Source organism: Cobetia crustatorum, from assembly GCF_000591415.1.
Classification (GTDB): domain Bacteria; phylum Pseudomonadota; class Gammaproteobacteria; order Pseudomonadales; family Halomonadaceae; genus Cobetia; species Cobetia crustatorum.
The window spans coordinates 57,672-115,342 of record NZ_JEMF01000016.1 but is presented as its reverse complement, the minus strand read 5'-3'; the positions used below and the strand labels follow the sequence as shown (position 1 = coordinate 115,342).

Sequence of the window (57,671 nt, the reverse complement as noted above, 5' to 3'; positions counted from 1 at the left end):
TCCAGAAGCGTAACGAGACCAACGAGATCTACATTCCGCCGGGACCGCGCCTCGGCGACAAGGTTATCGAGCTGCACAATGTCACCAAGCGTTTTGATGACAAGCTGCTGTTTGATGATCTGTCCTTCACCATTCCGCAGGGTGCCATTGTCGGGATCGTCGGCGGTAACGGTGCGGGTAAATCGACACTGTTCAAGCTGGTAACGGGCAAGGATACGCCGGACAGCGGTGAAGTCGTGTTGGGCGAAACCGTCAAGATTGCCTATGTCGAGCAGCTGCGTGATGGCCTGGAAGATAATCAGACGGTCTGGGAAGCGGTTTCCGGCGGTCAGGATATCCTCAACATCAACGGCCATGAAGTCTCGTCGCGCGCCTATGTAGGCCGCTTCAACTTCAAGGGGACTGATCAACAGAAACGCTTGTCTGATCTCTCCGGCGGTGAGCGCGGTCGCCTGCAGCTGGCCCAGACCCTCAAGCAAGCTGCCAACGTGCTGTTGCTGGATGAGCCGTCCAACGATCTGGACATCGAGACCCTGCGTGCACTGGAAGAGGCCCTGCTGGCCTTCCCGGGCTGTGCGCTGGTGATTTCGCACGATCGCTGGTTCCTGGATCGCATCGCGACCCACATCCTTGCGTATGAAGGTGAGTCCAATGTCGTGCTCTTCGAGGGCAGCTACTCGGACTACGAGGCGGACTACCATGCCCGTGTCGGTAACGATGCGCCCAAGCGCATGAAGTACAAGCGTATCGATGCCTGATCAGCAGGTTTGATCAGTTCATCTGAAAAACTCGCTTGATCTAGACGCCTCCACTGGCCTATCGGTGGGGGCGTCTTGCCATCCCGCGCCCTTGCAGTTGCCGACGTGACAGGTCATAACGGTCATAACATGCCCTATGGCGCCTCGTCTCAAGGAAGACTTCATGATCAGAAAGAGCTTATGACCAGGAAAAGCCCATGATCCGCTGGATACAGCAACCTCTCATGTGGGTACGTGCCTACACCACCAGCATTGCCTATTTGCCCAGCTTGCTGGCCACGCTTTACATCACATTGGGGCTATTGTCGGTATTGCCTGCGGGGCTACTCGACCCGTCCTCATTACCCGGCAGTGACTTGCTGAAGGCGCTGACCTTCAAGGAGCACGATACACCTCGTACCTTGCTGGCAGCATTGGTTGGCGGGCTCATCTCGCTGATGGTGTTCAGTTTTACCATGGTGATGAGTGTTCTCACTCAGGCTGGTGCGCAGTTCTCCCACAAGCTATTGCTAGGACTCGTCACTGAGCGTCATCATCAGCTGGTACTCGGCCATTATCTGGGCAGCCTGCTGTTCCTGTTGATCAATTTGATGGTGCCCAACGAAGGCGATGCTCCCACACTGTGGCGTTCACTGGCGGTCTACCTCGGCGTACTGATGATGGTCAACTGCCTGGGCATGTTCATCTATTTCATCCACCAAGCCTCACAGTCGGTGCAGATCAATGCTGTTGCGCGCCGGCTGGCCGGGCGCACTCGGGCCTCTCTCTCACGCCTACGTGAACGTAACCGCGGCAACGGTTATAGCGATCGTGAGGTCACTCGCAACGATGATCACTGCCAACTGCTGCGTGCCCGCCGCCGGGGCTATGTACAGCAAGTGGATTTCGCCGCCTTGCGCGCACTCGCCATCGAGCATGACATGGTGGTGCATCTGGACTTCGCACTCGGTGCCTTTATCGTCAGCGGCATGCCGTTAATGCGCATCGAATGGCCAAATGGCCTGCCGCAGGACTTACCACAAGGTAGTAGCGCCGGAGATGAACTCGATGAGGCTCAGCAGGCAGAGCTGATCAAGAAACTGCGCGCGGCGCTGGGCTATCTGGATGGCGAGTCGGTCGATGACCTTCACGAGCATGGCCTCACCCAGCTGATGGAAGTCGCCATCAAGGCGCTATCCCCCGGCATCAATGACCCTGGCACTGCTCGACTGTGCCTGCATCAGCTTACCGAGCTGCTCAGCGAGCGCATGCTGTTGCCCTCTTGCAACTGCTGCGTCGATGATCAAAAGCGTGTCAGGGTCAGTTGGGCAATGGAGTCATTCGACAGCCTGCTCTATCGCTCTATCTCACCGATTCTGCACTATGGTCGCAATGATCTCTCGATCTGCCTGGCATTGCTGGAACTGCTCAAGACACTGTCATTGTTAGGTGCAGAACCCGGCCATATCGCGCTACTGCAGCAACATGCTGACAAGGTAGTCGATGCCATTCTTGCCCAGGCAGACTTCGAGATAGACCAGCGTTTCATCGAGCAGAGCCTCAAGGCTGGCCATCATCAGCTATCGTTGCCTAGCACGCCTTGGTAAACAGCACATCTGGTTAGAACAGCCGCAACTGCAAACACGAACGCCCGCATCGGTTTATTACCGTATGCGGGCGTTTCTTGTTACAGCGAAACCTGGATGGGTCAGGGCTTGCGGCGTCCTTTAAAGAACGACACCAGAAACAGAATCAAGAAGATGACGAACAGTACCTTGGCAATGGTCGCCGCCGTGCCTGCGATACCGCCAAAGCCAAGAACCGCAGCAATGACAGCGACTATCAGGAAAATAATGGCATAGTTGAGCATGGCAATTCCTTATGTCATGTGAGCAGAAAAAAGCATTACTCACTCATAAGCGAGTAAGTGAAGCCTCATGTACAGATGGCTAATCACTACAATCCATGCATGTGAATATCGTAATAAAATGAAGCCTTGTCAAGGTAACGTTATACTCTCGTTAAGGATATGACCTACTTTTCACTCATAGGGTTGAAAGCATCCTTCGTAAGCCGCACGTATTGTAGTAGGCACGCGACAGGTTGCACTCGGTTGACCGCACGCATGCAAGCTCGGACAAGTGGCGTAACTTATCGAGTGCCGCTCTCCAAGCAAAAAAGCCCCGACAGGCATCGCCTGTCGGGGCTTTTTCATGACAATGAAGACGTGAGTTACAGTGCCGCGATCAATGCCTCGGCATAGGCGATCAATTCCGGCTCACTCATTACTTCAACGCGGTTGAGGCCACTATCGCGACTGGCTGGCTGGCCGTTGCGCACCAGCAAAGTACGCGGATAGCCAGCACCACCAATACGCTCACTCAGTTGCGCATGGGCATCGCTCAGATAGACATCGCGCACCTCCTGCACACACACCGTGACCAGCGGCAAACCACCACGCGCCAATGCAGCATCAAAAGCTGCCAGGGCAGGACGTTGACGCACTGTGCAGTCAGGGCACCATTCGGCAATCTGATTGAGTACGAAGTTATCCCCTGCCGCAAGACGTGCCTCGACGTCAGTTAGCGTAGCGCGGGAGGACAGATCAATGGACATGAATCACCTCAATACAGGGACGGATCGGTTTTTTCGGGACGTGTCTTGAAGCGCCGGTGCAACCACAGATACTGCTCGGGATGCTTACGAATAGCCCCCTCGATAAACGCATTGATGCGTGTAGCGTCTGCCACTTCATCACCGCTCGGGAAGTTTTCCAGCGCCGGCAGATACTCAAGCGTATAGGTCCGGTTATCCGGATTACGATGAAACATCAACGGCATGACAGGCGCTCCCGTCATGCGTGCAATCTTGGCCGTCAGCCTGATAGAGGCAGCATCGATACCAAAGAAAGGAGCAAAGACACTGACATCGCGCCCAAAATCCTGGTCCGGGGAGTACCACACGTTGTGACCGCTCTTGATACGCCGCACCACGCCACGCAGGTCATGGCGATCAATGGCAGCGCCAAAGAAGCTATTGCGCCCACGTGTCATGAAGCGCTCAAACAGCGGGTTATCATGCGGGCGATAGACAGCATCAGCAGGGAAGAATAGCGAGTGCAACGCCCCACCGATATCCAGCGTCGAGAAGTGGACACCAACGATCAGCGCTCCCTTGCCCTGCGCCATCGCGCGCTCCATGTGCTCCTGGCCCTTGAAGGTCACGCGATCTCGCATGTGCTCAGGATCGCGACACCAGCCAGTGGCCGTCTCGAAGATACCGATACCATTGGCATGGAATGTCTTGCGTACCTGACGTTTACGCTCGGCCTCACTCCATTCGGGAAAACACAACTTCAGATTGGTATCAGCGATATGCCGGCGACTCTTGGCAAAGCGCCAAGCCAGCTCACCGATACCACGCCCCAGCCACAGCTTGGCACACCAGGGAAGAAAAGCGGATACCTTCATGGCCCCGATGCCTAGCCAGGCCGACCAGTAGCGGGGATGTGCGAAACTTTCGGGGTAAGTCTTCTTGGCCATGACTCTCTCGTTCAGCGGGCAACGGCCGCCATTGTAGACCGTGCAAGCCTCGCCGTCAGGTCAGGCGTGTGTACTGCTGGCCTCGACACTACTCTCTGCGACCATGCTCAACCGGCCACCGTGATAGAACCTGGGCACTCGCGGCAACACGCCCGTCAACAGGGTATAGCTGATGGTATCGCAGCTGGCAGCGACGCGATTGACATCAAGTCCCTTTCCCCACAACACCACGCGGGAGCCAACCTCTGCCTCAGGAATGCCGGTGATGTCCACTGTCATCATATCCATCGACACCTTGCCCGCCAGAACAGTCTCCTGCCCATCTACCAGTACTGGTGTGCCATCCACGGCATGGCGATCGTAGCCATCACCATAGCCACAGGCGATAACCCCAATACGCGTGGGGTGCTTGGCCACGAAACGGCCTGCATAGCCCACCGGCTCACCGATGGCGATCTCACGCACGGCGATGATGGCGGTAGACAGCGTCATGACGGGCTTGAGACGACGACTGGCTTCATTGGCCCCTTCCAGAGGATCAGCTCCATAGAGCATGATACCCGGTCGATTCCAGGATCCGTGAGCTTCTGGACAAGCCAGTGTCGCAGGAGAATTGGCCAGGCACAGCGGAAGCTCGAGTGACTCGGCAAGTCTCTGAACCGCTGCCAACTGCTGCCGGAAATAATCCGGCGTCAGACTATCGGCAGTCGAAAAATGCGTCATCAGATGCAAATCTCGCGCCTTACCGCTTGCTTCAAGACGCGCCTTGGCCTCAATTGCTTCCGGCGCAGTGAAACCCAGCCGGTGCATACCGGAGTCAAATTTTATCCAGCAGGACAGCGGCACAGACAGCTCGGTCGCTTCCAGCGCGGCCAGCTGCCATTCACTGTGAATAGCACACCAGAAATCATGCTGAGCTGCCAGCGTGTACTCTGCGACCTCAAACACGCCTTCCAATAGTACCACCGGATGCGTAATCCCCCCTTCGCGCAGAGCTAGTGCCTCTTCGATGGTCGCCACGGCAAACGCTGGCGCGAGATCTGCCAATGCATGCGCACATGCTACCGCGCCATGGCCATAAGCATCTGCTTTGATAACAGCTAGCGAGCGCGAGCGTGGCGCTAGATCACACGCGAGCTGATAATTGTGACGCAAGGCATCCAGATCAATATCGGCACGCAACGGGCGGGACATGGAGAACTCCTGGGCAAGAGGTAGGGAGGATGGGCAGTAACACCTGATGGCAACGCAGGACGCTCGTAGAAACGTCATGCCTTGCGGCACTCAATTATTTTCTATTGTTGCGCCAAGGTCACGCTATAAAAAACCAAACTAATACCAAAAAATACAACTAACAACCTGCCTTTATATATAAATACAGTAATTTAAACTATTTGTGCACCAGGATACGAGAACGATTGGTGAGTGGAGTAACTCAAGGGAAATTCCAATACTCCCGGAGCTATCGAGGCGCCGCAGAGTGGAAGCTCTCCAAACGCATGCTCCCCTACAGGCAAGGCCGGCAGGGGAGCATGAGAATCAATCAACGTCATAAACTGCCGATAGTGACAGGCGCCGATCAGGGAGTGCTTTCCAGCTCTTCGCTGTCTTCATCATTCAGGACCAGTGACACCTGACGATCGCTCTTGAGGCTCTCGTTCAGATCACGTACGGCATTGACGTCGATGATACCCGCTGCCTGACGCAGATTGAGCAGGTCCAACACGTAGGTGTAACGCGAGGAAGCGTAGTCGGCCAGCGCCTGATAAAGAGTCTGCTCAGCGTCCAGCACATCGACAATGTTACGTGTTCCGACTTCATAGCCCGAGCGCGTCGCTTCCAGGGCACTACGGCTAGAGACAATCGCCTGCTTGCGCGCCTTGACGGTCAGGACATCGCTGCGAACCTGACTATAGAGCGCGCGAACGCTTTGGGTCGTGGAGCGCTGCTGATCGAGCAGGTCAAACTGGCTCTGCTCAAGCAGATGAGTGCTCTGACGCACCTGAGCGGAAGTACGCCCACCAGTGTAGATGGGCAGAGACGCTTCGATACCAATTTGATTGGACTCCTGATATCCACCGGTGATATCAGCATCATTGTCATCATAGCTATAGGTCGCGAAGGCACCTACTGTCGGCAGATGACCAGCACGCGATGTCTTCACATCGCCCTTGGCGACATCAACACCTTTCTGAGCAGCACCAATCAACGGATTGTTGGACAGCGCCATTTCTACCCACTTGCCGCGGCTAGCCGGCATCGGAGCTTCAATGGCAAGATCTTCTTCCAGACCATCGATGGAATCGTACTGCTGCCCGGTCAGCTGCTGGAGTGCCTCGAAACTCACCTGCAGGTCTGCTTCAGCCGCAATGCGCTGAGCGCGTGCGTCATCGTAGGAGGCTTTTGCTTCCTGAACATCCGTGATCGCAATCAGGCCGACTTCAAACTGCTGATTGGCCTGATCCATCTGACGGGAAAATGCCTTCTCCTGGGCGATACGCGCATCGAGAATGTCACGGTTGTTCAGAATGGTGAAATAGGCCGATGCCACATCATACAGCAACTGCTGCTGGTCAGAATCCAGCAACAGTTTTTGCTGACGCGTGGTGTCCTTGCTGGTAGCCAGCTCATACCAGTCTGCCGCATTGAATAGCGTCTGGTTGGCATTCACCGTGACACTAGAACTTGTGTAGTCACCTTCACCGCTTGAGCTACTCGAGCTGCTGATGGAACTCTTGGTGACATCGGTGCGCGACACTGAACCAGTGGCAGAAATCTGTGGCAGCAAATCGGCCAACTCGATTCTCTCATTGTCACCGACGCTCTGATAAAGCGAACGTGAGGAAGACAGGCTAGCGTTATGGCTCAAGGCGTCTCTTGTGATATCAAGCAGATTGGCAGCCTGAGCCTGAGTCGTAAAACCCATCGCTAGCACCAGTGGCAGTATGCGTATGTTGGCCATTTATGCGTATTCCTGATCGATGACAGTCGTGACCTGCATGATGCACAAAAGGCACCAGAGCAAGGTGAAAGAAAGTGTTTCACGAGCCGGCTGATTGCCTGCATCAGCCCTGCTCAAGCGGGTCGTGGAAAAGTGAGCCTCAGTCTAATCGTCGCTCTGCAAGGCGTCCAGTTAGTTGGCTAACTTTATGCACGATACAGCGTTTCCATACGGACAACAGTGAGACGCGTGCTATCGCGCAGAAAACAGGACTGCCGCATGCCAAGTAGTAGTGACACTTGTCATGAATCAAGCCTTGATACCAGTGACCTTACCTGAATAATAATCAGGAAATATGAAAACGGCCCGCCCAAGTTCAGGGCGGGCCGTTTCAATGATGGCCGTCACAGATTAGAAGGCAAAACATCACCGGTTCACTCGAAGATTGATTCCAGCGACAGTCCTTGCTTCTCGAGCATGCGTCGCAATTTCTTGAGCGCCTCGACCTGAATCTGGCGCACACGCTCTCGCGTCAGACCAATCTCCTCGCCCACCTCTTCAAGCGTGGCTGCTTCGTGGCCACGAAGGCCAAAGCGGCGTACCACCACTTCCATCTGTTTTTCGGTCAACTCCGCCAGCCACTCATCAACATGTGCCTTGACGTCGACATCAACCAGACTGGACTCGGGGCTGGTATCGTTTTCGTCTGCAATGGTCTCAATCAGTGGCTTATCGCTCTCACCACCCATAGGGTAATCGACCGAGGAGACACGTTCGTTTAGGCCCAACATTTTCTTGACTGTGGCTACTGGCTTGTCGAGAAAATCTGCAATCTCTTCGGCCGTCGCTTCGTGATCAAGCTTCTGAGTCAGTTGGCGCGCTGCCCGCAGATAAATATTGAGTTCCTTGACGACATGGATCGGCAGACGAATGGTACGCGTCTGATTCATCAATGCTCGCTCGATAGTCTGACGAATCCACCAGGTCGCATAGGTCGAGAAACGGAACCCGCGCTCGGGATCAAACTTCTCCACGGCACGAATCAAACCGAGGTTACCCTCCTCGATAAGATCAAGCAGCGACAAGCCTCTGTTCAGGTAGCGCCGCGCAATCTTGACCACCAGGCGCAGATTCGACTCGATCATGCGCTGACGACCGGCGGGGTCACCCGCCTGAGCCAGACGCCCGAAGTAGACTTCTTCCTCGGGCTTGAGCAACGGGGAGAAACCTATCTCATTGAGATAGATCTGAGTCGCGTCCAGGCTTTGGTAGTGCTTGCGCTCCTCACGGTTCAGGGCACGCTCAAATGCGGCCTCTTCCGCCTCAGCCTCAAGCGTATCGTCTGCCTCGACATCATCGAGAGACAACTCCGCCTCAGCCTGGTCGATATCCTTTTCCAGCATGCTCATGTCGATACCCCGTTGTCTCTGGTCTGATGCCAGGAACTTGTTGTTGTGGCAGCGGCGGGAATCAGCGGTTGGGCAAGAACTTCAGTGGGTCTTTCGGCTGCCCATCCTCGCGAATCTCAAAGTGCAGCTGCGCGCGCTCGGCGTCAGTCGCTCCCAAGGTGGCAATCACCTGTCCAGCCTCGACGACATCATTCTCCGATACTCGAAGACTGTCATTGTGGGCATAGGCACTCAGGTAACGGTTATTGTGCTTAAGGATGATGAGGTTACCGTAGCCGCGCACCCCACTGCCTGCGTAAACCACAATCCCCGGCCCTGCTGCCTTGACAGGTTGCCCCTTTTGACCAGCGATATCAATGCCACCCGTTACACTCTTGGACTCACCAAACTTGCCGATGATTTCGCCTTGCGTAGGCCACTGCCAGTTAACGTTTTTTACAGGAACATACGTTTTCTTGGCCGGAACAGCCTTGGGCGTGGCGCCAGCGACATTCGTACCTTTTTCAACCGTATCGTCGGTATTTTTCACGCTAGCAGCAGCCTTCTCACGCGCCGCTTGTGCGGATGCAGCAGCCTGATCTGTCTTTTCCTGTGCTGCCTTGCGCGCTGCGGCCTGAGCAACTGCTGCACTGCTGCCGGCGTTATTGGACACATTTGAGGCAGCAGAATCTGCAGCCGATGTATTGGAAGCGACCGTGTTAGAGGCAGTAGAACTGGCCTGAGACACGGAATCATTAGCAGTACGGGCAGTTTCTGCAAGCGCCTCTTCACTGCCTTCCTGATAGATCGGGCCTGGCGCCGTTCCCGCTGCTGCGGCAGCTCCTGTAGCTGCTGAAGAAACACCACCAGCACCCGTGGTCAATGACTGAGCCTGGCCTGAGCGTTGTTTCTGTTGAGCGATCGCGGATTCATCCGGCGCCAACCAATCCGGCACTTCCGTGCCTGTAATATTGCCGTTATCACCACTGCCTAACCCCGTTGCGACCACTCCGGTACCCGCCGCCACATTGGCGGTACTGGTACCACTAGCGTTCGCTGGCAATTGTGCCTTGGGATCCAGACGTAGCGTTTGACCCGGCTGCAGGGTGTAAGGCGGATTCAAGCCATTCATCCGCGCCACGTCACGGAAGTCCTGCCCACTCTGCCAAGCGATGCCATACAGCGTATCGCCACGCTGAACGGAATAGGTGTTTGACGTGATGCGAGCATTGCCACCGGTAAGATCCTGAACCTGTGGCCGCGTGGTAGCCGTACTGCAAGCCGCCAAGCTCCTAACGCCAGACCTGCCAGCGTCAGCCTGATTCCCTTGTTCATCCTGTCATGCATGTTCCTGCTCCTTGCGGGAATTCTTGGAAGAGTCATCTGGGCCGGAGCGCTCTCCGGCAAACCAGACCAGCAATATGCCAGCCAGCATCACAGCGAGCGCGGCCCATAATTGGGCAGGCTCTCCCGTGATGCTGGTATAGGTGTCCGGCATCATGAATTGATAGTCCAGCGGTACCTGCTCACCCTTTGGCCCAATACGGTAATCGGTAATCGTGCGCCACGGCCAGAGTACCGGCAGCGACCCGAGGATAAAGCCGGTCAAGAGCATCAGTGTCGCGGTGTGATGGTGACGAAACAACCATGACAATACACGCGAGAAGGTAAAGAGGCCTATGGCACAGCCACTGCCAAACAGCAGGATGAGCTGTACATCGAAACTTTTGATGCCCGTCATCACGGTGCCGTACAGGCCCATGGTCAATAGCAGGAAGCTACCGGACACACCTGGCAGCAGCATTGCACTGATGGCAATAGCGCCCCCTGCCACCAATACCCAGGAACCATCAGTCGCGGCAGGCAGCAGGCTTGGCAGCTTGCTAGCCAGTACCAGCCCCAACGCCAACCAGATCAGATATCCCGCCTTGAATTCGGTCATGCGCCGCGCCACGATCACGCCGGAACACACGACCAGCCCGAAGAAGAAGGCATTAAGCAGTAGCGGCTGAGCATCCATCAACCAGGTGACCAGGTGCGCCACCGTGATCAAACTGGCAAAGATACCGACGACCAATGGCAGCAGAAATGCCAGGTTCAGGTGTTGCCACAGCGCCTTGAAACCGTCCTTGCGCCATACGCCAATGGCAGAAGGCCCGAAGCGCTTGATGGTATCGATCAATTCTTCATAGATGCCGGTTACAAAAGCAATCGTGCCGCCGGATACCCCAGGAACCGCATCGGCGGCGCCCATGCCGGCCCCCTTGAAGAACACACTCAATGCTCGTTTCACCTGATCACTCCTTCGAGCAACGGCACGAAACGTACTGCTTCGAGCCGCTGAATATCCTGAGTGTCGCCGACGTGGCGCACTCGTGTCAGCCATTGGCGATCACTATCATCTTCGGCCAATGGCACAATCATCACACCGTCCGGTGCCAACTGCTTCAGCAACGCCTGAGGTAATATGGAGGCACATGCCGTCACCACTATCAGGTCAAAGCCTTCTGCCAGCCCTTCCCAGCCGTGGCCACCATCGGCATGGCGCAGCTCCACGTTATCGAGCCCGAACCAGTCAAGCCGCTGCTGAGCGCGCAGGTGCAAGGCAGCAATACGTTCAAGCGATGCGACATGACCCAATAACCGCGCCAGCAGCAAGGTCTGATAACCCGAGCCAGTACCGACCTCAAGCACGCGGCATTCCTTTGATGGACGCGGCGCCGCAGCCAGTGCCAGCTCCGTCATGCGCGCATGCATATACGGCTGGGAGAGTGTCTGCCCTTGCCCCAGCGGCAACGCAGTGTCTTCATAGGCCCGGTGCGCCAGCGCCTCATCGAGAAACAGATGGCGCGGCTCTTTGGCCATCAGTGTCAGCACTCGCTCATCATGAATCCCGGCGTCTTCCAGACGCGTCACCATGCGATCGCGAGTCCGTTGCGACGTCATGCCAATACCGCTGAGCTGTGCCGTGTCCGGCCGCCTCAATCGCAGTACACCCTCACCGTCGAGCGAATGCCCTGGCATTGTGTCTGACTGCGAATGAGGAAAACCGTTCTGATACGCGTCCTTCATGGCATCCATTTACATCCTGTCGGCCGACGCCCTGGCGCCGGGTTCTCTGATCATTCTGTGGCCAAGTACTCTTTGTCGGCGCTAATCACTGCCCCTGCCAGCTAACCCTTTGTCGGAGCGGTTCAACAAAGCAACGCCTCAGGCCAGCGCTTCAAGCCACTGTTCAACGTCATGTCGCGCAGTATGAGAGGTCAGGTCCGTCATCAGTGGCGTGATGGAGACATAGCCGGCGGCCACCGCAGCGAAGTCAGTGTCATCGCCATCATCGATGCCCTCACCTGCCAGTGCTATCCAGTAACGCGTGCGCCCACGTGGATCATGCACGGCAATCGGTGCCCCTGCTGGCCCTCGGTGACCCTGTCGCGTGACGCGGAAGCCACGAATCTCACTCCACGGCAGATCCGGCACATTGACGTTGAGCAGCGAGCGCGGCGGCAATGCCAATGTTTCGGAGGCACCGACCAGACTTGCCGCCACGCGCCCTGCCGTCTCGAAATGGGTCTTGCCGCACAGTGACATCGCAATCGCCGACATACCGAGCGAACGCCCTTCCATCGCGGCAGCCACGGTACCGGAATACAATACGTCGTCCCCCAGATTGGCACCGTGATTGATCCCTGAGATCACGATATCCGGCTTTTCATCCCAGATACCGTTGACCCCCAGATAGACACAGTCGGCCGGCGTGCCATCGACGCTATAAAAACCATTATCCATCGCCGACAACATCAATGGACGACTGAGTGTCAGCGAGTTACTGGCCCCGGAGCGATCACGATCCGGGGCCACGACGCGAATACGCGCCTGCCCCACCAGCGCATCATGTAACGCCTTGAGGCCTGGGGCATGCACGCCATCATCATTGGAAAGCAAAATCTTGCGCATCATCTCGCCCTTTGGTGATCGTATCGGTATCGATTGATCGTCACGAGGCCATCGCGACTGATCAAGATAGCCTCGTGACTGATGCTACTGACTGACATTACAGCAGCGGATGCGTGATCAGCTCACGTAGTAGACCGGTCGCAAAGCTACCGCGCGGCAGATCAAAGTACAGCCAGACGCTGGCATCACTGCCGGCGTCGCTGGCCTGGACAGGCGTCACATCCCATTCAAGGCGCGACTGACTCGGTATAAGACGCAGCGGACGGCGCTCCGTCTTGACCCCGGCCTGCTCAAGCCCGGTACATAGTTGCGGCCAGCATTTCGGTAGCGCCTGTTCAAGCTCAGCTACCTGTGAGTGAGTCTCAAGACGCCCGGTGCCCCAAAGTGGCCCAGTGGGATGGATATCTCCACTCGCCAGTCGCGCCGTCAACGTCTCGGCAGACTCACTACCGTCAGTCACGAAACGAGAGCCGGTACCATTGAGCGAGAACACCTCACCTGTCAGCGCCGTGGCCCAGCAGCGTGATTTTATCCGCGCGCCTAGCACCTCGTTGAACAGGAAGCTACGCGCGGTCGACAGCAGCATGCCGCTACGATCATCACGCTTGCGCCAACCTCTCACCAGCACCGCTCGGGCGCGCCCGAGGTTATGGCCTTGATGGCCAAAGCGCTGCGGACCGAAATAATTAGGCACACCCTCACGAATCAAGGTCTCCCAGCGTGTGATGAAATCAGGATGCGCTATCGCCTCGCCACTGACTCTCAGCGCAAAGCGATTCCCACGATGCACGCCACGCTTGAGCTTGCGCGGGTGACGAACGCTGGCAAGCACCCGTACACCGAGCTCAGCCAGAGCATCGGTGAGCGAAGCCGGCGCCTCACGCCCAGGCAACCATACCGAGACCCACTGCTGCGTCACAGCCTGCTTGTCCTTGAGGCCCGCAATACCGATATCACGCGGCGCAACCTCACACAGATTCGCCAGGTGACGGCAAAGATCATCAGTGGTCAGACCGCGTTTCTCGACCCACAGCCACTGATGCTCACCGTGACCTTCAGGCACGAAATCCATCAGCTCGGTGACCTGGAAGTCCTCCGGCGATTGACGAAAATGTCCCGCGCCCAGCGGGCCACCATGCGCATGTGGCCAACGCTGCATCAGCTCAGCTTCCTTGACCCATGCCTCACTGCCTGCTGATTGAAGCTCGGCGAGTGCCTCCGTAAAGAGCGCCTCAGACATGCTGGCCTCCACGCTCAGTCGGCAGTAGACCCAACAGCACTACGGCCTCGGCAGCAATGCCTTCCTTACGCCCGGTGAATCCCAGCTGCTCGGTGGTAGTGGCCTTGACGTTGACCACCGCCAGTGGCACACGCAGATCTTCAGCGATCACTTCACGCATGGCCTGTATATGCGGCGCCATCTTGGGGGCCTGTGCCATCAATGTCAGATCGACATTACCCACACCGAATCCGGCCACATTGACGAGGCCGACCACGTGACGCAGCAAGCCGCGGCTGTCAGCCCCCGACCACTCACTGTCGGTATCCGGGAAATGCTTGCCGATATCTCCCATCGCACACGCACCCAGCAGGGCATCGCACAAGGCATGCAAAAGCACGTCACCATCGGAGTGCGCGACAAAGCCGCGCTCGTAGGCAATCTTCACACCGCCGATCATCAGGTGGTCGCCCTCGCCAAAGCGATGCACGTCAAAGCCATGCCCGATACGTAGCGCCATGGGTACATGGCCTGCATGCGTAGCAGGGATAGAGGATGGCTGTGCAGAGGGTGTCTTGGCAGAGTCAGTCATAGCGTTGCGGTCAGTCATAGCGTTGCGGTCAGTCATGTCAGGCAGGCGTCCGGGAACTGTTGGCAAGTGCCTCACGCGCCGCCAACAGCAGGCGGGCCATGGCGAGGTCTTCTGGATGGGTGATCTTGAGATTGTCACGGGCACCAGCAACCAGCAGTGGCGACCGGCCACAGGCTTCAAGTGCTGATGCTTCATCGGTGATGAACGAAGGATTCGTGCTCAGGGCGTCGCGCAGCGCCGTGCGCAGCACTCCCAGCGAGAAAGCCTGTGGCGTCAGTGCATGCCATAGGTTTTCTCGTGATTCAGTGTGCGAGATGTGAGGGCTCTCTACTACCGTGCTGACCACGGCACGCTTCATGGTATCGCTGGCTGGCGCCGCCAAAATGGCGCCGTCACGCGTCTCACGTGCGGCAGCCACCAGTGCACGAATATCCTCTTCACGCACACAGGGGCGCGCGACATCATGCACCAACACGAGATCGTCTTCGCTTGCGACCTCGCTCAAGCATTCAAGGCCTGACAACACGCTGTCTGCACGCTCACTGCCGCCATCAGCGCGCAACCAGTCCTGCCACGGCACCATGGATGGCAAGAAATAGTCATCGTCTGCCCCCAACACCAGACACAGGCCGGCCTCGGGTAGCGCACGTTGCAGGGTGGCAAGCGTCGCCTCAAGCACGCAGCAGTCTGGTGCTAGTTCAAGATACTGCTTGGGCCGATCAGCCTGCATACGACTGCCAACCCCCGCGGCAGGTACCAGGTACCACACGCGCGCTACCGGAGCAGAGGCACTCAGCGTCATTGATTGAGCACCTTGGGCAACCCTTCTTCCAGTCCCTTGCCTTCCAGCGCACCCTCAGCCACCTCATCGGGTGACGGAGCCTTGCGCTCGGGCACTGCAACATTGGGTACCCACAGGAACTGCTCGTCCTTGCGCACCATGCCGAGGTCGTTGCGCGAACGCTCCTCGATCGCCGCCAGACCATTCTTGAGGTCGACCACCTCGGCGCCCAAGCGCTGGTTGCGATTATCCAGCACCGCATCTTCCTTGGAGAGCTGTTGCACACGCGCCCGAATATCGAATAATTCGGTGATGCCATTTTCGCCCCACCACAACCGGTACTGAAGCAGCACCAGCAGTAATAGCAGTGAGATATTGATCCATTTGAGCATGGCAGTGTCCTTGGCCGTTGCAGCGGGCATTATGCCATCATCATGGGACGCGGCGTAGGCTCTGCTCGCGCAAGCATCACGATCATCCGCTCACGGTCTTGAGAGAGGAACCCGACATGTACAAGCTGGCTTTCTTTGTTCCCCAAGACGCATTGGAAAGCGTCAAGGAGGCCGTCTTTGCGACCGGTGCAGGACGCATTGGCGACTATGAAGCCTGCTGCTTTGAAACCTATGGCCACGGGCAGTTTCGCCCACTGGCGGACGCTAACCCACACATCGGCACTCGCGGTACATTGGAGCGCGTCACGGAGATCAAGGTAGAGCTGGTATGTGAAGATGACATTATCGCCACCGCCGTGGCCGCACTGCGCCTGGCGCATCCTTATGAGGAAGTCGCCTTCGATTGCTGGCGACTGGAAACCACCTTCTGACAAGCTTCCAAACCCGTCATTCTTCGCGGTTAAATCACGAAAACAGCTGCGACACATCAAGACTCAGGCAGATACGTGGTGGCGAAGAAACGCTCACGGGTTTCGAGATCGATCTGCTCGGTATGCATCGGATAAGTCGCTGCAGTACCTGTCGCACCCAGCGCTTCACGCGCTCGATCTTCAAAATAACGGCGTAACGTCACTTCCATGGTCGGAAAGGCCAGCGACTGCCAGGGAATTTCGTCTTCCGCAAACAAGGCAACTTCAAGGCTTTCAACACCGGCAGAAAAGTCACTGATCAATGTGGCCCGAAACAGCATGTAAACCTGATTGATGTGCGGTAGATCAATCAAGGTATAGAGGCCCTTTAGTTCAACCTCGGCACCGGCTTCTTCACGGGTTTCGCGCGCGGCGGCTTCTGCTGTCGTCTCGGCATTTTCCATGAAGCCAGCAGGCAGCGTCCAATAACCCAAGCGCGGTTCTATGGCACGGCGACACAGCAGCACCTTGCCATCCCGCACCGGCAACGTCCCGGCGATGATACGGGGGTTCTGATAATGAATAGTGCCGCAGCTATCACATAGATAACGCAGGCGATCATCGCCTTGTGGTACTGCCAGACGCACCGTCTCGCCACAGTGACTGCAGTAATTCATCCGCTCTCCCGTGAAGCCCTTTTGGCCTCTGCTGATGGTGTAGTGCTGGTCATGGTGACCATCATGACGCTGATCATCCTGCTGACCACGCTATCGGCCAAGATATCCACCATTATGAGGTATCCGCATTCGCCTTGACCGACGCGACGCTAGCGCCACAAGATGGAGACCACAGAGGAATCGACATGCTAGAAGCCCTGCGCCAGCGCTTGCAAGCTCATGACCCGCACATCTCGACGACCAACGACCAACCGCGTGCTGCAGTGCTGATCGCGCTGATCGATCGCCCAGAACCCACGCTGCTACTCACACGTCGTGCCAACCACCTTACCCAACACCCGGGCCAGGTCGCCTTCCCCGGCGGCAAAGCCGAGCCTCATGATATCAGCCTGCTGGCGACTGCGCTGCGCGAGGCCGAGGAGGAAGTCGCGCTCCCGCCGAGTGAGGTCGATATCTTCGGCCAGCTCAGTGAGGTGATTTCTCTGCACGGCATGGCAGTCACGCCCTTCGTGGGACGCATTCCGGCAGACCTGCCACTGCGAGCTGACCCCGGCGAAATTGAACGAATTTTCGAGATGCCGCTGAGCATGCTGCTCAGGGATGAGCGAGAACACACTGATGTCATCACCGTGGGCAATGAAAAGTGGTACGTGCCCAGCTATCGGGTAGCTGACCAGGTGCTATGGGGGCTATCGGCGATGATGCTGGTAGAGCTGATGGCGATCGGCTTCGGTCATACCATCAGTCTGCAGGTACCGCCACCAGCCGGTGCACCGCTACGCCATCTACCACCGCGCCCTCAAGCCCCACTTGGCTAAGCCGCCGACCGTGGTCTAATTAGCGGGTAGTTGATAAATAGACGGCCCGCGCGTTGCGTAGATATGCGCGCTCCTCTATAACTCCTCGCCCATGCTATCCATCTTCGGAGCGCACAATGCCTGCCGCCCCCGCCTCTCTGCTGGACCCTATCGCGTTAAATTGTCTGATCGACGAGCTGGTCGAGCATGGCTATAGCGTGCGCCCGAATTTTTTGCCGGCGCACTTGACTCGTCAGTTGAACGGTGAACTGCTGGCACTGGAAACGCAGCAACGCTTGACCGCAGCGGGCATCGGCCGTGGGCACGAACATGATCTTCGACCTGACATTCGCGGCGATGCCATCCGCTGGCTAGATCGCGAGTCACGTGCGCAACGGGCCTATCTAGAGGCGATGAATGTACTCAAGGATGAACTGAATCGTGCCCTTTACATGGGTCTGTTCGAGTACGAGGCGCACTTCTCTCACTACCCCGTCGGCAGCTTCTATCGCAAGCACCTGGATAGCTTTCGCGGGCGTGGCAATCGCCTGATCTCGAGCGTGCTGTATCTGAACGAGCAATGGCCAGCCGATGGCGGTGGCGAGATAGTGCTGTATGACCCACAGGATGACAGCCGAGCACTTGCACGTGTCACGCCCGAGGCAGGCACCTTCGTATGCTTTCTATCGGAACAGGTGCCCCACGAGGTGCTGCCTACTCACCAGTCACGCGCTAGCGTGACTGGCTGGTTCCGACGTAATGCATCGCAGGGCAATCTGGTCGATCCATCGCGCTAGTCCTGCAAATCAGTCACGCAAATCAGTCACGCAAAGACATCGTGGATTTTTCATGAGGCGTCTACCCCTTTTGAAGGTGCTGCTCATCAAGCGCCTGCTGGCCCTGCAGTACCTGTGCTTCCTTGACCTCGATCTCCTCAAGGCTGTCCAGCGATGTCTCGGTGATCAACTCCGGCATATCGGCCACTAGCTCACGCGTGACCTCAACCAACGGGTCATTCGCCTCAGCATCGCGCAGGTGCTCTTCGGCGGCTTCAAGCAACTCAGGCCCGACAGCAAGCTCGGTACCCAGCGGCGTCTGCGGCGCATGCGTCTCGAAAGGTGCCAATGGCTGGGGTGCCGGGCGCATCACTCGGCGCCAGACGAAGAAGGTCAACATCACACCACCCATCACCGCCAGACTCAGTGCCATGCCGGGCATCGCGCCCATTCCTGCCATCGGCAGCGAAACGATTGGCGGCGACAACGTCGAACCCACTGCATTGATCAACAGCAGCCCTTGGCTCATGCGTACCAATGCGCCTGCAGGCGCGCGGTCCGCGGCATGACTGACGGCGACCGGATAAAGCGTAAAGGCGGCACCACCCAGCATGAACAGGGTCACCAGTTGCGCACCACCTTCGCTTGCAGGCCCCATCAGTAGCCCTGCCAGTACCACGATGGCGACCGACAGGATGATCAACACCTGCTGACGATCATGACTATCTGACCAGCGGCCAATGGGGTATTGCAGCAACATTCCACCCAATACGACCAAGGCCATTCGCTGACCGATCTCAGCAGTCCCCAGCGCCACCTCTCCTGCCGCGACATCGCTCAGTGCCAGCGGCAGCAAGCTGTAAAGCACTGCCACTACCACTCCCGACGCCAGGCAGCCAAAGACCCCTGTCGGCGTGATACGAATCAGACGCCATGGACTCAACGGTTCGGACTGCTCGATCAAGGGTGAAACACGCGGCAACAGTACCAGCGGCAGCACCGAAGCGGCCGCCAGCATGGCGACCAACATGAAGGCAGACTCCAGACTCAGCACTGCCGTGACGCCCAGCAATAGCTGACCCAGTACGCCTGCGCCGTAGAGCACGATCATGTATAGCGCCAACAACCGGCCACGTACGGCAGGGTCTGATGCACTCAACAGCCAGCTTTCAATCACCAGATAGACACCCACCAGCGACCAGCCAATCATCATCCGTAGCAAGAACCACACGACAGGGTGATCACTCAAGCCCATCGCCAATGCCGCGACTGCGACCAACGAGGCAAAACAGGCATACGCACGGATATGACCGATGCGCAGGAGCAGGCGATCATTGATCAATGCTCCGAGACCAAGCCCCAGGTAATAGGCGGAACTGATAAGTCCGATCGCTTCACTGGACACCCCTCCTGCCGAGAGGCGCAGGGGCACCAGCGAGGTCAGCATGGCGTTGCCGATCCCCAGTAACGCAAGGCCAAGCAAGGGAGCGAGGGACATCAGTAGCAGGTGACGGGGCATGACCATTTCCTCGGCCGTACGCCGAAGCGCGGCCAACCTGTAACGCATTGCGCGAAAAACAACGGGAAGGTAAATCCACCCTACGAGAATACGTCAGGGCGCCGGCAATATAGAGACAGTCAGCGTCAAAAACCAAGCCTTTTTGCATCATTCTTGCCAAGCCCTATCGCAGCACCATCGCGTACTGGCGACGCAATCACCTGGCATGCTCGTGCACCGGTCAGCACTGAAGGTCAGGAAGGCGGAAAATAGTGCAATCCGACGCGACCTGCTGATACTCCAGGCCGTGCTCGTTGGCTAACCACTGAAAGGTCGCCGGGCTGAACAAGCAGACGTGAGTCGGGTCACGTAGATAGTGCCAGCGCCTCAATGCCTCATGATCGTCAAAGGCCGGTTGCGTCATGACACCCAGCAAGCCACCGGGCTTGAGGCACTTCAGCCATTGGCGAAATACTGCGCGTGGATCATAAAGGTGCTCAATGACCTCGGTGGCCACGATGAAGTCATGCTGGCGAGCCAAGGGCGTGGGATCAGCATGGTAATAGAGGTCGTACAGCGCCATCGGATGGCCCACCTCTACAAACATCCGGGCCAGCGCAGGCCCGGGACCACAACCGAAATCCAGCCCACTGGCCTCTTCCGGGAGACGCTCGCGCATCGGGGAAAATAGCCGAGTGAGAAAGCGACGATAACGCGGATCATCCGGATCATTTTCGTGCTGATCGTAAACATCCCGTTCAGCCTGAGCATCCAGCCGCTGCGACGGCGCAAGATAAAGCAGATGACATACATTGCAACGCAGATAATCTCTTTCATCTGCCGAGGGGCGCTTGCCCGTCAAGGGGCAAGGTTTGCGGCGCTGCACCAGATGCAGCACATGCTCGCTCGCCGTGTCATCACACAGCGGACAGCAGTGATCAGCAGCAGAAAGTGTGGCGTTAGGGGATGACATCAAGACTCCGCGGCGGTTACCAGAGATATCGACAGATAGGCTGTCAGACAAAAAGCACGAAAGATAAACGCCGGCGGGCAAGCCAAACGCGACCATTACAAGAGAGACAGCGACAAGAGAAACAATTGCAAAAGGGACACATAAGCGAATGCGCGTAAGCTGATAGCCATTCATCACTGATCACCACACGCGCTTTATCTAAATAATACTGCCTGCTGGAATTGCGCGCACGACTCGAGTCGCAGCGTATTGGCAATTCTGCTTTGTTGATGCCTGCAGCCCGCATTACCCTCTGGCACAATGGTTGCCATCGGGCAGCGAAATAGCCGCGGGTCTGATGCCACAGCTCAATGCTCTGCAGACTGACAAGCGCGATATATCACGCAAGACCACCGGAATCTCATGTGTGACGATGGAAAAAACTCTCAAGCGTTTTGAAAAGATCATGGAACAGCGCCTTTCACCTCTCAAGGCCAACGCCGTGGCGTGGCTCTGGAAGCGTCTTTCAGGTTTGACGACACCCCAGCTGTGGTGCATGGCACGGCCATTGGCACGTGTAGTTCAACTCCTCAATCCTCGTGAGCGCAGGGTTACGCGGCGCAATCTTGGCCAGGCATTCCCTGCTCTGGATAAAGGCGCTCGTGCACAGCTTGTGACCGAGAGTCTTGCTCACTCCACTGCCACCATGCTCGAACTGGGCAAGGTGTGGCTGGGAGACGAAGACGCCGTACGTGACAGCATCCTCGAAGTGCACGGGCGCAATCTACTCGATGACGCACGCGCCGAAGGCCGTGGCGTAATCGTGTTGGCACCTCACTTCGGCAACTGGGAAGTCCTCAACTTCTGGCTTTCCAGCCACTTCCCGTTCACTGCCATGTATGAACCACCCAAGTTCGAACGCCTCGACCCTATCATTCGTCATGGCCGCGAACGGATGGGTGCCAGTCTGGTGCCTACCAACTCGCGCGGCGTAGCGGCTTTGCTCAAGGCGCTAAAGCGCGCTGAAGCCATTGGCATCCTCCCTGACCAAGAACCCGGACGGGGCAGTGGCGTGTTCGCAGACTTCTATCGTCGGCCAGCCTATACCGCCACCTTGCTTCCCAAGCTGGTTGCTCGCACCGATGCGCGCGTCATCACGGGAGTTGCCCAGCGGCTTGAAGATGGTCACGGTTTTGCCATTCACTTCCTCGCGGCAGATGAAGGCGTGTATGACGAAGATGAGGCAACATCAGCGCGCGGTGTGAATGCTTCAGTGGAAGCTGCGATTGCTCTGGCACCTGCGCAGTATCAGTGGGAATACAAGCGCTGGCGCAAAAGCCCGGAAGAGATAGCAAAGCAGTCTGGCTGGCGCGAGAAGCGCTTCTATCCTCGCGATGACTCATGGCTATCTCTCAAAGGCTGGCGGCGTCATCTCAAACGGCGCCGCCGCAACGCCTCCCAAGACTGATACCGCACTGGCGCGATGATCGGCGGGCTTCCAGACTGACCACGATACCGTGATGCCTTGAGGAGACTGGAATGCCGATAGATATACGCAAGCCCAACAACTTCGGGTCACTCACCAACCCATTGCCGAGTGGCCCGTTAACAAGTGCCCTACTGCTGAGTGCTTTGTTGATCAATGCTCTGTTGATCACCACGAGCGCGCTAGCTGACGCATCCTCACCGACTTCCTCGTTGACACTCCATACTGCCGTCGATGCCCCCGAGGGCTCTCCTTCCCTCAAGTTGCCAGCGGGCGCCAGGCTCAGTCACCTGGCCGCACTCGATGGCCCGCGCATGCTGCATATCACCGCGCAAGGTGAGCTGCTGATTGGCTCCAATGCTGGCCGGGTATATCGCGGCCAACTTGCCGATGATGGCAGCCTCTCATCACTGGAAACATTGGTGAGACTGTCCAGCTACCCTCACTCAGTCGTCGTACGTGACTCCACCTTGTATGTAGCCACCACGAATGCGTTGCTGGCAGCCGACTATGCGCCGCAACGCACGCTGTCTGCGCAGGATTTTCGTCACGTGATCGAGATCCCCGGGGGTGGCGGCCATAATTCGCGCACACTAAGCACCGGGCCAGATGGTGCGCTCTATCTGGCACTGGGCATACAGGGTAACTGTTCTGATCAATATCTCGCCGGTACCGCGCCTCACTACCCTTTCAGTGAGCGGCGTGGCGGTGTGATGCGCCTTGACGAGCACAGTAAGGACCAGCCCAGATGGCAGCCTTGGGCGAGTGGCCTGCGCAACCCGGTCGGCTTGGCCTGGCAAACACTACCCCGCGGCGAGACACGCTTGCTGGCCACCAACAATGGCCCGGACCACTGGGGATATGAGCACCCGCATGAATTGCTGGTCGCCGCCACCCAACAAAGCTTTCATGGAATGCCATGGTATCAATGGAAAGATGGCAAGCCGCAGCGCGATGCCTGCATCGAGAGTGTCTCGCCACAGCCGCTGCAAGAGATATCCCGACCTCTGGCCGAGATGCCAGCACGCAGCGCCCCGATGGGTATTGCAGTTGTTCCTGAAGGACACCCGCTCTCACCTAACATGGATGTCGTGATCGCCATTCATGGTAGCTGGGGAACGGCGCCTGACGGCAAGGCATGGGGTGATCCAGCCAGCCGCCGAGCACCGCGTCTGCTGGGAGTGAAGCTGGCATCTGGCAATGAGCAGACCCAGGAACAAGACCAAGAGCAACAACACTCCGCTCTGACACCCCTGCTGACAGGGCTGCAAGACAGTACCGATGGAGCGCGCTGGATTCGCCCACTGGATGTGGCGTTTGGCCCGAACGGTGATCTCTACATGACTTCCGATACCGGCGCATCAGGTCTGTATCGCATTACGTTCCCATCACCTCATTCTGCCAATTGATCACAGCCTCCTCACATGTAGAGAAACGAGGGTTCATGCACAGCGTTTATTGTTCGATGAAGCGTTGATCGAGCGTTCTACCGTTCTGCATCCAAGCTGCTGGCACTTGCGTATGCTGCATATACAACGCCATCGCCGGAGCCTGCGCCATGACCCAGCAGACACCCTCAAGCCTGACCTCAGCAGCGACCTCTTCCGCAAACGGAAGCCACTATCCGACACGTGCACCGTGGCTGAGTATCATCATGCCGGTGCATAACGAGGCTGAGGGTATCGTGCCGGCGCTTATCGCCTTGAGTCGTCTGCGTGCAGGAGGAGATTGCGAGGTCATCGTCGTGGATGGTGGCTCGACAGATAACACTCGTGCGATGGCGGCGCCGCTCTGTGATGCCTGCCTCAGCAGTGAATCGGGACGTGCGGTGCAAATGAATACCGGGGCAGCGAGAGCGCGTGGTAAATGGCTGCTATTCCTGCATGCCGATACTCGTCTGCCAGACAACGCGCTCGCAGTGTTAGCCAACGCAATTGCCACTCATCGCCGCTGTGATTGGGGTCGCTTCGATGTCGCGATAGAAGGAGAATCTGCTTGGCTGCCACTGATTGCGCGCATGATGAATCTGCGCTCTCGCCTCACCAGCATCAGTACCGGCGATCAAGGCCAGTTCGTGCAACGCTCGACCTTCGAGGCCATTGGCGGCTTTGCCGAAATCCCGCTGATGGAAGACATATGGCTGAGCGCACAGCTCAAGCTACTGACGCCGCCGTTGAATCTTGAGTCGCAGGTAAAGACCAGCGGACGGCGCTGGGAGACACAAGGCGTCTTGCGCACCATCGTCAAGATGTGGGGCTTGCGCCTGGCGGCATGGTGTGGCGTTTCTCCTACGAAGCTGGCACGCATATATGGCTATCGCGCAGCAGCGCTGGCCAGTGACCAGCGCCAACTGCCTCATGCTTGAGTTCATCCCGTCGTCGCTGCCTGCCAGTGAAGAGGCATCAACGATGTCACACGCCACAGCCTGCCAATCTGCATGCTCGTCATTGGCGCAACCGACACTGATCATCTTCGGACGCCTGCCGGTGCCCGGTCAGTGCAAGACCCGCCTGATTCCAGCACTGGGAGCACAGGGGGCAGCACGGCTTTATTCACGCATGCTGATGAGAATGCTCAAGGAAGCGCAAGCGGCACACCTGGGCAATATCGTGCTGATGCTCACTCCGCCTCCGCAGGCGGCGCGCCTGGAAACTTCTCTCGCACCACTGATGGCTGAACTGGATCACACGCTAGAACACGAATTGATGCATGACCCTCAAGCGGCCCGCATCAAACTTGAAGCCCAGCCCACAGGGACATTGGGCGAGCGCATGCAGCAAGCCATGGCCCGCTATCTATCCCATGGTCCAGTCATGCTGATGGGGTCGGACCTGCCAGCACTGGACCGCCAGCGACTCCGCGATGCGGCGCACGGATTGGCATCACATGATGCTGTCTTGCAACCGTCAAAAGATGGCGGCTATGGCTTGATCGGATTGAATCAGCCCTGCCCCGAAGCTTTCGCATTGACTCATTGGAGCCATGCGGATGTATGTGCTGAAACGCTCACTCAGCTCACTCATGCCAAGCGAACCACCCACTGCCTGCCGGTCAGTTGGGATGTCGATGAACCTGAAGACCTTGAACAACTCACACACGATCTCCCGGCACTTATGGCGCAACTCCCTCCTGTTTCGTTGACAAGTTAAGCCCGCCAGCAGCCTCCCAAAGTCGTATATAGATCATCGCCATTTCCCCTTCCCGTAAGACGTCAGACTGTTACACTCGAGCCATAGCTTGACGGGGTGCCGGTAAACCGGCTGAGATGTCATATGCAAATACCGATAGCACTTTCGGCCTTGCATGAATGACGAGCCCGCCGAACCTGATCCGGCTAGTACCGGCGTAGGAATCAAGCGAGAAGGAACGCCGCCCGTCTGCCAGTACCCACTGGATAACTGCTTCCTTCCCGCCTCCTTCCGGTATCAGCCCGCTTGAGCGAATGCACCGCAATCACCCACAAAGGGGTAGCGGAATGCTCACAGAGGGACACGTCGATGCCTAGCTTCAAAGACCTGACCAACGCCTGCGCTGATGAGTGGTACGACTACTTGCAGCACGATTTCGTGCGTCAACTGGGTAAAGGACGCCTGCCAGTAGATGCCTTCCGTCACTATCTGCAGCAGGACTATCTGTTCCTGATCCACTTTGCTCGCGCCTGGGCCTTGGCAGCCTACAAGAGCCGTAGTCTTTCCGAACTACGTCAGGCTACCGCTAGCCTCGATACCATTCTCAATACTGAGCTTACGCTGCATATTGGCTATTGTGCCGAATGGGGTATCAGTGAGGATGACCTGAGTGAGCTTCCCGAATCCCGTGCCACACTGGCCTATACACGTTACGTTCTCGACTGTGGTCAGCGCGGTGATCTGCTTGATCTGCATGTTGCTCTTGCTCCCTGCCTGATTGGCTACGGTGAAATTGCCGAGTGGTTGCTGGATCAAGACAGTACGCTGATCGAAGACAATCCTTACGCAGACTGGATCGCGATGTACTCAAGCGATGACTTCAAGGCTGCCATGGAGTCTGAACGCGAATGGCTGGACGCTCGCCTGTCAGAAGTTTCAGAGCGACGCTTCGGTGAGTTGGTCGATGTCTTCCGCGATGCGACACGTTTGGAAATCGATTTCTGGCAAATGGGACTTGATCAAGACTGAAGCATCCTTTGCTCCCAGAGATGCCAAGAACACGACGTGAATGTTGAGAAGAGCAATGAACAGGGTGTCAGTTCCTGAATGGCAAGGTGTCTTTCGCGCGCGAAAGCTCTCTTGGCATTGAATATCTGAAGACGCTTGACGGGGTGCCGGTGGAACCGGCTGAGATCCTGCATGCAACACCTCACTGCCCTGACGGGTGAGGGTTGTCAGCAAGGGGTCCCGTGGAACCTGAACCGGTTAGGACCGGCGTAGGAATCAAGCTGATGGCATGCCGCTCCATGCGGCGCTGTCGCCTCGTATCTCATGACAGTCTTTATGACAGGTACTGGGCTAAACAGTCGTCATCCCTTCCCTACGCACGGTCTTCCCATGATGACGTCCCATGACGTCGCCCCTATGAGGAGACCTGCATGAACACTGCCCAACCTACACAAGACAAGAACGCTTATGACAAAAGTGCACCCAAGGCTCGCGCTCGTGCTGGCCGCAAGGATGGCAGCCGTCACCTGGCGCGCGAAGCGCGTGTCGATGAAGCCGCCATTGCCCCTTTGAGTGGTTCGCGCAAGATCTATATAGAAGGCTCGCGTCCGGACATCCTCGTCCCCATGCGAGAAATTTCTTGCTCGCCAACCCAGACAGCCAACGGGCTGGAAGAGAATCCGGCGATCGTCGTCTATGACACCTCCGGCCCCTATACAGATCCGGCGGTCGACATCGACATTCGCCGCGGTCTGGCTCCCCTGCGTGAACACTGGATCGAAGAACGCGGCGATACCGAGCAGCTCACGCAATTGAGCAGTGAGTACGGCCGTGTTCGCCAAGCGGATTTGCGTCTGTCTTCACTGCGCTTCGAGCTAGATCACCATCCTCGCCGTGCGCTCCCGGGCAAGAATGTCACTCAGCTCCACTATGCACGCCAGGGCATCATCACTCCCGAGATGGAATACATCGCCATCCGCGAGAATCAGCGCCGTATTGCCATGCGTGAGGAATATCAAGGTAGCGAATCTGTGGAAGCAATTCTTGGCCACCAGCATCCCGGCCATAGCTTCGGCGCCAGCCTGCCTGAAGAAATAACGGCAGAGTTCGTACGCGAGGAAGTCGCTCGCGGGCGGGCGATCATTCCTGCCAACATCAATCATCCGGAAAGCGAGCCGATGATCATCGGGCGCAACTTCCTCGTGAAGATCAACGGCAACCTGGGCAACTCGGCAGTCACCTCTTCCATCGAGGAAGAAGTCGACAAGATGACCTGGGGTATTCGCTGGGGCTCCGATACCATCATGGATCTCTCTACCGGTGCCAACATTCACGAAACCCGTGAGTGGATACTGCGCAACTCACCGGTACCCATCGGAACGGTGCCCATGTATCAGGCACTGGAGAAGGTCGATGGCGTCGCGGAAAACCTCGACTGGGAAATCTTCCGCGATACCTTGATCGAGCAAGCCGAACAGGGAGTGGACTATTTCACCATCCATGCCGGCGTATTGCTGCGTTATGTGCCGATGACCGCCAGCCGTGTAACCGGAATCGTCTCGCGCGGCGGTTCGATCATGGCCAAATGGTGCCTCGCTCATCATGAGGAGAGCTTCCTCTACACCCACTTTGGAGATATCTGCGAGATCTGCAAGGTCTACGATATCAGCCTGTCACTGGGCGATGGTCTGCGCCCGGGCTCGGTGGCGGATGCCAACGATGCTGCCCAGTTCAGTGAGCTGGAAACGCTCGGCGAGTTGACGAAAATCGCCTGGCAGCACGATGTGCAGGTGATGATCGAAGGGCCGGGGCATGTGCCGATGCACCTGATAAAGGAAAACATGGACAAGCAGCTCACCGAGTGTGACGAGGCGCCGTTCTACACACTTGGCCCACTGACCACTGATATCGCACCGGGTTACGATCACATTACATCAGGCATCGGTGCCGCGATGATTGGTTGGTTCGGCTGCGCCATGCTCTGCTACGTCACGCCTAAAGAACACCTAGGCCTACCTAACAAGGATGACGTCAAGACGGGCATCATCACCTATAAAATAGCCGCACATGCTGCTGACCTGGCCAAAGGCCATCCAGGCGCGCAGCGTCGCGACAACGCGCTCTCCAAGGCACGTTTCGAATTCCGCTGGGAAGATCAGTTCAATCTTGGATTGGACCCAGATACCGCACGCAGCTTCCATGATGAAACGCTGCCCAAGGACTCTGCCAAGGTCGCACACTTCTGCTCCATGTGCGGGCCGAAGTTCTGCTCCATGAAGATTTCTCAGGAAGTCCGAGACTATGCCAATGAACATGGCCTGACCGGCGATGCAGATAGCGTGATGACTGGCATGCAGGAGCAGGCCGAAAAATTCAAGCGTGAAGGCAGTCAGCTATATCAAGAGGTCTGATGACCAGAGACTAAAGCGCTTTTCATAACGCAAAACGCCTCGACCAATCATGGCCGAGGGCGTTTTGCTACTGTCTTGCCAACCAGTTACCAAAGGTCAAACGACCCAAGGATCAAGTGCGGCTGGTCACTTCCAGCAGGTGGTAACCGAACTGGGTCTTCACCGGGCCTTGCACGGTATTGATAGGGGCACTGAACACCACCTCATCAAATTCCTTGACCATCATGCCCGGACCGAAAGCTCCAAGATCGCCGCCGCTACGGCCGGACGGGCAAGAGGAATGCTCACTAGCGGCATCAGCAAAATCGCGACCGTTCTCGATTTCGGTCTTGAGAGCTGCACACTGTTCTTCACTGGAAACGAGAATATGACGTGCTGTGGCCTGTGCCATGACTATCACCTGTCACTGATCAAATGGTACCGCGCAAAGCGGCATGGCCTACCATTGTGGCGCAAGGTGGCGCTCGCCGCTAGCGTCCGGCACACACTCGACGCTGATATTGAAGCGCATCCAACGTGCCATTCCCGAGCAAGGCTGCCGTTGCTGCATTACATTCGGCCTCTGCCAACTGATCAGCACCCGACACCTCAGCCCATTGAATATTCCCCACGCTGGGGCGATAACCCAATGCTGCGTTACAGGTCATACGCGTGAGGCTAGCGTGGCGTTGTGAAGGCAAGGCAGGTGGATTAGCCGTCATTTCCTGACAGGATGCTGAAAATAGCTTACTGGCCGCCTGACTGCATCTTGTATGCAGCGTTGCGTTCTGGATTTTTTCAGCACATACCGAGTCATCGATCACTCGCCAATGGAGAGTATCAAAATCAACACTCTGCCCCTGATACTGCATTTCAATATGCTGACGCTGGAGTCCAGCGGTATCCGAAATATGGCTAGTAGCACCTTCACTCAATTGACCGCTCACCCCAGCCACCGTATCCATAAGCGCAGCAAAAACAGCACTGATAGGGTCCATTGCACACTCCCTGTGTCAAGACTCTCAGTATCAAGAAGACGCTTAATGTTAGCTCTTCTCATCAAATTCTGATCACGAGATGATACGTCTATTGGACAATAGCGTAGTCACTCAAATACCAGACACACAAACACCCACCCGGAAGACCGGATGGGTGTTTTATACAGCTCCCTCAATCGAGAGCTGTTGAGCAGATGTCGCTTACTTGGCGGACTTCTGCATGGCCTCAGAAGCGGACTTGGCATTGGTTTCAGCCATTTCCTGCCCTTTCTTGGCATTGGTTTCAGCCAGCTCTTGGCTCTTCTTGGCGAAATCCTGATTCAGTTCGACGACTTTCTGAGTGTCGTTCTGCAGGCGCTCACCAAGCGTCTTGACGGTTTCCTGCTGTTCCTTGACAAAGTTTTGCAGGCCTTCGCTGTCCTTGACTTCAAGCAAGGCACGCGCCTGTGCCATGGAGGCATCAGCATAAGACTTGGTCAGTTCCATCTGGGCGCCAATCAGCTTTTCGCTGTAATCAATGCTTAGAGCACTGAAAGCGCGCAGCGGGGACATGAACATATCATCGAACTGCTTGGTGGACTTATCGAAATTGGCATTGAACATGTGGCACCCTCCAGGGTTTTGGCATCACGCTGAAATGAATCCGGAGCTATGCTCCTTCGGCTATCAGGATTGAACCAAGCTTGTGCGCTATTGCGACCGAGCCATCACTATCAAGCCTTCACTGATAAATAGTGCTCTCGACCAGGTTCCATCCTCGCTGCAATGCAGCATAAGCCACTATTTGCTGCACCGCAACATTATGATGCCAGTATTTCTGTATCCGCGATGTTTCGTCTTCCCCTGATCTGATCCTTGCCAAGAATCAATGCCCTCCCTCATACCTGCTCGCGGCAACGCTCACATAGTAATCGTCCGTCCAACATCTCGTTCTGACCCGGTTGCTGGCATAGCGCGATGCTGTCATTGGACAGCCAGCGACGACACTCATCACAGCGCGGCAGTCCTTCAACATCCTGTGACGAATGTTGCAGATGCTTGGCATATGAATCAGCGCCCTCGAGGGCATCGATATCAGAATGAGAAGACTGCCGACAGCGCGCCGCTTGAAGCCCACGAGCCCCAAGGGGGTGCAGTTCAGCTGTTCTCGGTATCGATGAAGTAGGCTTGAGTGGAGATACCGGTGAACCTGCAAACTCTTGCCTGGGCTTGATGTCTCGATCGGCAGGCTGTGCCGCTACCGAGTCGCTACGTTCACTGGAAGGCTCATTCAAAGCAGCAGGCGTCCAACGATACTCAGAAGCCACATCATTAGCGCGCGGGCCAATCGAGGAGTGCTGCTGGTCTGGCGTCAAGCCAAGCCTCACCGGCCAATCAATCGTTGAGGCGACATGCTGGGCGGCAATCGCATGCCCCAGACGTCGTAAACGACGCTTATCAATACGATGCGTAAAACTACGCAAACGTGTGATAGGAGCCGTCCGGCCACTCACCTGCAGACACTGCTGCCTGAGGCGCGACAGCGACACCAGCGCACGGCTATCAACAATATCTTCTGGAGGACGACTTGCCTGAGCCTCTTCTGCGATCACGACCCGGTACAGCAGCTGAGGTTGGAGCGTCATTCCCATGCGTAACGGCAACAGACCGCACGCTTCCATCCAATCCCGAAAGACGCGACGCTGCTCTGCAATTGCCAGCAGTGGAGAAGGCGTTAAAAGTTGCTCCTGAGAGTCACTAGCAGCGTCTTCACCTTGACTCACCTCGTCATTACCTTCGGTGTGCGCCAGCAGCTCACCAAATGAGGTAATGGCAAGCTGAAGATCAAAGCACGATGCATCCAGCACCCAAGCCTGCATAAGGCAATTGACGAGCAGGTGATCGATCTCGATCACATTATCGCCATGCCCAAGCCTCAAATCATGTAATACGACCCAGTCATCGCGCGCCCCAAGCAGTGAATCCAGCTGCGTAGCAAGCGTACGGCGGCGAGTCTGACGAGCACGCATCATGCGTAGCGTCTGTAATACCTGACAGCGCTCACTGACAGTAAGGGCAGCATCCTGAGCCAGCACCTCAAGTACCAGGACGTCATACTCCCTTGAATCACATTCCTTGATCAGCATGGGAGCCTCTGAAATTAGAATATTAAGATATAACTCAGTATAGCTCCCCATCAGCAAACTTTCTTGCCTTGCAGCAGGCCGACAATATCGACTCGGCATTAGATGAATCGAGTCATGTCAGCGTACTGCCACCTCGATGCAAGGAAACTCAAGGGATAAAATCTTGATCTACGCTCGTTTTATCGAACCAACACTGCCCTTATCGACTAGCAACTCATCTTGTCGGTAAGGCAGCATATCGGTCACCTGCTGACGTGCCTTGGCTATCCAGCGCACTTCCTCTTCGACAGCTTCCGTCACTGCTTCTTGTAGGCCCGGGTGGGCCAGCCAGTGCAATGACCAGGTATCGTAGGCTGAAAAGCCACGACTTATCTTGTGCTCACCCTGCGTACCAGGATCAAAGCGCGTCAGCCCACGCTCCAGACAGAACTCAAGCCCCTGGTAGTAACAGACTTCAAAATGCAGACAGTCAGCCTGAACCTCACTGCCCCACCAACGCCCATACAAGCAATCACTGCCGATCAGACACAGCGCTGCGGCGACAGGTATCCGTGTTTCATCACGCGCCTGAATCAGCAACAGTGCCTCAGGCATGCTGCGTCTGAGTTGGTGGAAAAATTCAATAGGCAGATAGGGACGCTGCCCGCGCTCCATATATGTCATGCAGTAACAGCGATAGAAGGCTTCGAGATCAGCTTCGCTTATCTGCTCACCCTCAAGGCGCACCACTGAAAAGCCTTGATCGGCCACCTTGCGTCGTTCACGACGAATTTCCTTGCGACGCCGGGAACGCAAGCCATCCAGGAAAGCACTGAAGTCCTGCTCGCCCCGTGACTGCCAGTGATACTGCATGCCTGGACGCCGAATAAGATGCGGTACTGCTGCTTGCCAATCGTTGCACTCTTCCTGCTCGGCAAATAGCAGATGGAAGCCACTGTGCTCAAAGCGCCGCAAGGAACCGCCAACGTCAACCGAAGGCGCTGCACCAGCCTCAAGGTGCGGCCATAACCACTTCAACAGTGCACGCCGTGACGGCGCACCATCTCTCGTCACTAATCGCGGGCCAGCGCTCGGCGTAAAGGGAACAGCCGTCAGTTGCTTGGGATAGTAGCGTCCGCCAGCTCGCTCAAGCGCCTCAGCCCATTGTTGATCAAAGACATATTCACCGCGTGAGTGCAGCTTTAGATAGCGTAGCAATCCAGCCATCAGGCGCCCGCTTTCATCGCGTATCAACAGATGTGCCGGATGCCAACCTGTAGCAGCGATAGCCGCGCCACAGGCTTCAAGGGCCACAAGATACGCGTGTTGCAGAAAGGGGTAATCGCCACCGGCCAGGCTATTCCACTCCCGAGCAGAGATATCGCTGATAGAAGTCAGAATCTCTAGCCGCCAGCCACCCGTCTTCTCTGTGGAGTCATCAGATACCATCAAACTATCCGGCATTTCCCGCTGGGACGCATGCTTATCCACCCCATCCTCTGCTCGCCATTGCCCTGTCACCACACTCTCCTCTTGTTCTCCCTGGGGCAGACATGCCGCCCGTCCCAGGACATGCTAGTGTGTCGACATGATGCAGGACAACGAGACCGCCATGACAGACACATCGACGCCCCCCGAAGAATCATCTGCTGATCAAGCCACAAGACAGCCCTATACGCCCACACCACCCGCCCAGGATACCCATGCCCGGACCAATGCCATGGCACTGGTCGCGTTTGCATTGAGCGTACTGGGATGTTTGCTGGCGCCTGCGGCACTTGGAGCCGTTGTCTGTGGCCATATCGCACGCAGCCAGATTCGCAAGACCGGCGAAGCAGGCGACAGCTGGGCACTCGCAGGGCTAGTGCTTGGCTATCTGCTGATCGCTCTATCGCTGGCCGGCCTGCTGATATTCGGCGGGATGATGATGACCATGTTCGGTATCATGGCCTTTAGTAGCTGAGTGTCATTTGCTGACCGCGGGTTGCCAGATATCTGCGATTCAACAACCGTCTCAGCTCGTCAGCGAGCCCACCTAGCTTTCGACTCTATCTCCCGTGCCAACGGGACATGCTTGCCTTGAAGCAAGACCTGTCCCGTCAGCAATTCCGGTTCATCCGAGCCGCCTTACACTTGAGCGAGCCTCGATGTTGCACTCGATTCTCGATAACGACTTTTACAAGTTCACCATGCAAAATGCGGTGGTGAAGCTATTCCCCTATGCCCGTACCCGCTACGCCTTTATCAATCGAGGCGAGCACGCTTTTCCGCCAGGTTTTGGCGAAGCACTGCGTGTAGCAGTGGACAATATGGTCCATCTTGCACTGACAGCGGAAGAGAAAGCCTTTCTCGAGCTCCACTGCCCGTTTCTCGACCCCACCTATCGCGACTTCCTGGCCGGCTTCCGCTTTGACCCCGCCGAAATAACCATCACCCAGACCGGCGATGCGCTGGATGTGCATCTAGAAGGTTACTGGTATCGCACTATCTTGTGGGAAGTTCCGCTGATGGCACTGATCAGTGAGCTCTGGTACCAATTGGGTGGCGATCAACGTGATAACGACCAGGTGCTGCACGACAATACGCAGGCCAAGATAGAGCACTACAAGCGACTTGGTATCCGCGTCGCTGAATTCGGCACGCGTCGTCGGCACTCTTACGATGTGCACGACAAGGTTGTCGCCACACTCAAAGAGCAGGGTCGTGGCTGCTTTATCGGCACCAGCAATGTTCACATGGCACAGCGCCATGGAATCAAGCCGATTGGCACCCATGCCCATGAGTGGTTCATGTTCCATGCTGCGCGCTTCGGCTTCAAGATGGCCAATATTCTGGCGCTGGAAAATTGGGTCAAGGTCTACCGGGGAGATCTCGGTATCGCCCTATCGGATACCTTTACCAGCCGTGCCTTCTTCCGCAGCTTCGACAAGAAGTTTGCCAAACTGTTTGACGGCGTGCGCCATGACAGTGCCGATCCGATTGAATTCGCTGAAGCCACCATCCGTCACTATGAATCGCTAGGCATTGACCCCAAAACCAAGACCATCGTGTTCTCCGATGGATTGGATACTGACAAGGTCGATCGTATCGTGCGCTACTGTGCCGGACGCATCGGCATGTCTTTTGGCATCGGCACCAATTTCACTAATGATGTAGGACCGCAGCCAATGAACATGGTCATCAAGATGACCGAAGCACGCCCGGAAGGACAAGACTGGGTGCCCGTCATCAAGCTCTCCGATGTCTCCAGCAAGCATACCGGTGATCCAGATATGATTCGGCTTGCCCACCAAGTGCTCTCATTGAAAGAGCTGGACTGAATATCGATCTGGCCCTACCGATGCAAGCACGGTATATCGTGCCAAGTGCTTTACATAAACTTGAGCGTATCTACGTAAAAAGCCCACTCGGAGCAATACCGGGTGGGCTTTTGTCATTTCAAGACTCTGCCATCTACAACTCAGGCGCGCTCAGGGCTGCGGCGACGTCTTCGGAGACTTGAAGACTTCATTGAACAGGTTGAGCATCACCTGCCATGACGCTGCATCGGCTGCTGCATCATAGGCCAGCGGGAGATCGTACTTGGCTCCCTTGGCGTTGGACTCCGGATTGGTGAACGCATGCTTGGCGCCGGGATACTGAATCAGCGTTGCACGTGTATTCAGCGACTTGAAGGTCGCCAGCAAACTGTCCAATCCTTCTTGAGGTACAAGAGAATCAGCCTCGCCATTCTGAATGACGACACGGCCCGCGAAAGCCTTGGGGTCTTTCACCGCGATGCCAGGACTACCGTGGAAGCTGACAACAGCCTTGAGCGGTGCACCACTGAGCGCCATATTAAGCACTACCCCACCGCCGAAGCAGTATCCGATCGCGGCCATGCGCTCTCCATCCACCTCTGGACGTGAACGAAGCACTGCCAATGCTGAGTTGACGCTCGATTCTGCTTTGGGCCAATCGCCCATCACCGCACTGGAAAAAGCCTTGGCATCCTGCGGATGTTCCGCTGTACGGCCACCGCCATACATGTCTACCGCCATCACGACATACCCCAGTCCTGCCAACTGTTCGGCACGTTTGCGGGCATAGCTATTCAATCCCCACCACTCGTGCACAAGCAAGATGCCCGGACGACGCCCCTTTGCCTTGGCATCCCGCGCAATCAGACCGACGTGCTCTTCACCGTTAGCACGGTAGGTCACTGTTTCGGTGATGACTTGCGGGCCTTCCAGACGATTGATCAGTGGCTGATCTTCCGCAGCCAATGCCTGCCCTGCAGAAAACACCGATTGTGCAAACAGCAGAGTGCCGGCGCACCAGGTATGTAACATTCGCATCGCCTACTCCTTGTACGAGACTCTAAACACCGGCGACAGAACCCAAGTCAAGTATGCCGGCATTCCTCAATTGTCCTCGCTCCTTGCCTGCGATGCCAGTATCACCCGGTTGCGGCCACTGCGTTTGGCACTGTAAAGCGCCATATCGGCACGATGAAGATAGGCCTCACGGCTTTCTCCAGGCTCCGGCGATGCCACGCCCATACTGATGGTGCATCTCAGTTTCAGTGTCTTGAATCTGAATTCAAGGGCGGCAATTTGCTGACGCAGGCGCTCTGCCATGCTGACGCCGGTAGCAGTGCCGGCGTCAGCCAGCAATACGGCAAACTCCTCACCTCCCAACCGCGCAAAACAATCATCGCGGCGTAGCTGCTGACGACATGCCTCTCCCAGGTGCGTCAACACCTGGTCACCGGCAGCGTGGCCATGGCCGTCATTGATTCTCTTGAAGTGATCAATATCAAACAGAATCAATGCCAGCTGCTCTCGCGAGGACGAAGCCAGCAGCGTATCTAGCGTTTCGAAGAAACAGTCGCGTGTCATAGCTCCTGTCATGGCGTCGGTCATCGCTTCATGCTCTCGACGCTGCTCAATCAACTTACGCTCATGAATATTGCGTGAAACCGACAGCACCCGCTCGTAGCGCCCGGTGCCAGGGTCCATTGATGGTGTGGAGATCGACTCAAACCACAGGGTGTGGCCGTCCTTGTGCTGAATTCTAAAATCAACCCGAAATACTTCGCCAAGACAGGCCGATCGATGAACCTCCTTAGCGACACGCATCATGTCATCAGGATGAATCATCTTCTTTATCTCTTGCCCGCAAATTTCCTCGACACGGAATCCACACAGTTTTTCCACCGACGGACTGATGTATTGGCAGATTCCATCGGAGCCCTCGATGCTGACCAGATCACTCACTGAATTCAAAATGAAGCGATAACGCTCCTCGCTCAGCCGCAAGGCGCGCTCAATACGATGACGGGCCGTCACATCATCACAATAGCCATTCCAGGTGATACTGCCATCCGGTACATCCGTAGGCTGTGGCAATGCAACACAGGCCAGCCAGCGCTCTTGTCCATCGGGATGCTCATAGCGCAACTCCAACTCCATAGGAGATTGCTCACCTGCACTGCAACGTGCCGATGCCAATAGCTCAATGCGGTCCTGATCAGATATACGCGAAAGAAAGAGAGAGGGATCCGCGAGTACTGTCTCGACCTCCAGCCCTAACAATTGGGCCGCGACCGGCGACAGGTAGGTGTAGATAAAAACATCATCACGACTCAATTTGCACTGGAAGATGACACCGGGCATCTGTTGCATCAGATGCTCCAACTGACGTCGACTCGCTTCACCGCGACTGACATCACTAAGCTGGCCCAGTACCTCAGTTACCTCACCGTCTGAGGCATAGCTCAGATGCATATCATCCTGAAAATAACGCTGCCGACCATCCACATGACGGAAGGCATAACAGAAACTCAAACCGGTCAGCCGGTCACGAATCGCAGCAGCGAAACGCTCTCGGCAATCGTCAAGCTCATCCTGATCCATTCGCGTCTGCCAGATACGCGGACTGGCCAGCAATAGATCACGCGACAATCCCGTCAGGATCTCACTGCCAGCAGAGATGAACTGCAACTCTTCCGGCGGCCATTCTCCGCGAGTGGCATATCGCGTTCCAGGAGTATCATGGACCTGCTGAACAAGACGGCTCTGTTGACTGATAGCCTGCTCAAGACGCTGATGGACAGCACTGATATCGCGCGTCATGACGGCAACTTGCTGGACTCCATTGCTCGGGGATCGCCCCAGACTGATCAGCTGCACCGACAAACGACATTCCCCGCGTGGCAGTGACAGGCTGATATCACAATGCCGTGGTTCTGCACTATTCAGACAACGCATGACGTGCGTGAAATACAGACGATCTAGCGACTTCCCCGCATGAATATAGGCTGCATCGTGGTAGAGGTGCCAAGCAGGATTGGCATGCTGGAGGGCCAATGTCGTCTCATCCAATGACAGAATCGCCATGGGGTCACGGCTACGGATCATCATCAGCCGATAAGCCTTCAACTGTTGACGTTCTTCTTCAGCTTCCTGCTCACGCCGAGTAATGTCGGATGCCCTTCCGCAGACAGGGTGCCCATCACCGGATGCCCACAAGCACTCTTCAAACAGCAATACCTGCCCACTACGATCCCGTATCTGGTAGCTGATACGCTCAACCCTACCCACAGATGAACGAAAATGACTCAGCCGCTGACGATCTGCTATCGATACCAACGACAGCCACAACCCGGGCTGTTTAAGAAAATCACGTACCGAATATCCCAACAAGCGTTCAGCAGCAGCATTCAAGCCGATGAAGCGCTGACCATCAGCGCTCAACGTGAACATGATATCTGCGACGACAGCGTGATGATGCAGCAGCAGACGGCTGTCGGTGAATGACTCAGGCAACGTGAACCCCTTCTTCATGCGATTCTCTTCAGAATGCCCCATCCAGCACTCCCGCAGCCAGAAACATTCACCAACGTTGGCCGCTGATGATGCCATGCCGTGAGAAAACGACTACAAACACGAAAGCCCGGAGCAAGGCTCCGGGCTTTCATTATCGGCACTACCTAGGCATGGCCATCAAGCTGCATGTGCGATTCACATGGAATGAAGATCGGCCGCGGACTATCCCTGCGCAGAGCGCTGAATAGCGTCATCTGTCGTAGTAGAGGAAGCAACATCTTTCTGAACAGCATGCTGACTATCGCGTGAAGGCGTCGCCTGCCGGGAATCACTTCGTGCCTTTTCCTTCCCACGAGGATCCTTGGTACGCGAATCACTGGAGCGCTTGTGGCTGGTACTTTTATGACGGGAGTTCTTGTGATGGGAACTCATATCCGGAGTACTGCTATCCGGAGTACTGCTATCCAGAGTACCTCGCTGCGATGGAATGCCCATACGAGCGCGGAGGTGCTCCATCAGCGCCCGAAAGTCATCGGGTTCCATCGCTATTCGTTCAGCAGCAGCGCTTTCCTGCCATAGAACATAGATAGCCGGCTGCTCACGTCCAAGATCCATGCCCACGACTTTCCCCTGACGTTGAGTACGCGGGTCTCGTAATGTGGCACCAATCAGTTCATGAGCTTCGCGGATGGCATCGTGCATCTGAGACAGCCTGCTATGGAAGTCGAAGATCTGCCGGATAATTAAGCGGCAGTGCGGCAATACCTTCCCTGCATTGCACACAAGACGTAAACACTCGCAGGCCGATACAAACTACCTGCATGAATCGACACTAAACACGCAAGCGACTCATTCTTGAGCATTGCGGCATGTCAAGGTCAAAGTGTAACACACCAGCGCAGATTCGCTAATCGTTGCACTTTGCTTTCGACGAAGCCTGCATGATGGTGATTATTAGCTGCATTTTGCCGCACGTTATACCACCTGACTTTCAAACCTGTCGCCATCTTCAGAAATCCCGTCGCACATAAACCACCCTTCTGGCGCCGGCTAGCGACATGTTTCGATAAAATGGTCAGGAATAGCGATATGTTCTCTTGCCACGTGCCACCCCTCAGGCGAAAAAAAAACCTCCCCATAAGGGGAGGTTCAAAGAGTGGATGACGCGATGTCATTCCGAGCAGCATCGATAGCCGGTCTTGGCGCCAACCCTGACCGACAGCCGATTCAAAGGGGACGAATGGCATTGCCTTGTCCGTGGAGCCTATGCGCGACGCGAGAATCCTCGGGCCATTCGTCCTCACCTGTTGAGAGTGCCACCTCAAGGACGGCACTCTCCTTAATTCATGTTGCAGAGTCGCGTTAGTTTGCTGCTTGCATCGCCAGCGCAGTATCGAGCATGCGGTTGGAGAAGCCCCACTCGTTGTCATACCACGCCATGACCTTGACCAGACGGTCATTGCTGACACGAGTGTGATTGCTGTCAAAGGTAGAGGAATGCGCATCGTGATTGAAATCGATGGACACCAGCGGCAGCGAGTTGACAGCCAGCACACTGGAACCTTCAGCAGCACGTGCGACGATCGCATTGATCTCTTCAACAGTTGTATCGCGAGATGCCGTAAAGGTCAGGTCAACCAATGACACATTGATGACCGGCACACGAATCGCCAGACCATCCAGCTTGCCATTCAACTCCGGCAGCACCAGACCAACAGCTGCTGCAGCACCCGTTTTGGTCGGGATCATGGAGTGGGTAGCACTACGGGCGCGGTACGGGTCGGAGTGGTAAACATCCGACAAGTTCTGATCGTTGGTGTAAGCATGGATGGTCGTCATCAGACCATTCTCGATACCCACCTCAGCGTTCAATGCCTTGGCAACCGGCGCGAGGCAATTGGTGGTGCAAGAAGCATTGGACACGACCTGATGCTCAGCCGTCAGCACGTCTTCATTGACACCAAAAACGACAGTCGCATCAGCATCGCCACTCGGTGCGGAGATCAGCACACGCTTGGCACCCGCCTCAATGTGCTTGGCAGCAGCAGCACGCTTGGTGAACAGACCAGTACATTCCATGACCAGGTCAATATTCAGGCTCGCCCACGGCAGCTTGGACGGGTCACGCTCAGCCAGAATGCGGATCTTGTCGTCACCGACGAATAGATTCTCTTCGTCATAAGAGACTGTTTCTGCGAAACGACCATGCACGGTATCACGGCTCAACAGGTGAGCGTTGAGCTCCGGGGCGCCCAGATCATTGATGGCAACCACCTGGATACGATCGTTGTATTGGCCTTCATACAGCGCACGCAACACATTGCGACCGATGCGACCAAAACCGTTGATGGCGACGCGTAATGTCATGACTCAACTCCTGTGGCGTATGGCTCGTGCAGGACAGCACTTGGGATCAGAACGACGGGTAAACAAATGCGTTCCATGAAAGTATCCTACACGCTTTTGCCATAATTTGGCCGAAAGTCGTCCAGTCTTCAAGCAGTTTTTTTGCTAAATTTACCGAATATTCCGAACAAATGCGTTTTTTGGGGTCCATGAAGCGGTAATGTAGCCTGCTCCCGATAAGGTAGCGGTACCGAGAGACTTTACACCGCTGCCACCACTGGATAGCGTCGCTCAGAGTGAGCACGCTTACAGTGCGAAAAATGCCTATTTATTCGCCAGCCTCGGCGCCCTGCGCCGCCTGACCCATGAGGTAAGAGCATGTCAGTCAACCCGACCGTCGAGCGCGTGACTCAGCGCATCATTGAACGCTCCAGCGAGCGCCGTGCCGCCTACGAGCAGCTGATGGAAGCGCAGCAGCGACGTGGTGTGCACCGATCAGAGCTATCTTGCGGCAATCTGGCGCACGGCTTCGCGGCCTGTGGCGAGACCGACAAGAATCGTCTCAAGCTGATGAATTCTGCCAATCTGGGCATCATCTCGGCATATAACGACATGCTGTCGGCACATCAGCCTTTCGAGGACTATCCGCGCATCATCAAGGAAGCGGTACAGTTCATGGGCTCTACCGCCCAGTTTGCCGGCGGTGTTCCGGCGATGTGTGACGGCGTGACCCAAGGCCAGCCAGGCATGGAGCTGTCGCTATTCTCCCGCGACCTGATTGCCATGGCGGCAGCTGTCGGCCTGTCTCACAACATGTTCGATGGCGCACTGTTCCTTGGCGTTTGCGACAAGATTGTGCCGGGCCTGTTTATCGCAGCCGCGCGCTTTGGCCACCTACCTAGCCTCTTCGTGCCTGCTGGCCCGATGCCTTCCGGTCTTCCCAACAATGAGAAGGCACGTGTTCGTCAGCTGTTCGCTGAAGGCAAGGTGGATCGCGATGCGCTACTCGAGGCCGAATCTGCCTCCTACCATAGTGCGGGCACCTGTACCTTCTATGGCACCGCCAACTCCAACCAGTTGATGGTAGAGCTGATGGGTCTACACCTGCCGGGTGCCTCCTTCGTCAACCCGGGCACGCCGCTGCGCGAAGCTCTGACGCGCCATGCTGCTGAACAAACCATCCGCAACAGCGAAGTTGGTGGCGATTACCGCCCCTTCTATCGTCAGATCGATGCGCGCGCCATTGTCAATGCCATGGTTGGCCTACTGGCCTCCGGCGGCTCTACCAACCATACGCTGCACCTCGTTGCGATGGCGGGTGCTGCTGGCGTCACTATCACTTGGGATGACTTCACCGAGCTATCAGCAGTCATCCCGAGCCTGACGCGCATCTACCCGAATGGTCAGGCCGATATCAATCACTTCCAGGCAGCAGGCGGCATGAGCTTCTTGATTCGCGAATTGCTCAACGCTGGCATGTTGCATGACATCACCACTCAGGATGGCGGCACGCTCGCCAACTATATTCGCGAGCCCTTCCTTGAAAACGGCAAGCTGGTCTGGAAGGACGGCCCGACGGATAGCCTCGACGAAGATGTGCTACGTCCAGTGGCCAATCCGTTCGCCCCCACCGGTGGCTTGACCGTCTTGGATGGCAATCTAGGCCGCGGCGTCATCAAGGTATCTGCCGTCAAGGCCGAGCATCGTATTGTCGAAGCGCCAGTTCGTCTGTTCAGTGATCAAGACGAAATGAAGGCAGCCTTTGAAGCCGGCGAGCTTGAACAGGACATGATCGCGGTCGTGCGCTATCAGGGACCGCGTGCCAATGGCATGCCAGAGCTGCACAAACTGACGCCGTATCTGGGCATCCTGCAAGACCGTGGCTACAAGGTGGCACTGGTCACCGATGGCCGTATGTCTGGCGCGTCCGGCAAGGTGCCTGCCGCTATCCATATGACACCGGAAGCACTCGATGGCGGACCACTGGCCCGTCTACGCGAAGGTGATGTTGTCCGCCTGGATGCCAATGCTGGCACACTTGAAGCGCTGGTCAGCGAGAGCGAATGGGCTAGCCGTGATGCTGAGCACGTTGCCCGTGACATCTACCATCATGGCTTGGGTCGCGAGCTATTCTCCGGCATGCGCTCCCTCGTAGGTGGCGCGGAGGAAGGCGCCTCCAGCTTCGCAGGCTACGGCGACCTACCGGGCAGTGGTCACGATCGCGACACGCACTAAAGGCGCCCGGCTCATGACTACTGAAACGCCGCGTCGCTTTGCTCTGGTCGGCGATATCGGTGGCACCAATGCCCGGTTGGCACTTGTCCAGCCGGGCAGCCACACGCTGCATGATATCCAGACGCTTGCCTGCGCCGATCATGTCGGCCTGGTGGATGCCATCCAGACTTATTATCAGTCGCTAGGCCTCACGCTGGAGGACCAGCCAACGGAAGCTTGTCTGGCTTTCGCTTGCCCCGTGCACAATGAGCACGTGCGGATGACCAATAATCACTGGGAGTTCGGCAAGTCTGATGCACGCGCTGCACTCAGCCTTGAGCGCTTCAAGTGCATTAACGACTTCACCGCCATGGCGCTGGGCGTACCGTATATCTCAGCCAATGAGCGCATCGCTATCGGCGCTGACATGACCGAAGGTAGCGGAGACGACGCTTCACCACGGCTGGTAATTGGCCCGGGTACGGGGCTTGGTGTGGCCGGACTGGTTCGCGGCGCTCACAACTGGATTCCACTGGCAACCGAAGGTGGGCATGCTGGCTTTGCGCCAACCGATGACGTCGAGGATGGTCTGCTGGCCATCTTCCGCCGTAAACATGGTCGCGTATCAGTCGAACGCCTCCTGTGTGGCCAGGGAATGCTAGAGATCTATCAGGCACTCGGCGAGCTACGCGGCTTGCCAACACCGCTTGAGAGCACTGCCTGCGTCAGCCGAGCAGCACATGCCCGACATCATCAAGGACAGCCGGATGACCCACTGGCCTTCGATGCGGTGCTGCGCTTCATGAAAATCCTTGGCAACGTGGCCGGTGATGCTGCGTTGACATTAGGTGCTCGTGGTGGCGTTTATCTCTGCGGTGGCGTGTTACCACGTAATCTTGACCTGCTGACCCAGAGTGATTTCCGGCGCGCCTTCACCGACAAAAACCGTATGAGCCGTTACAATGCCGCGATCCCCACCTGGGTGGTAACCGCGCCGTGGACCGGCCTGCTGGGCGCCGCCGAGGCACTGCACAATGAAGAGGTGGCGTGACGCATTAGCGTCTGCCCCTCCTGAACCGTCGAGGTAGCCCGAGATGATTCCTGAAAGTCTGCGCGCATTGGTCGATGCCACCACCGGCCAACGCAATGTCGAGTGGCAGGGGCGCACCCTGCTCATCATCAACCAGCCCTGGGGTGAACTGGCCGTCTGCCATCAGGGCGCTCAGGTGTTGCACTATCAGCCAGCAGGCGACTCGCCATGGCTGTGGGTGACCGCAACACCTGCGGCACTGCCGGGCAGTATTCGCGGTGGCATCCCCTTGTGCTGGCCATGGTTTGCCGATGAGTATCCTGCAGGTGAAACTGAACTTCACGGCCCGGCACGCAAAGCTGGTTGGCGTATCGATGCCGTCGACGAAGATGAGGAAGGCGTCGAAGTGCATGCCTCTCCCGAGACAACGCTGCATACCGCACTCACACCACGCGTGGTGATCTTTGCGGGCCGACGTTTCCTCAAGGTCGAACTGATCACCGAAAACAATGGTGATGCACCGATCAAGATGACAGCCGCCCTGCACACGTACTTTGCCGTGCCGGATGCTTTCGCGTGTCGTGTGACCGGCCTCGCCGGCGCCAGCTATCTGGACAAGCGACAAGACTTCTCGCGCTTTGATCAACAGGGCGAGCTAGGTGTGCGCGGACCACTGGACCACATCTACCAGTCCAGCAAGATCCAAGTGCTGGAAGATGGTCAGCGCCGACTGCGTATCGCCAAGCAGGGCTCCGACTCGACCGTGGTATGGCATCCGGGCGATACGCCACCGGCCGACACCAGCGTTGAGGATGCGCGCGGCTTCCTGTGCGTCGAAACAGCCTGCACGCGTCTTGACCCGGTGTGGCTGCCGCCAGGTGCTCAGCATCTATTGGTTCAGCATATTTCGCCGCTGACGGATGATGAAACCAGCAACAACTGACTGTCTGCTTGCCATGCTATCCATACCGGCATGGCAGGTATCTTGGCTAACAGCTTGCTTGGCTGGTCATGGACTGAATCGTGTCATTCATTATCGTCACGTGAGTTAACGACACCTCGCCTGAAAACAAGGACGCGTTGCTTGGCCACAGAATGCCGCTCACGCCAACGATTGATATCCAACAACCAATACGATGGACACACCCATGCTGCAATTGACTCGTAGTGTTTCCTGGCAGGCGCTGACCCAATTGGGTGAAGTGACCCGCAACGACCGTATCCGCGACTATTTTACCGCGGACCCCAAGCGCTTCGAAAAGATGAGCCTGCGTGTCGGCGGTCTATTTCTCGACTATTCAAAGCACCATATTTCTGACGAGGTGCTCACAGCCTTGATCGAGCTGGCAGAGCATTCTGCTCTCGTCCAGCGGCGAGCGCAGATGTTCTCCGGCGACATCATCAACGTGACCGAAAATCGTCCGGTGCTGCACACCGCACTGCGCAGTCAGGCGAACATGCCAGTCATCGTCGATGGCAAGGACGTGACGCCAGAGATCCAGAAAACGCGCGAACAGATTCGCGCCTTCTCTGAAGCCGTGCGCAGTGGCGAATGGAAAGGCTATGACGGCCAGCGGATTCGTGACGTCGTCAATATCGGCATTGGCGGCTCAGACCTCGGCCCCAACATGGCATGCCGCGCCCTGCTGAAGCATCGTCATCCGGAGATCAACTTCCACTTTGTCTCCAATGTCGATGGCAACCACATCCAGAAAGTGCTCAAGCGCCTTGATCCGGCGACCACGCTGTTCATCGTCTCCACCAAGACCTTCTCCACCCAGGAAACCCTGCTGAATGCCAAGACGGCGCGTCGCTGGTTCCTGGAGCATGCAGGTCAGGATGCCGATGTGGGGGCCCACTTCGTGGCCGCCTCGACCAATCGCAAGGCTGCCAAAGAATTTGGTATCCGCGAAGAGAACGTCTTCGAATTCTGGGCGTGGGTCGGCGGTCGTTATTCCATGTGGTCATCCATCGGTCTGCCCATCGCACTGTCCATCGGCTATGAAGGCTTCATGGACCTGCTCGAAGGCGCCTACGAGATGGACCAGCACTTCATCGATGCGCCGATGGAAAGCAACATGCCGGTCCTGATGGCGCTGATCGGCATCTGGTACATCAACTTCATGGGGGCTGAAACTCAGGCTATCGTGCCTTACGATCAGGCGTTGCATCAGCTGCCCGCCTTCCTGCAGCAGCTGGACATGGAATCCAATGGCAAGTCGGTCGATATCTTCGGTCGCCCTGTCGACTACAAGACTGGCCCGATCGTATGGGGCGAGACAGGCTCCAACGGTCAGCACGCCTTCTTCCAGTTGCTGCACCAAGGCACGCGCTATGTGCCGATCGACTTCATTGCCTCTCTGAAGCCGGAGCCGGGTACCGAAGAACATCACTTCGCGCTGATCACCAACATGCTGGCGCAGGCGAACGCCTTCATGGAAGGTAGCCAGGATGGCAGCAATCTTGATCCGCACTACAGCTGCCCGGGTAATCGTCCGTCGAGCACCCTGCTGCTGGATGAACTGACGCCGCGCAACCTGGGCGCCTTGATCGCACTCTATGAGCACAAGGTCTTCGTGCAGGGCGTGATCTGGAACATCAACTCCTTCGATCAGTGGGGCGTGCAGCTCGGCAAGCGTATTGCTGGAGAAATCAGTGCGCGTATCGACACCGACGTGCAGGCGTTCGATCCGTCCACTCAAGGACTACTGGCTCTGGTACGCGAATACTTCCCGGCCGGTGGCGAGAACTCCAAGCCTGATACTGTCTCCACGACAGGCGATGATGTCGCCAAGAGTCGCAAGGGCGCGAAAGCCGCCACTTCCTCCAATACCAAGGGAGCCACCTCCTGATGACCCCTGTAATCGCGTTTGGTGAAGCGCTGGTCGACATGCTCTCCAACAAGCTTGGCAACCAATCCGTCGAGCAAGAGACCTTCACTCCTTACGCTGGCGGCGCGCCGGCCAACGTTGCCGTCGCCTGTGCACGCCTCGGCTTGCCCAGCTACTTCGTCGGCATGCTTGGCCAGGATAGCTTCGGTGATTTCCTTCACGAGGAGCTGACGGCACATGGTGTACGCATGAAATACGTCAAGCGCACCAGCGAAGCGCGTACCGCACTTGCTTTCGTCTCACGCGATGACGACGGCGAGCGCCGCTTTGACTTCTACCGCCCACCGGCTGCCGACCTGCTGTTTCGTCCGGAACATGCAGGTCCGGAACTCTTTGCGACGCCGGCGATCTTCCATCTATGCAGCAACAGTCTGACCGAAGCCCCCATCGCGGACACCAGCTTCGTGCTGGCAAGTCGAGCACGTGCGGCAGGCTCAATCGTCAGTGTCGATGCCAACCTCCGACACAACCTGTGGCCGAACCAGCAGATTGATGTAGCGCTGGTCACTCGCCTACTCGACAACGCCGATATCCTGAAGCTGTCGCAGGAAGAAGTGGATGCACTGACTCAAGGACAAGAAGAGTCAGCATGGCTACGGGCGCGCCTGACGGCAGGTGTGCGTCTTATTGTACTGACAGATGGCCCTGGTGCTATCCGCGCTCTGGTGCGCAAACAGAGCGGTGAGACACAGGCCGTCAGTGTCACTCCGCCCGTCGTCAAGGCAGTAGATACGACGGCCGGTGGCGATGCCTTTATCGGCGGATTCCTGTCCGCCATCAGTGAAGCAGCCATCAATGCAGCACAGCTGGCAGACTGGTGTGAAGATGAAAGCAACCTGCAGGGCGCACTAGCACGCGCTGCAGCGTGTGGGGCTTTTACCGTGACACGTCCAGGTGCCTATGCTGCACTGCCGATGCGGGAAGATCTGATTAATCTTATCTAGAAGCCTGCCTGCTTTACGCAAAATGGCATGAAAAAAGCCCCGATAATCATCCGATTATCGGGGCTTTTTTCTCTAGCATCTGCCAGAAAGCCTATACCTTAGTTCGCACAAACAGGAAGAATGGTCCGAGGAACACGGCAACATAACGCCACAGGTAAAACTCATGACGTAAAAAAGCCGGCCCCAAAGGGACCGGCTTTCGTTAGCTTGCTAGACGATAAGAGACGTCTTAGAAGCCGTAGTAGATGCCAACAGCAGCGCCGTCGCCGTCGTTGCCAGCACGGTCGTAGTTAGCGTATTCAACGTAGGTGTACATCGCAGCAGAGATGTTGTAAGTCACACCCAGGTTGAATTCGTTGTACGAATGGTCATCGCCGTCATTGCCAGTACGCTCAGAATTGATGTACTGATAAGCATTGGCTTCTGCGTCAACATACTGGTAGGCGCCGTAGACATCGCCCATGCCGTAGCCATAACGTGCACCGACACCGTAATAATCGACATCAGCGTTGGATTCGTCAGCGTCATAACGCTCGGCCTTCACAGTAAGGCGAAGTGCATCAACGGTGTACTGACCAGTAATACCGTACTGCTCACCGATGTCGCCTTGGCTGTTTACGACACCGTCATCGCTAGTGTCGATACCATCGAACTGACCCAGATCGTCATACACGGCAGCGATGGAGAAACCACCGACGGTATACTTGGCACCAGCGTAGAAGGACGCCTGATTGGAATCAGTGACGTTCTCGCCTTCAGCATCACCTTCGAAGTTGGAACCGACAGCGAACTGCATGCCACTCATGGTCGGAGACATGTACTGCAGCTTGTTGCCTTCACGAGTCTGGCTGTTACCAGAAATCTGGCCGCTGGAATCACTCAGATCAAAGTATTCGTTATTGGAGAGCGGATCCTGGACCCAGTCATCAACCAACTGATCCCAGGAACCGATACGCGCATCACCGAAGGAACCCTTGGCGCCAACATAAGTTTGGTCACCGTCGTTAATGCCGTTGTCGCTGCCCTTGGATTCGTCAGCGTCGAATTCCCACTCGGCCTTGAAGTAACCAACGATATCGTCGTTGACCTTGTGCTCGCCTTTGACACCGAGGGTAGAACCGTTGTCAAACAGATCACCTTCAGCATCTCCGCTGACAAGGTTGTCAGGATCATTATTAGTCAATGAATCAATATAACGGTATCCGATCTGAATGTTGCCGTACAGGTCCAGCTTGGTGCCGTCCTGGTTGTAGACGGTAGCAGCAGATGCAGAAGTAGATGCCAGAGCAACAGCGCCGGCGATGGCAGTAGCCAGAAGTGTCTTTTTCATCGCGATAATTCCTTAACTAGCGTTAACTGTTCGATCGTGTCTGCCGGTGGCAGTGGCCGAGGTTCCGGGCGCTTGATGACGCCTCTAAAACCCGGTGGCCTTGTTATTATCCAATGCTCGCAGGGAAACCATATACCGGGCTTTCAGGATGTGCAACAGAAAAAAACACTGTTTTCGATCACTGGTCCTGAACCTATACGCCGGTCGATTGTCTGGCGTGCCTACACTTTAGCCCCGGAGAATGAAGGATTCATGACAACCACGGCTTTTCTCAAGGGTTCTCGATCCATCACATATGACAAATGCTTACCTTGCGACATTCGGTGGCAGAAACAGCTGATCACGACAAAAGTAGTACGTCATATAGCGATAAATCCATCACCTCATGAGCCGTAGATCATGAAACCTTTCCACATTCCTCCTTTCGACATTCACTTCTTTTGTTACTTAGGATTTTAACCGAGCGTATTTACCCTTTTGATCTACCTTCTCCTCACCTTAATGTCACGCAAGAGCATATGAGAAATGACACTTGAGGGAGGGGCCTAACAAGAAGTACCCCGACCGCTACATCAAGCGGCCGAGGTAAGTACTTGGTGTTAAGGACTGAGATGTCACCTGGAACGAAAAAGTTGATCAGTCTGCTCTACTCAAAATGACGGCTAGCTGCTCAGTAAGTTGGGTAGAAACAGCGAAATGGACGGCACATAGGTAATCAGCACCAGGAACAGCAACAACAGCGACAGCCACGGCAGCGCCGCCCGGATGACCCATGTCATCGGTTTGCCGGTAATGCCCGCCGTGACAAATAGATTGAGACCCACTGGGGGTGTCAGCATGCCGATCTCCATGTTGACGACCATGATGATGCCCAGGTGGATGGGATCGATCCCTAGCTGAGTGGCAATCGGGAACAGGATAGGCGCCATGATCAACAGGATAGCGGAGGGTTCCATGAAGTTGCCTGCCGCCAGCAATAACAGGTTCATGACAATCAGGAAGCCCCACGCTGGCAGCCCCCAGCCAATGATGGTCTCGGCGATGGTGTGCGGAATGCGCTCAGTCGTCAGCACGTGAGCAAACAGCATCGCGTTGGCAATGATGAAAAGCAGCATCATCGAGACTCTTGCACCATCCAACACGACCTTATTGACCTCCTTGTCCGTAAACGAGCCAATCAGCCCTGCCGGTACCTGCCAAAGTGCTCGTAATCCCGCCACACCCCAAACCTCACCCTCCCTGCGCCATGGCACGTCTTTCAATGGCCCCATGTCACGATATCCGACCACCGCAATGAACCAGGCGTAGACTGTTGCCACCGCGGCAGCCTCGGTCGGACTCGCTACGCCGCCGTAGATCGAGCCCAGTACGATCACGATCAGCATCAGGCCACCAAGGGCTACGATGCCCGAGCGAGCCAGCGCACGACATCCTGGGAACGGTTGTGACGGCAGCTTCTTGATACGTGCCGCAATATAGATAGCCACCATCAAGATACCGCCCATCAGCAATCCCGGAATCAGGCCCGCCATGAACATCTTGGCCGCAGAGACTTCCGTGGCGGCCGAGTACACCAGCATGACGATGGAAGGCGGAATCAGGATACCCAGCGTGCCGGCATTGGTGATCACCCCAGCAGCGAATGACTCGCTATAGCCTTGGCGAACCATGCCCGCGATGACGATGGAGCCGATGGCCGCGACCGTCGCGGGAGACGAGCCGGAGACGGCCGCGAATAACATGCATGCCAGCACTGACGCCATCGCCAGTCCACCGCTTACATGCCCAATCGCATCAGTGGCGAAGGTAATCAGGCGACGTGCGACACCACCGGTCGAAAGAAAGGTACTGGAGAGTATGAAGAAGGGAATCGCCAACAGGGTGTAATGATGCGACAGCGCTTCAAACAGCTTGATGGCCACTGACCCTAGTGAGTCACTAGAGAACAGTAGGATAGTCGTGACGCTAGAGAAGCCCAGTGCAAAGGCAATCGGCATGCCGAGAAAAATGCCGCCGAACAGCAGCGCAAATAATGTGGCTATGGTCATCGCGGGATTCCTTGATCACTGTCAGCACTGTCTTGATCAACAGCACCCTCCGTCTGAACCAGGTGCATGCTGTCTTCGCCTTCATCATGGAAACCAAAGCCGCTAGCCTCACCACGAATCACCTTCCAGCCCAATACCGCGAAACGTAGCATCAGCAGTAACAGTGCGATCGGTAAAATAATCAGGGCATACCACTTGGGCACCGGAATATCGTCGAGCTCGATACCGATCAACTGCATCAGCGAGATGTATTCATAACTGCCCACCAACAGCATCACGCAGTACGCCATGCACACGACCAGGGCGATCAACGTCGTGATGCGTTGCCATAGCATCGGCATCATCTTGACCACGACATCCACACCGATATGCGCGCCCTGCTTGACGCCCCACGAGACACCAACCAGCACGAACCACCCCGCGAGATACAGCGTGGCTTCCTGCGACCAGCTGATGCCGGTATTGAAAACGAAGCGCAATACCACTTCGACAAAGACCAGCAGCACCATCGCTACCAGCAGCAGCGAGAACAGTATCTCTTCTGCCTTGTGAAGCCATCTTAGGATCATGGCAATGTCCTCGTGCCGCCTCTCTCTCGACTAGACATCGGGAGAATGGCGTCACTTTCTATGTAGGTGCAGATGTAGGTACAGATAGAGGCGGACGAGACACGCCAGCCCTGTCCATCCGTCAAATACGATTACCCCACCTGAAAAGAACCTTTACATCGGTACCTCTCAGATGGGGCAAGCGGATTACTGGTTAGCGGCTTCGGCAGCGTCAACGATGTCCTGACCAATATCCTCAGCAAATTCACCCCACACCGGCTTCATGGCATCTACCCATTGCTGGCGCTGAGTATCGTCGAGCGTGACGATCTCGCTCTGTCCCGAATCGATGATGGCCTGCTTGGCCTCTTCGTTCTTGGCTTCAGAAAGCTCATTGCCATAGATGATGGCTTCATCAAGCGCAGACTTGACCTCACCCCGTACATCGTCCGGCAAGCCATCCCAGAAGCGCGCTGAGGAGACCACCATGTAATCCAGCACACCATGATTGGACTCGGTGATGTATGGCTGCACCTCGAAGAACTTCTGTGAATAGATATTGGAGTAGGTATTTTCCTGGCCATCGATGGCTCTGGTCTGCAGCAGGATAAAGACTTCCGAGAACGGCTTTTTCAACGAGATGGCATCAATGGCCTCAAACTGTGCCTCAAGCACATCAGAGGTCATGATGCGAAATTTCTTGCCATTGGCATCTTCCGGCACCTTGAGCGGCGAAGAGGCAGACAGCTGCTTCATGCCGTTATGCAGATAGCCCAGCCCGACAAGCCCCTTGGATTCAAGCGATGTCAGCAGTGATTGGCCCGTCTCGCTTGCCTGGAAGCTTTCCACTGCTGCCATGTCCTTGAACAGGAAGGGAAGGTCAAAGACTTGCAACTGATCGGTATATTTCTGGAACTTGGATAGTGACGGCGCGGCCAGCTGAACATCGCCTAGCAGCATCGCCTCCAGTACCTTGTCATCGCCATACAACTGAGAGCTGGGATATAGCTCGACATCCACCTTGTCGCCGAGGCGCTCTTCTACCAGCTGCTGGAATTTCTTGGCCATCTGGCCCTTCGGCGTATTCTCCGCTACCACATGCGAAAACTTGATGGTGATCGGGTCAGCCATGACCGTCGTGGAGGCGAAAAGAATGGCGGCGCTCAGTGCGGTCAAGGCAGGCTTTAAAAGACGCATGGCAGTTCCTCTTGGGCATTGTTGTTGATCTTGTCGTTATCCCGTCTGCGTGCTGGTCACTCTATGCGCCTTGCCTTCGCCATCCAGGACGGAGACAACGCGAGAGACCATGGCAGACCTGATGCGCGAGCATGGATACCCAACAGCAATGCGAGCACTACGCCACTTACACGCGGTTATTAACATTTATTTTTTAAATCAATATGTTGTGGCGAAAAAACGAACATTTCCTTTCCAGTGATACCTGCCTGAATCGCCGTACTGTGTGGGTTTCCGCCCATTAACGACAAAGCCCCTGTGCGGAAATCCGCACAGGGGCTTTGCTCAATTCAGCGATTAGCGACTTGTCACTTGCTCGCAAGAAAAACCAGCAACAAGCGGGTAACCTGAATATCCATACTACGGCCGATTCTTGGCCATCAGCTCACTGAGCTTGTGACTGATACGCTGATCGGCTGCTTGCTCTTCACGTGCCTTCTGCTGACGAGTCAACTCATCCAGCTGCTGACGCGCATGCAATGCTTCGTCTTCTGTCACGGCACCGACAGACTGCCCTTCGAGGTCAACACGCTGAGTGCCCGCCCGCACCGCTTTGAGATAACGCGGCAAATGCACATAACCCGCCAACGCGCGACGTACCAGCTTGTCATCCCACTGCTCATTTTCCAGCAGCTCGACGTGAATACCGATTTTCAGTGGCCGTGTATGGCCTTTGAAAAAGGTATCCGGATAACGTCGATACCATTGTTTGAGCAGCGCCTGAGGTGACGGCTGCGTGCTGGAGGCCGGCGTGTCAGAAGGTGACGTAGTCGTCGAAGGCGCCAAGTCTTCAGTAGACACAGTGTCTTGCACTGCATGGCTAATGTCAGCGTTCTCGCTCGACGAATCTTCCTGCTGCGCTGAAGACTCCTGTTGCGAGGCCTGACTGACATGCTGAAGTGACTCTGGCACCGGTGTCAGTTCCGCCTCAGTCGCCTGCGACATCACAGGTGATACAGACGCTTGGCCTACCGCCAGCTGCTCGGTAGCGGCTTCTACATCCGCCAGCGCACGTTGGTCACTCTCGGCCTGTGCGCTGATGCGTGCAGTCTGTGCAGTTTGCAGCGCATCACGCAATTGCTCACCAAGTTCATGCAACTCAGCGTCACGTGCCAGCAACGACTCATGCAAACTACGCAGCTGAGTCTGCTGCTCCTGCACTTGCTGCCGAGCGCCTGACAGCTGCTCGTTCAGCGCTGCATGCTCACTGCGCAACGCAGCAAGCTCGGCATCAGCCTCGCCTGCCAGCGATACCTGTTGCTCCAATCGCGCCAGCGACTCACGTAGCTGAGCATTTTCCGACTCCAGTGCCGCACGGGCCTGGCGATTACCGTCACGTTGCTGTCGCTGTGTGTCGGCTTCATTTTCAAGCGCAGAATACAGCGCTTCGAGGCGATCCATCGTCAAGGCCTGAGCCTCCCTTGCACGCTATGAGCAGTTCCGTTTGGCACCAGTCTGTGTCAGCACCCGCTGACTGTAAAGCGCCCGCAGAGCAACCACTGCTGTTAGACGTCGCTACGCTCGTAACGCACGAAGTCATAAGCCGGCATACCCTCGCCACTCTCACCCGGTACGCGCTGCGCTTCTTGCCAGTTCGCATCAAGCATCGGGAAGTGAGCGTCGCCTTCAATCTCGACCGCCACTTCAGTGAGATAAAGGCGTGTCGCGATCGGCAGAGCCTGGGCATAAATCTGCCCACCGCCGATGACCATGATCTCATCGACACCTTCAATCATGGCGTGATTGTCTGCCATGTTCAGCGCTGCCGCCAAGTCATGACAGACACGCACACCATCATGAGCGAAATCAGTATCACGCGTCACGACGATGTTGAGGCGATTGGGTAAAGCACGACCGATGGACGCGAAGGTCTTGCGCCCCATGATCACCGGCTTGCCCTGAGTCACATACTTGAAGAACTTGAGATCTTCCGGCAGGTACCAAGGCAGTTGATTCTCGACGCCGATCACGCGATTGACTGACATGGCAGCAATCATCGCCACCGGTACGACAGTGTCGGCACTTGCCCCAAGCGGTACGAAGGCTGAATTGCTCATACGGCCACCTTTGCCTTGATATGCGGATGGGATTCATAGCCTTCGATAGCAATGTCATCGAAGGTAAAATCGAACAGATCAGTGACATCAGGATTCAGCACCAGTTGCGGCAAGGCCAGCGTTTGACGACTGAGCTGCTCACGCGCCTGCTCCAGATGATTGCTGTAAAGGTGCGCATCGCCAAGTGTATGAATGAACTCGCCCGGCTTCAGGCCACACACCTGCGCGACCATCTGGGTCAACAGTGCGTAGCTTGCGATGTTGAACGGCACACCCAGGAAGATGTCAGCGCTGCGCTGATACAGCTGGCAGGATAGTCGTCCGTCTGCCACATAAAACTGGAACAGTGCATGACACGGCGGCAAGGCCATTTCATCGACCAGCGCCGGATTCCAGGCAGACACCATCAAGCGACGAGAATCGGGATTGGCCTTGATCTGCTCGATGACATTGGTGACCTGATCGACACTGCCACCTTGCGGGTTCGGCCAGCTGCGCCACTGATAGCCATAGACCGGCCCGAGATCGCCATTCTCATCGGCCCACTCGTCCCAGATGCGCACACCATTTTCCTTGAGGTAGGCAATATTGGTATCGCCCTTCAGGAACCACAACAGCTCGTGGATGATTGAACGCAGATGCAGCTTCTTGGTCGTCACCAGCGGAAAGCCTTCCGCCAGGTCAAAGCGCATCTGGTGGCCGAAGACACTCAGGGTGCCGGTACCGGTGCGATCGCCCTTTTGTGTACCGTTTTCCAGCACGTGGCGCATCAGGTCTAGATAGGGTTGCATGGTATCGGGTCCGTACGGCGTAACAGGCTTGCGCTGCAAATAGCACAGGCCTTCATGAATTCGGATTTATTTGCTCAGCGATATTTTCAGCCGCCAGATACGCAAAGACGCAGCCATTGGGCCGCGTCTTTGCGTATCTGGCGATGGAATTCTACACCACCGAATCGCCTTTTTCTTCATCCATTCACGAAGCGCCTATCACCGGCGGCTGCGCCACTTGCTGACCACGTGACCACGCCATCAGGAACAAGCCGAACAGCACCATCGGTAGCGACAGCAGCTGGCCCATGGTCAGCCAGTCGAAAGCGATGAAACCGAGCTGTGAATCCGGCTGACGGAAGAATTCGGTGATGAAACGGAAGCAGCCGTAGAACAACAGGAACAGACCAGAGATCAGCCCTTTCTGACGTGGCTCACGCGAGGCAAACCACAGAATGGTGAACAACGCGACGCCTTCCAGCGCAAACTGGTAGAGCTGAGACGGATGACGCGGTTCTGGCCCGTACAGCGGATAGACCATGCCCCAGGACACATCGGTGATACGTCCCGGTAGCTCCTGATTGATGAAGTTGCCCAGACGCCCGGCTCCGAGGCCAATCGGCACCATCGGTGCAATGAAATCGGTGAGCTGGAAGAACGTCAGCTGATGACGACGGGCGAACAGCAACATGGCGATGAGCACACCCAACAGGCCGCCGTGAAAGCTCATGCCGCCATCCCAGACCTTGAAGATCCATACCGGGTCCGCCAGCAGCTTGTCAAAGCCATAAAAGACGGCGTAGCGAGGCGTCCGCCCAGCACCACACCGAGGGCACCAAAGAAGATCAGGTCGCCTACCGCATCCTGACTTAGGCCAACCCGCCCACGTCGTGCGCGCGCCAGTCCCCAGGCAGCCGCAAAGCCAATCACATACATCAAGCCGTACCAATGAATCTTGAAAGGCCCGAGCGCCAGCGCCACGGGATCAATCTGAGGATATTGCAACATGTTGAAACCTTGAATGAAGAAGTCGATCAACGCTGAAGAAGGCAGTGAGTCACTCGCAGTCAGCATACTAGTCCAAGCATACCAGTCAGAACATGAATGCCACCTGCCCACGACAGTGTCAGTCAATTAGCCGAACAGAAAGCGCAAGCCGACAACGGCCAGAATCAGCGCAAACATTCGCCTAAGCAATAATACGGGTAGCGCATGTGCCAGACGCGCACCGACGCGTGCAAAGGGCACCGAGACCAGCACGATCCCGAGCCATGCGCCCCAGTGAACGTATCCGAGGGTGTGCTCAGGCAAGCCTGGTGCCTGCCAGCCCACTACGATATTGGTCAGCGCTGCCACCAGTGCTATCGGAAATCCTGCAGCGGCGGCCGTGCCTACCGCTTCGGTCATGCGTGCCTGCCAACTCGTCAACATCGGCACCATCACTGTCCCACCACCAATACCAAACAGCGCTGACACCACGCCAACCGAGCCACCACCGACAAACTGGCCAATCCGTCCAGGCGCCTGCGCCATCTGGCCAATGCGCAGATTCAATCCCATCTTGAGTGCTACCAGCAACACAAAGCATCCAAACAACAGCTCAAGCACTTCACCGCTCAGCGCACTGGCCAGCACCACACCCAGCCCCGTGCCGATCATCAGTCCTGGCAGTAA

General features: G+C 56.4%; 52 protein-coding genes, 1 pseudogene and 2 riboswitches (2 of these 55 cut by a window edge). Of the genes and pseudogenes, 18 read left to right on the top strand and 35 right to left on the bottom strand.

The genetic code is table 11. The features are described from left to right. Positions 1–758 carry the final stretch of an energy-dependent translational throttle protein EttA gene (gene ettA, locus BF12_RS0103915; protein WP_051510714.1) on the top strand. 931 nt of this gene lie to the left of the window's left edge, so only the last 758 of its 1,689 coding nucleotides appear in the window; its start codon lies beyond the left edge, outside the window; the stop codon is at positions 756–758. 197 nt (positions 759–955) lie between these two features. Further along, positions 956–2,344, top strand: coding sequence for a DUF2254 domain-containing protein (locus BF12_RS0103910; protein ID WP_024951136.1), 1,389 nt, complete (start codon positions 956–958; stop codon positions 2,342–2,344). 101 nt (positions 2,345–2,445) lie between these two features. Here BF12_RS0103910 and BF12_RS21540 read toward each other — a convergent pair whose 3' ends face one another. From BF12_RS21540 to ftsB, 14 genes are all read right to left on the bottom strand, one after another. Continuing rightward, the gene (locus BF12_RS21540) at positions 2,446–2,607 is read right to left on the bottom strand and encodes a DUF1328 domain-containing protein (protein WP_024951135.1); all 162 of its coding nucleotides are present in this window, start codon (positions 2,605–2,607) and stop codon (positions 2,446–2,448) included. 362 nt (positions 2,608–2,969) lie between these two features. Further along, a complete protein-coding gene (locus BF12_RS0103900) occupies positions 2,970–3,353 on the bottom strand; it encodes a hypothetical protein (protein ID WP_024951134.1) in 384 nt (127 codons plus the stop codon). An 8-nt stretch (positions 3,354–3,361) separates the two neighbouring features. Then, the gene (gene lpxL, locus BF12_RS0103895) at positions 3,362–4,279 is read right to left on the bottom strand and encodes an LpxL/LpxP family Kdo(2)-lipid IV(A) lauroyl/palmitoleoyl acyltransferase (RefSeq protein ID WP_024951133.1); all 918 of its coding nucleotides are present in this window, start codon (positions 4,277–4,279) and stop codon (positions 3,362–3,364) included. A 60-nt stretch (positions 4,280–4,339) separates the two neighbouring features. Beyond that, positions 4,340–5,473, bottom strand: coding sequence for an alanine racemase (gene alr / locus BF12_RS0103890; RefSeq protein ID WP_024951132.1), 1,134 nt, complete (start codon positions 5,471–5,473; stop codon positions 4,340–4,342). Between the two features lie 385 nt (positions 5,474–5,858). After that, positions 5,859–7,241: a TolC family outer membrane protein gene (locus BF12_RS0103885; RefSeq protein ID WP_024951131.1), complete on the bottom strand. Its 1,383-nt coding sequence runs from the start codon at positions 7,239–7,241 to the stop codon at positions 5,859–5,861. A 413-nt stretch (positions 7,242–7,654) separates the two neighbouring features. Continuing rightward, the gene (gene rpoS, locus BF12_RS0103880; RefSeq protein ID WP_024951130.1) at positions 7,655–8,629 is read right to left on the bottom strand and encodes an RNA polymerase sigma factor RpoS; all 975 of its coding nucleotides are present in this window, start codon (positions 8,627–8,629) and stop codon (positions 7,655–7,657) included. A 61-nt stretch (positions 8,630–8,690) separates the two neighbouring features. Next, the gene (locus tag BF12_RS0103875) at positions 8,691–9,896 is read right to left on the bottom strand and encodes a peptidoglycan DD-metalloendopeptidase family protein (RefSeq protein ID WP_024951129.1); all 1,206 of its coding nucleotides are present in this window, start codon (positions 9,894–9,896) and stop codon (positions 8,691–8,693) included. Positions 9,897–9,947: 51 nt separating this feature from the next. After that, positions 9,948–10,901, bottom strand: coding sequence for a DUF368 domain-containing protein (locus BF12_RS0103870; RefSeq protein ID WP_024951128.1), 954 nt, complete (start codon positions 10,899–10,901; stop codon positions 9,948–9,950). Continuing rightward, a complete protein-coding gene (locus BF12_RS0103865; protein ID WP_248623616.1) occupies positions 10,898–11,554 on the bottom strand; it encodes a protein-L-isoaspartate(D-aspartate) O-methyltransferase in 657 nt (218 codons plus the stop codon). Before BF12_RS0103865 ends, BF12_RS0103870 begins: the two co-directional genes overlap by 4 nt. Positions 11,555–11,818: 264 nt before the next feature. Beyond that, positions 11,819–12,565: a 5'/3'-nucleotidase SurE gene (surE, locus tag BF12_RS0103860; RefSeq protein ID WP_024951126.1), complete on the bottom strand. Its 747-nt coding sequence runs from the start codon at positions 12,563–12,565 to the stop codon at positions 11,819–11,821. Between the two features lie 97 nt (positions 12,566–12,662). Then, complete coding sequence (gene truD, locus BF12_RS0103855) at positions 12,663–13,805, bottom strand: tRNA pseudouridine(13) synthase TruD (RefSeq protein ID WP_024951125.1); 1,143 nt, start codon at positions 13,803–13,805, stop codon at positions 12,663–12,665. Continuing rightward, entirely contained in the window at positions 13,798–14,304 is a 507-nt protein-coding gene (gene ispF / locus BF12_RS0103850) for a 2-C-methyl-D-erythritol 2,4-cyclodiphosphate synthase (RefSeq protein WP_024951124.1), read from the bottom strand. The genes truD and ispF overlap by 8 nt, the downstream gene beginning before the upstream one ends. A gap of 109 nt (positions 14,305–14,413) precedes the next feature. Next, positions 14,414–15,178: a 2-C-methyl-D-erythritol 4-phosphate cytidylyltransferase gene (ispD, locus tag BF12_RS0103845; RefSeq protein ID WP_024951123.1), complete on the bottom strand. Its 765-nt coding sequence runs from the start codon at positions 15,176–15,178 to the stop codon at positions 14,414–14,416. Continuing rightward, positions 15,175–15,549, bottom strand: a complete 375-nt coding sequence (gene ftsB, locus BF12_RS18575; RefSeq protein ID WP_024951122.1) for a cell division protein FtsB — start codon at positions 15,547–15,549, stop codon at positions 15,175–15,177. Before ftsB ends, ispD begins: the two co-directional genes overlap by 4 nt. A 116-nt stretch (positions 15,550–15,665) precedes the next feature. Here ftsB and BF12_RS0103835 point away from each other — a divergent pair, with 116 nt between their 5' ends. Next, positions 15,666–15,980 (top strand): YqfO family protein, encoded by a 315-nt coding sequence (locus BF12_RS0103835; protein WP_024951121.1) that lies wholly within the window; start codon positions 15,666–15,668, stop codon positions 15,978–15,980. Between the two features lie 56 nt (positions 15,981–16,036). Here the strand turns inward: BF12_RS0103835 and BF12_RS0103830 are convergent, their stop codons facing one another. Further along, complete coding sequence (locus BF12_RS0103830) at positions 16,037–16,636, bottom strand: NUDIX hydrolase (RefSeq protein WP_024951120.1); 600 nt, start codon at positions 16,634–16,636, stop codon at positions 16,037–16,039. A 185-nt stretch (positions 16,637–16,821) separates the two neighbouring features. Here BF12_RS0103830 and BF12_RS0103820 point away from each other — a divergent pair, with 185 nt between their 5' ends. Both BF12_RS0103820 and BF12_RS0103815 read left to right on the top strand, forming a co-directional pair. Next, complete coding sequence (locus tag BF12_RS0103820; RefSeq protein WP_024951119.1) at positions 16,822–17,454, top strand: CoA pyrophosphatase; 633 nt, start codon at positions 16,822–16,824, stop codon at positions 17,452–17,454. 116 nt (positions 17,455–17,570) lie between these two features. Beyond that, complete coding sequence (locus tag BF12_RS0103815) at positions 17,571–18,230, top strand: 2OG-Fe(II) oxygenase (RefSeq protein WP_024951118.1); 660 nt, start codon at positions 17,571–17,573, stop codon at positions 18,228–18,230. A gap of 61 nt (positions 18,231–18,291) precedes the next feature. On the opposite strand, the gene BF12_RS0103810 is transcribed toward BF12_RS0103815, so the two are convergent. Next, the gene (locus tag BF12_RS0103810) at positions 18,292–19,728 is read right to left on the bottom strand and encodes an MFS transporter (protein WP_024951117.1); all 1,437 of its coding nucleotides are present in this window, start codon (positions 19,726–19,728) and stop codon (positions 18,292–18,294) included. A 220-nt stretch (positions 19,729–19,948) separates the two neighbouring features. Then, entirely contained in the window at positions 19,949–20,680 is a 732-nt protein-coding gene (locus BF12_RS0103805; protein ID WP_024951116.1) for a class I SAM-dependent methyltransferase, read from the bottom strand. 412 nt (positions 20,681–21,092) lie between these two features. Between BF12_RS0103805 and BF12_RS18570 the strand changes: the two genes are divergently transcribed. From BF12_RS18570 to thiC, 6 genes are all read left to right on the top strand, one after another. Further along, positions 21,093–22,127 carry a lysophospholipid acyltransferase family protein gene (locus BF12_RS18570; RefSeq protein ID WP_248623614.1) on the top strand — a complete coding sequence of 345 codons (1,035 nt, stop codon included), beginning with the start codon at positions 21,093–21,095 and terminating at the stop codon, positions 22,125–22,127. A 71-nt stretch (positions 22,128–22,198) separates the two neighbouring features. Continuing rightward, positions 22,199–23,554 carry a PQQ-dependent sugar dehydrogenase gene (locus BF12_RS0103795; protein ID WP_024951114.1) on the top strand — a complete coding sequence of 452 codons (1,356 nt, stop codon included), beginning with the start codon at positions 22,199–22,201 and terminating at the stop codon, positions 23,552–23,554. 149 nt (positions 23,555–23,703) lie between these two features. Then, entirely contained in the window at positions 23,704–24,510 is an 807-nt protein-coding gene (locus BF12_RS0103790; RefSeq protein WP_084487960.1) for a TIGR04283 family arsenosugar biosynthesis glycosyltransferase, read from the top strand. Positions 24,511–24,553: 43 nt separating this feature from the next. After that, complete coding sequence (locus BF12_RS0103785) at positions 24,554–25,294, top strand: TIGR04282 family arsenosugar biosynthesis glycosyltransferase (RefSeq protein ID WP_169734504.1); 741 nt, start codon at positions 24,554–24,556, stop codon at positions 25,292–25,294. Between the two features lie 82 nt (positions 25,295–25,376). Beyond that, positions 25,377–25,514: riboswitch (TPP riboswitch) on the top strand. Between the two features lie 128 nt (positions 25,515–25,642). Beyond that, positions 25,643–26,302 carry a thiaminase II gene (gene tenA / locus BF12_RS0103780; protein ID WP_024951111.1) on the top strand — a complete coding sequence of 220 codons (660 nt, stop codon included), beginning with the start codon at positions 25,643–25,645 and terminating at the stop codon, positions 26,300–26,302. A 129-nt stretch (positions 26,303–26,431) separates the two neighbouring features. Next, positions 26,432–26,574: riboswitch (TPP riboswitch) on the top strand. 138 nt (positions 26,575–26,712) lie between these two features. Further along, positions 26,713–28,692 carry a phosphomethylpyrimidine synthase ThiC gene (thiC, locus tag BF12_RS0103775; protein WP_024951110.1) on the top strand — a complete coding sequence of 660 codons (1,980 nt, stop codon included), beginning with the start codon at positions 26,713–26,715 and terminating at the stop codon, positions 28,690–28,692. Positions 28,693–28,804: 112 nt separating this feature from the next. Here the strand turns inward: thiC and BF12_RS0103770 are convergent, their stop codons facing one another. From BF12_RS0103770 to BF12_RS0103750, 5 genes are all read right to left on the bottom strand, one after another. Then, positions 28,805–29,083 carry a peptidylprolyl isomerase gene (locus BF12_RS0103770; RefSeq protein WP_024951109.1) on the bottom strand — a complete coding sequence of 93 codons (279 nt, stop codon included), beginning with the start codon at positions 29,081–29,083 and terminating at the stop codon, positions 28,805–28,807. Between the two features lie 79 nt (positions 29,084–29,162). Beyond that, entirely contained in the window at positions 29,163–29,669 is a 507-nt protein-coding gene (locus tag BF12_RS0103765) for a hypothetical protein (RefSeq protein WP_024951108.1), read from the bottom strand. A 201-nt stretch (positions 29,670–29,870) separates the two neighbouring features. Then, positions 29,871–30,272 carry a phasin family protein gene (locus BF12_RS0103760; protein WP_024951107.1) on the bottom strand — a complete coding sequence of 134 codons (402 nt, stop codon included), beginning with the start codon at positions 30,270–30,272 and terminating at the stop codon, positions 29,871–29,873. Between the two features lie 275 nt (positions 30,273–30,547). Further along, the gene (locus BF12_RS0103755; protein ID WP_024951106.1) at positions 30,548–31,795 is read right to left on the bottom strand and encodes a nuclease-related domain-containing protein; all 1,248 of its coding nucleotides are present in this window, start codon (positions 31,793–31,795) and stop codon (positions 30,548–30,550) included. 168 nt (positions 31,796–31,963) lie between these two features. Further along, positions 31,964–33,295 carry a GNAT family N-acetyltransferase gene (locus BF12_RS0103750; RefSeq protein ID WP_246116563.1) on the bottom strand — a complete coding sequence of 444 codons (1,332 nt, stop codon included), beginning with the start codon at positions 33,293–33,295 and terminating at the stop codon, positions 31,964–31,966. A 91-nt stretch (positions 33,296–33,386) separates the two neighbouring features. Between BF12_RS0103750 and BF12_RS18565 the strand changes: the two genes are divergently transcribed. Together BF12_RS18565 and pncB are read left to right on the top strand one after the other, a co-directional pair. After that, positions 33,387–33,737: a DUF4190 domain-containing protein gene (locus BF12_RS18565; RefSeq protein WP_246116564.1), complete on the top strand. Its 351-nt coding sequence runs from the start codon at positions 33,387–33,389 to the stop codon at positions 33,735–33,737. 184 nt (positions 33,738–33,921) lie between these two features. Continuing rightward, on the top strand, positions 33,922–35,094 hold the full coding sequence (pncB, locus tag BF12_RS0103740) for a nicotinate phosphoribosyltransferase (protein ID WP_024951103.1): 1,173 nt from the start codon (positions 33,922–33,924) through the stop codon (positions 35,092–35,094). Positions 35,095–35,244: 150 nt separating this feature from the next. On the opposite strand, the gene BF12_RS0103735 is transcribed toward pncB, so the two are convergent. From BF12_RS0103735 to gap, 4 genes are all read right to left on the bottom strand, one after another. Continuing rightward, a complete protein-coding gene (locus tag BF12_RS0103735) occupies positions 35,245–36,111 on the bottom strand; it encodes a dienelactone hydrolase family protein (protein WP_024951102.1) in 867 nt (288 codons plus the stop codon). 66 nt (positions 36,112–36,177) lie between these two features. After that, a complete protein-coding gene (locus BF12_RS0103730; RefSeq protein WP_024951101.1) occupies positions 36,178–38,625 on the bottom strand; it encodes a diguanylate cyclase in 2,448 nt (815 codons plus the stop codon). Positions 38,626–38,805: 180 nt separating this feature from the next. After that, the gene (locus tag BF12_RS0103725) at positions 38,806–39,285 is read right to left on the bottom strand and encodes a hypothetical protein (RefSeq protein ID WP_024951100.1); all 480 of its coding nucleotides are present in this window, start codon (positions 39,283–39,285) and stop codon (positions 38,806–38,808) included. A gap of 660 nt (positions 39,286–39,945) precedes the next feature. Then, entirely contained in the window at positions 39,946–40,950 is a 1,005-nt protein-coding gene (gene gap, locus BF12_RS0103715) for a type I glyceraldehyde-3-phosphate dehydrogenase (protein ID WP_024951098.1), read from the bottom strand. Positions 40,951–41,307: 357 nt separating this feature from the next. On the opposite strand from gap, the gene edd reads away from it, so the two are divergent. The 5 genes from edd (at position 41,308) to BF12_RS0103690 (ending at position 48,008) form a co-directional block, all read left to right on the top strand. Next, positions 41,308–43,164, top strand: a complete 1,857-nt coding sequence (gene edd / locus BF12_RS0103710; RefSeq protein WP_024951097.1) for a phosphogluconate dehydratase — start codon at positions 41,308–41,310, stop codon at positions 43,162–43,164. 13 nt (positions 43,165–43,177) lie between these two features. Next, positions 43,178–44,194: a glucokinase gene (gene glk, locus BF12_RS0103705; protein WP_024951096.1), complete on the top strand. Its 1,017-nt coding sequence runs from the start codon at positions 43,178–43,180 to the stop codon at positions 44,192–44,194. 43 nt (positions 44,195–44,237) lie between these two features. Then, the gene (locus tag BF12_RS0103700; protein WP_024951095.1) at positions 44,238–45,116 is read left to right on the top strand and encodes a D-hexose-6-phosphate mutarotase; all 879 of its coding nucleotides are present in this window, start codon (positions 44,238–44,240) and stop codon (positions 45,114–45,116) included. Positions 45,117–45,321: 205 nt separating this feature from the next. Continuing rightward, a complete protein-coding gene (gene pgi / locus BF12_RS0103695; RefSeq protein ID WP_024951094.1) occupies positions 45,322–47,025 on the top strand; it encodes a glucose-6-phosphate isomerase in 1,704 nt (567 codons plus the stop codon). Beyond that, a complete protein-coding gene (locus BF12_RS0103690) occupies positions 47,025–48,008 on the top strand; it encodes a carbohydrate kinase family protein (protein ID WP_024951093.1) in 984 nt (327 codons plus the stop codon). Before pgi ends, BF12_RS0103690 begins: the two co-directional genes overlap by 1 nt. A 229-nt stretch (positions 48,009–48,237) precedes the next feature. On the opposite strand, the gene BF12_RS0103685 is transcribed toward BF12_RS0103690, so the two are convergent. The 9 genes and pseudogenes from BF12_RS0103685 to BF12_RS0103645 form a co-directional block, all read right to left on the bottom strand. Further along, a complete protein-coding gene (locus tag BF12_RS0103685) occupies positions 48,238–49,338 on the bottom strand; it encodes a porin (RefSeq protein ID WP_024951092.1) in 1,101 nt (366 codons plus the stop codon). A gap of 662 nt (positions 49,339–50,000) precedes the next feature. Further along, positions 50,001–51,386, bottom strand: a complete 1,386-nt coding sequence (locus BF12_RS0103680; RefSeq protein ID WP_024951091.1) for a TRAP transporter large permease — start codon at positions 51,384–51,386, stop codon at positions 50,001–50,003. Then, positions 51,383–51,955: a TRAP transporter small permease gene (locus BF12_RS0103675; protein WP_211242389.1), complete on the bottom strand. Its 573-nt coding sequence runs from the start codon at positions 51,953–51,955 to the stop codon at positions 51,383–51,385. The genes BF12_RS0103680 and BF12_RS0103675 overlap by 4 nt, the downstream gene beginning before the upstream one ends. A 186-nt stretch (positions 51,956–52,141) precedes the next feature. Continuing rightward, positions 52,142–53,131 (bottom strand): TRAP transporter substrate-binding protein, encoded by a 990-nt coding sequence (locus BF12_RS0103670; RefSeq protein WP_024951089.1) that lies wholly within the window; start codon positions 53,129–53,131, stop codon positions 52,142–52,144. Positions 53,132–53,530: 399 nt separating this feature from the next. Continuing rightward, the gene (locus tag BF12_RS22665) at positions 53,531–54,571 is read right to left on the bottom strand and encodes a ProQ/FINO family protein (RefSeq protein ID WP_024951088.1); all 1,041 of its coding nucleotides are present in this window, start codon (positions 54,569–54,571) and stop codon (positions 53,531–53,533) included. A 104-nt stretch (positions 54,572–54,675) separates the two neighbouring features. Next, entirely contained in the window at positions 54,676–55,227 is a 552-nt protein-coding gene (locus tag BF12_RS0103660) for a dihydrofolate reductase (protein ID WP_024951087.1), read from the bottom strand. After that, positions 55,224–56,018 carry a thymidylate synthase gene (locus BF12_RS0103655; protein WP_024951086.1) on the bottom strand — a complete coding sequence of 265 codons (795 nt, stop codon included), beginning with the start codon at positions 56,016–56,018 and terminating at the stop codon, positions 55,224–55,226. The genes BF12_RS0103660 and BF12_RS0103655 overlap by 4 nt, the downstream gene beginning before the upstream one ends. Positions 56,019–56,202: 184 nt before the next feature. Beyond that, positions 56,203–57,005 (bottom strand): annotated as a pseudogene (gene lgt, locus BF12_RS18555) (prolipoprotein diacylglyceryl transferase). A 126-nt stretch (positions 57,006–57,131) separates the two neighbouring features. Continuing rightward, positions 57,132–57,671, bottom strand: partial view of a sulfite exporter TauE/SafE family protein gene (locus tag BF12_RS0103645; RefSeq protein ID WP_024951085.1) — the 3' portion only. 243 nt of this gene lie beyond the right edge of the window; only the last 540 of its 783 coding nucleotides appear in the window; the start codon falls outside the window, past its right edge — the gene reads right to left on this strand; its stop codon occupies positions 57,132–57,134.

Bases quoted from the DNA above. Each gene is read 5' to 3' on its own strand.
- pncB (WP_024951103.1), top strand. From the start codon at position 33,922: ATGTTGCACTCGATTCTCGATAACGACTTTTACAAGTTCACCATGCAA.
- gap (WP_024951098.1), bottom strand. From the start codon at position 40,950: ATGACATTACGCGTCGCCATCAACGGTTTTGGTCGCATCGGTCGCAAT.
- BF12_RS0103675 (WP_211242389.1), bottom strand. From the start codon at position 51,955: ATGATCCTAAGATGGCTTCACAAGGCAGAAGAGATACTGTTCTCGCTG.
- BF12_RS18565 (WP_246116564.1), top strand. From the start codon at position 33,387: ATGACAGACACATCGACGCCCCCCGAAGAATCATCTGCTGATCAAGCC.
- BF12_RS21540 (WP_024951135.1), bottom strand. From the start codon at position 2,607: ATGCTCAACTATGCCATTATTTTCCTGATAGTCGCTGTCATTGCTGCG.
- BF12_RS0103790 (WP_084487960.1), top strand. From the start codon at position 23,704: ATGACCCAGCAGACACCCTCAAGCCTGACCTCAGCAGCGACCTCTTCC.
- BF12_RS0103885 (WP_024951131.1), bottom strand. From the start codon at position 7,241: ATGGCCAACATACGCATACTGCCACTGGTGCTAGCGATGGGTTTTACG.
- BF12_RS0103730 (WP_024951101.1), bottom strand. From the start codon at position 38,625: ATGGGGCATTCTGAAGAGAATCGCATGAAGAAGGGGTTCACGTTGCCT.
- rpoS (WP_024951130.1), bottom strand. From the start codon at position 8,629: ATGAGCATGCTGGAAAAGGATATCGACCAGGCTGAGGCGGAGTTGTCT.
- BF12_RS0103670 (WP_024951089.1), bottom strand. From the start codon at position 53,131: ATGCGTCTTTTAAAGCCTGCCTTGACCGCACTGAGCGCCGCCATTCTT.
- BF12_RS0103685 (WP_024951092.1), bottom strand. From the start codon at position 49,338: ATGAAAAAGACACTTCTGGCTACTGCCATCGCCGGCGCTGTTGCTCTG.
- BF12_RS0103900 (WP_024951134.1), bottom strand. From the start codon at position 3,353: ATGTCCATTGATCTGTCCTCCCGCGCTACGCTAACTGACGTCGAGGCA.
- BF12_RS0103680 (WP_024951091.1), bottom strand. From the start codon at position 51,386: ATGACCATAGCCACATTATTTGCGCTGCTGTTCGGCGGCATTTTTCTC.
- alr (WP_024951132.1), bottom strand. From the start codon at position 5,473: ATGTCCCGCCCGTTGCGTGCCGATATTGATCTGGATGCCTTGCGTCAC.
- BF12_RS0103830 (WP_024951120.1), bottom strand. From the start codon at position 16,636: ATGAATTACTGCAGTCACTGTGGCGAGACGGTGCGTCTGGCAGTACCA.
- BF12_RS0103865 (WP_248623616.1), bottom strand. From the start codon at position 11,554: ATGACGTCGCAACGGACTCGCGATCGCATGGTGACGCGTCTGGAAGAC.
- BF12_RS0103820 (WP_024951119.1), top strand. From the start codon at position 16,822: ATGCTAGAAGCCCTGCGCCAGCGCTTGCAAGCTCATGACCCGCACATC.
- BF12_RS0103760 (WP_024951107.1), bottom strand. From the start codon at position 30,272: ATGTTCAATGCCAATTTCGATAAGTCCACCAAGCAGTTCGATGATATG.
- BF12_RS0103690 (WP_024951093.1), top strand. From the start codon at position 47,025: ATGACCCCTGTAATCGCGTTTGGTGAAGCGCTGGTCGACATGCTCTCC.
- BF12_RS0103835 (WP_024951121.1), top strand. From the start codon at position 15,666: ATGTACAAGCTGGCTTTCTTTGTTCCCCAAGACGCATTGGAAAGCGTC.
- pgi (WP_024951094.1), top strand. From the start codon at position 45,322: ATGCTGCAATTGACTCGTAGTGTTTCCTGGCAGGCGCTGACCCAATTG.
- BF12_RS0103815 (WP_024951118.1), top strand. From the start codon at position 17,571: ATGCCTGCCGCCCCCGCCTCTCTGCTGGACCCTATCGCGTTAAATTGT.
- ispD (WP_024951123.1), bottom strand. From the start codon at position 15,178: ATGACGCTGAGTGCCTCTGCTCCGGTAGCGCGCGTGTGGTACCTGGTA.
- BF12_RS0103810 (WP_024951117.1), bottom strand. From the start codon at position 19,728: ATGCCCCGTCACCTGCTACTGATGTCCCTCGCTCCCTTGCTTGGCCTT.
- BF12_RS18570 (WP_248623614.1), top strand. From the start codon at position 21,093: ATGGAAAAAACTCTCAAGCGTTTTGAAAAGATCATGGAACAGCGCCTT.
- edd (WP_024951097.1), top strand. From the start codon at position 41,308: ATGTCAGTCAACCCGACCGTCGAGCGCGTGACTCAGCGCATCATTGAA.
- BF12_RS0103785 (WP_169734504.1), top strand. From the start codon at position 24,554: ATGTCACACGCCACAGCCTGCCAATCTGCATGCTCGTCATTGGCGCAA.
- BF12_RS0103660 (WP_024951087.1), bottom strand. From the start codon at position 55,227: ATGAGCAATTCAGCCTTCGTACCGCTTGGGGCAAGTGCCGACACTGTC.
- BF12_RS0103700 (WP_024951095.1), top strand. From the start codon at position 44,238: ATGATTCCTGAAAGTCTGCGCGCATTGGTCGATGCCACCACCGGCCAA.
- glk (WP_024951096.1), top strand. From the start codon at position 43,178: ATGACTACTGAAACGCCGCGTCGCTTTGCTCTGGTCGGCGATATCGGT.
- truD (WP_024951125.1), bottom strand. From the start codon at position 13,805: ATGTCTGAGGCGCTCTTTACGGAGGCACTCGCCGAGCTTCAATCAGCA.
- BF12_RS22665 (WP_024951088.1), bottom strand. From the start codon at position 54,571: ATGGATCGCCTCGAAGCGCTGTATTCTGCGCTTGAAAATGAAGCCGAC.
- BF12_RS0103735 (WP_024951102.1), bottom strand. From the start codon at position 36,111: ATGCGAATGTTACATACCTGGTGCGCCGGCACTCTGCTGTTTGCACAA.
- BF12_RS0103795 (WP_024951114.1), top strand. From the start codon at position 22,199: ATGCCGATAGATATACGCAAGCCCAACAACTTCGGGTCACTCACCAAC.
- lpxL (WP_024951133.1), bottom strand. From the start codon at position 4,279: ATGGCCAAGAAGACTTACCCCGAAAGTTTCGCACATCCCCGCTACTGG.
- surE (WP_024951126.1), bottom strand. From the start codon at position 12,565: ATGCGCAAGATTTTGCTTTCCAATGATGATGGCGTGCATGCCCCAGGC.
- BF12_RS0103805 (WP_024951116.1), bottom strand. From the start codon at position 20,680: ATGTCATCCCCTAACGCCACACTTTCTGCTGCTGATCACTGCTGTCCG.
- BF12_RS0103755 (WP_024951106.1), bottom strand. From the start codon at position 31,795: ATGCTGATCAAGGAATGTGATTCAAGGGAGTATGACGTCCTGGTACTT.
- BF12_RS0103655 (WP_024951086.1), bottom strand. From the start codon at position 56,018: ATGCAACCCTATCTAGACCTGATGCGCCACGTGCTGGAAAACGGTACA.
- BF12_RS0103770 (WP_024951109.1), bottom strand. From the start codon at position 29,083: ATGGCACAGGCCACAGCACGTCATATTCTCGTTTCCAGTGAAGAACAG.
- thiC (WP_024951110.1), top strand. From the start codon at position 26,713: ATGAACACTGCCCAACCTACACAAGACAAGAACGCTTATGACAAAAGT.
- ftsB (WP_024951122.1), bottom strand. From the start codon at position 15,549: ATGCTCAAATGGATCAATATCTCACTGCTATTACTGCTGGTGCTGCTT.
- ispF (WP_024951124.1), bottom strand. From the start codon at position 14,304: ATGGCGCTACGTATCGGGCATGGCTTTGACGTGCATCGCTTTGGCGAG.
- BF12_RS0103725 (WP_024951100.1), bottom strand. From the start codon at position 39,285: ATGCACGATGCCATCCGCGAAGCTCATGAACTGATTGGTGCCACATTA.
- BF12_RS0103910 (WP_024951136.1), top strand. From the start codon at position 956: ATGATCCGCTGGATACAGCAACCTCTCATGTGGGTACGTGCCTACACC.
- tenA (WP_024951111.1), top strand. From the start codon at position 25,643: ATGCCTAGCTTCAAAGACCTGACCAACGCCTGCGCTGATGAGTGGTAC.
- BF12_RS0103765 (WP_024951108.1), bottom strand. From the start codon at position 29,669: ATGGACCCTATCAGTGCTGTTTTTGCTGCGCTTATGGATACGGTGGCT.